53 protein-coding genes (1 of these 53 cut by a window edge) are annotated in these 57201 nt (G+C 72.9%); 42 read left to right on the forward strand and 11 right to left on the reverse strand.

All coding sequences use genetic code 11. From position 1 onward, the window contains the following. Positions 1 to 48 precede the first annotated feature (48 nt). From J4G33_RS00290 to J4G33_RS00325, 8 genes are all read left to right on the forward strand, one after another. Positions 49 to 1524, forward strand: coding sequence for a DUF3375 domain-containing protein (locus J4G33_RS00290; RefSeq protein ID WP_208053910.1), 1476 nt, complete (start codon positions 49 to 51; stop codon positions 1522 to 1524). Next, positions 1517 to 2155, forward strand: a complete 639-nt coding sequence (locus J4G33_RS00295; protein ID WP_208053911.1) for a DUF4194 domain-containing protein — start codon at positions 1517 to 1519, stop codon at positions 2153 to 2155. Before J4G33_RS00290 ends, J4G33_RS00295 begins: the two co-directional genes overlap by 8 nt. Next, on the forward strand, positions 2152 to 5526 hold the full coding sequence (locus J4G33_RS00300; RefSeq protein ID WP_208053912.1) for an ATP-binding protein: 3375 nt from the start codon (positions 2152 to 2154) through the stop codon (positions 5524 to 5526). The genes J4G33_RS00295 and J4G33_RS00300 overlap by 4 nt, the downstream gene beginning before the upstream one ends. A gap of 208 nt (positions 5527 to 5734) precedes the next feature. After that, positions 5735 to 6385 (forward strand): alpha/beta fold hydrolase, encoded by a 651-nt coding sequence (locus J4G33_RS00305; RefSeq protein ID WP_307793608.1) that lies wholly within the window; start codon positions 5735 to 5737, stop codon positions 6383 to 6385. Positions 6386 to 6450: 65 nt separating this feature from the next. Next, positions 6451 to 7020, forward strand: a complete 570-nt coding sequence (locus J4G33_RS00310; protein ID WP_208053913.1) for a TetR family transcriptional regulator — start codon at positions 6451 to 6453, stop codon at positions 7018 to 7020. Beyond that, positions 7017 to 7802, forward strand: a complete 786-nt coding sequence (locus J4G33_RS00315; protein ID WP_208053914.1) for an ABC transporter ATP-binding protein — start codon at positions 7017 to 7019, stop codon at positions 7800 to 7802. Before J4G33_RS00310 ends, J4G33_RS00315 begins: the two co-directional genes overlap by 4 nt. Continuing rightward, entirely contained in the window at positions 7802 to 8569 is a 768-nt protein-coding gene (locus J4G33_RS00320) for an ABC transporter permease (RefSeq protein ID WP_208053915.1), read from the forward strand. Before J4G33_RS00315 ends, J4G33_RS00320 begins: the two co-directional genes overlap by 1 nt. A 223-nt stretch (positions 8570 to 8792) precedes the next feature. After that, a complete protein-coding gene (locus tag J4G33_RS00325; RefSeq protein WP_208053916.1) occupies positions 8793 to 9155 on the forward strand; it encodes a PASTA domain-containing protein in 363 nt (120 codons plus the stop codon). A 97-nt stretch (positions 9156 to 9252) separates the two neighbouring features. On the opposite strand, the gene J4G33_RS00330 is transcribed toward J4G33_RS00325, so the two are convergent. Next, on the reverse strand, positions 9253 to 10017 hold the full coding sequence (locus tag J4G33_RS00330; RefSeq protein WP_208053917.1) for a fructosamine kinase family protein: 765 nt from the start codon (positions 10015 to 10017) through the stop codon (positions 9253 to 9255). Positions 10018 to 10167: 150 nt separating this feature from the next. On the opposite strand from J4G33_RS00330, the gene ald reads away from it, so the two are divergent. The 4 genes from ald to J4G33_RS00350 all read left to right on the forward strand — a co-directional run bounded on the left by ald (position 10168) and on the right by J4G33_RS00350 (position 15550). Continuing rightward, positions 10168 to 11280 carry an alanine dehydrogenase gene (gene ald, locus J4G33_RS00335; protein WP_208053918.1) on the forward strand — a complete coding sequence of 371 codons (1113 nt, stop codon included), beginning with the start codon at positions 10168 to 10170 and terminating at the stop codon, positions 11278 to 11280. Positions 11281 to 11353: 73 nt separating this feature from the next. Then, positions 11354 to 12031 carry a GNAT family N-acetyltransferase gene (locus J4G33_RS00340; RefSeq protein WP_208053919.1) on the forward strand — a complete coding sequence of 226 codons (678 nt, stop codon included), beginning with the start codon at positions 11354 to 11356 and terminating at the stop codon, positions 12029 to 12031. Then, on the forward strand, positions 12028 to 14100 hold the full coding sequence (locus J4G33_RS00345) for a M3 family metallopeptidase (protein WP_208053920.1): 2073 nt from the start codon (positions 12028 to 12030) through the stop codon (positions 14098 to 14100). The genes J4G33_RS00340 and J4G33_RS00345 overlap by 4 nt, the downstream gene beginning before the upstream one ends. An 82-nt stretch (positions 14101 to 14182) precedes the next feature. Continuing rightward, complete coding sequence (locus J4G33_RS00350; RefSeq protein ID WP_208053921.1) at positions 14183 to 15550, forward strand: M20/M25/M40 family metallo-hydrolase; 1368 nt, start codon at positions 14183 to 14185, stop codon at positions 15548 to 15550. Positions 15551 to 15613: 63 nt separating this feature from the next. On the opposite strand, the gene J4G33_RS00355 is transcribed toward J4G33_RS00350, so the two are convergent. Continuing rightward, entirely contained in the window at positions 15614 to 15844 is a 231-nt protein-coding gene (locus J4G33_RS00355) for a DUF5703 family protein (RefSeq protein ID WP_208053922.1), read from the reverse strand. 70 nt (positions 15845 to 15914) lie between these two features. Here J4G33_RS00355 and J4G33_RS00360 point away from each other — a divergent pair, with 70 nt between their 5' ends. Further along, positions 15915 to 16211 carry a primosomal protein gene (locus tag J4G33_RS00360; RefSeq protein ID WP_208053923.1) on the forward strand — a complete coding sequence of 99 codons (297 nt, stop codon included), beginning with the start codon at positions 15915 to 15917 and terminating at the stop codon, positions 16209 to 16211. A gap of 42 nt (positions 16212 to 16253) precedes the next feature. Here J4G33_RS00360 and J4G33_RS00365 read toward each other — a convergent pair whose 3' ends face one another. Then, positions 16254 to 17210, reverse strand: a complete 957-nt coding sequence (locus tag J4G33_RS00365; protein ID WP_208053924.1) for an aldo/keto reductase — start codon at positions 17208 to 17210, stop codon at positions 16254 to 16256. Positions 17211 to 17266: 56 nt separating this feature from the next. On the opposite strand from J4G33_RS00365, the gene uppP reads away from it, so the two are divergent. Then, positions 17267 to 18142: an undecaprenyl-diphosphatase UppP gene (gene uppP, locus J4G33_RS00370; protein ID WP_208053925.1), complete on the forward strand. Its 876-nt coding sequence runs from the start codon at positions 17267 to 17269 to the stop codon at positions 18140 to 18142. Positions 18143 to 18171: 29 nt separating this feature from the next. Continuing rightward, positions 18172 to 19431, forward strand: a complete 1260-nt coding sequence (gene mshC / locus J4G33_RS00375) for a cysteine--1-D-myo-inosityl 2-amino-2-deoxy-alpha-D-glucopyranoside ligase (protein ID WP_208053926.1) — start codon at positions 18172 to 18174, stop codon at positions 19429 to 19431. A 48-nt stretch (positions 19432 to 19479) separates the two neighbouring features. Here mshC and J4G33_RS00380 read toward each other — a convergent pair whose 3' ends face one another. Then, entirely contained in the window at positions 19480 to 20334 is an 855-nt protein-coding gene (locus J4G33_RS00380; RefSeq protein WP_208053927.1) for a PAC2 family protein, read from the reverse strand. A gap of 77 nt (positions 20335 to 20411) precedes the next feature. On the opposite strand from J4G33_RS00380, the gene J4G33_RS00385 reads away from it, so the two are divergent. Next, positions 20412 to 21179 (forward strand): HAD family hydrolase, encoded by a 768-nt coding sequence (locus J4G33_RS00385; RefSeq protein ID WP_307793611.1) that lies wholly within the window; start codon positions 20412 to 20414, stop codon positions 21177 to 21179. Here J4G33_RS00385 and J4G33_RS00390 read toward each other — a convergent pair. Further along, entirely contained in the window at positions 21148 to 22074 is a 927-nt protein-coding gene (locus J4G33_RS00390; RefSeq protein ID WP_372434950.1) for a RecB family exonuclease, read from the reverse strand. The genes J4G33_RS00385 and J4G33_RS00390 overlap by 32 nt on opposite strands. Before the next feature lie 76 nt (positions 22075 to 22150). On the opposite strand from J4G33_RS00390, the gene J4G33_RS00395 reads away from it, so the two are divergent. The 25 genes from J4G33_RS00395 to pyk all read left to right on the forward strand — a co-directional run bounded on the left by J4G33_RS00395 (position 22151) and on the right by pyk (position 52250). After that, positions 22151 to 23284, forward strand: a complete 1134-nt coding sequence (locus J4G33_RS00395) for a site-2 protease family protein (protein ID WP_208053928.1) — start codon at positions 22151 to 22153, stop codon at positions 23282 to 23284. Positions 23285 to 23295: 11 nt separating this feature from the next. Beyond that, the gene (locus J4G33_RS00400) at positions 23296 to 24375 is read left to right on the forward strand and encodes a tRNA (adenine-N1)-methyltransferase (protein ID WP_208053929.1); all 1080 of its coding nucleotides are present in this window, start codon (positions 23296 to 23298) and stop codon (positions 24373 to 24375) included. 86 nt (positions 24376 to 24461) lie between these two features. Then, positions 24462 to 26108 carry a proteasome ATPase gene (arc, locus tag J4G33_RS00405; RefSeq protein ID WP_208053930.1) on the forward strand — a complete coding sequence of 549 codons (1647 nt, stop codon included), beginning with the start codon at positions 24462 to 24464 and terminating at the stop codon, positions 26106 to 26108. A 55-nt stretch (positions 26109 to 26163) separates the two neighbouring features. After that, entirely contained in the window at positions 26164 to 27834 is a 1671-nt protein-coding gene (gene dop / locus J4G33_RS00410; RefSeq protein WP_372434934.1) for a depupylase/deamidase Dop, read from the forward strand. A gap of 71 nt (positions 27835 to 27905) precedes the next feature. After that, a complete protein-coding gene (locus J4G33_RS00415) occupies positions 27906 to 28100 on the forward strand; it encodes a ubiquitin-like protein Pup (RefSeq protein ID WP_208053931.1) in 195 nt (64 codons plus the stop codon). A gap of 6 nt (positions 28101 to 28106) precedes the next feature. Then, positions 28107 to 28937 carry a proteasome subunit beta gene (gene prcB / locus J4G33_RS00420; RefSeq protein WP_208053932.1) on the forward strand — a complete coding sequence of 277 codons (831 nt, stop codon included), beginning with the start codon at positions 28107 to 28109 and terminating at the stop codon, positions 28935 to 28937. Beyond that, positions 28934 to 29647 (forward strand): proteasome subunit alpha, encoded by a 714-nt coding sequence (gene prcA / locus J4G33_RS00425; protein WP_208053933.1) that lies wholly within the window; start codon positions 28934 to 28936, stop codon positions 29645 to 29647. Before prcB ends, prcA begins: the two co-directional genes overlap by 4 nt. A 3-nt stretch (positions 29648 to 29650) precedes the next feature. After that, positions 29651 to 31012 (forward strand): Pup--protein ligase, encoded by a 1362-nt coding sequence (pafA, locus tag J4G33_RS00430; protein ID WP_208053934.1) that lies wholly within the window; start codon positions 29651 to 29653, stop codon positions 31010 to 31012. A gap of 135 nt (positions 31013 to 31147) precedes the next feature. Further along, the gene (locus J4G33_RS00435) at positions 31148 to 32017 is read left to right on the forward strand and encodes an FKBP-type peptidyl-prolyl cis-trans isomerase (protein WP_208053935.1); all 870 of its coding nucleotides are present in this window, start codon (positions 31148 to 31150) and stop codon (positions 32015 to 32017) included. A 12-nt stretch (positions 32018 to 32029) separates the two neighbouring features. Next, complete coding sequence (gene hisF / locus J4G33_RS00440; RefSeq protein ID WP_208053936.1) at positions 32030 to 32800, forward strand: imidazole glycerol phosphate synthase subunit HisF; 771 nt, start codon at positions 32030 to 32032, stop codon at positions 32798 to 32800. A gap of 102 nt (positions 32801 to 32902) precedes the next feature. Continuing rightward, positions 32903 to 34807, forward strand: a complete 1905-nt coding sequence (locus J4G33_RS00445; protein WP_208053937.1) for an ABC transporter ATP-binding protein — start codon at positions 32903 to 32905, stop codon at positions 34805 to 34807. Then, positions 34804 to 36630, forward strand: coding sequence for an ABC transporter ATP-binding protein (locus tag J4G33_RS00450; RefSeq protein ID WP_208053938.1), 1827 nt, complete (start codon positions 34804 to 34806; stop codon positions 36628 to 36630). Before J4G33_RS00445 ends, J4G33_RS00450 begins: the two co-directional genes overlap by 4 nt. Positions 36631 to 36694: 64 nt before the next feature. Further along, positions 36695 to 37072, forward strand: coding sequence for a phosphoribosyl-AMP cyclohydrolase (gene hisI / locus J4G33_RS00455; RefSeq protein ID WP_208054612.1), 378 nt, complete (start codon positions 36695 to 36697; stop codon positions 37070 to 37072). Continuing rightward, a complete protein-coding gene (locus tag J4G33_RS00460; RefSeq protein WP_208053939.1) occupies positions 37069 to 38652 on the forward strand; it encodes an anthranilate synthase component I in 1584 nt (527 codons plus the stop codon). The genes hisI and J4G33_RS00460 overlap by 4 nt, the downstream gene beginning before the upstream one ends. After that, entirely contained in the window at positions 38649 to 39254 is a 606-nt protein-coding gene (locus J4G33_RS00465; RefSeq protein WP_208053940.1) for a Trp biosynthesis-associated membrane protein, read from the forward strand. The genes J4G33_RS00460 and J4G33_RS00465 overlap by 4 nt, the downstream gene beginning before the upstream one ends. A gap of 80 nt (positions 39255 to 39334) precedes the next feature. Next, positions 39335 to 39613 (forward strand): HGxxPAAW family protein, encoded by a 279-nt coding sequence (locus tag J4G33_RS00470; RefSeq protein WP_208053941.1) that lies wholly within the window; start codon positions 39335 to 39337, stop codon positions 39611 to 39613. Positions 39614 to 39655: 42 nt separating this feature from the next. After that, the gene (locus J4G33_RS00475) at positions 39656 to 40075 is read left to right on the forward strand and encodes a DUF4190 domain-containing protein (protein WP_208053942.1); all 420 of its coding nucleotides are present in this window, start codon (positions 39656 to 39658) and stop codon (positions 40073 to 40075) included. 6 nt (positions 40076 to 40081) lie between these two features. Further along, entirely contained in the window at positions 40082 to 40555 is a 474-nt protein-coding gene (locus tag J4G33_RS00480) for a DUF2752 domain-containing protein (RefSeq protein ID WP_208053943.1), read from the forward strand. Positions 40556 to 40713: 158 nt separating this feature from the next. Next, positions 40714 to 41526 carry an indole-3-glycerol phosphate synthase TrpC gene (gene trpC / locus J4G33_RS00485; RefSeq protein WP_208053944.1) on the forward strand — a complete coding sequence of 271 codons (813 nt, stop codon included), beginning with the start codon at positions 40714 to 40716 and terminating at the stop codon, positions 41524 to 41526. A gap of 32 nt (positions 41527 to 41558) precedes the next feature. Further along, positions 41559 to 42785 carry a tryptophan synthase subunit beta gene (gene trpB / locus J4G33_RS00490; protein ID WP_208054613.1) on the forward strand — a complete coding sequence of 409 codons (1227 nt, stop codon included), beginning with the start codon at positions 41559 to 41561 and terminating at the stop codon, positions 42783 to 42785. Then, a complete protein-coding gene (gene trpA / locus J4G33_RS00495) occupies positions 42782 to 43603 on the forward strand; it encodes a tryptophan synthase subunit alpha (RefSeq protein ID WP_208053945.1) in 822 nt (273 codons plus the stop codon). The genes trpB and trpA overlap by 4 nt, the downstream gene beginning before the upstream one ends. Beyond that, positions 43600 to 44511 (forward strand): prolipoprotein diacylglyceryl transferase, encoded by a 912-nt coding sequence (gene lgt, locus J4G33_RS00500; RefSeq protein WP_307793615.1) that lies wholly within the window; start codon positions 43600 to 43602, stop codon positions 44509 to 44511. Before trpA ends, lgt begins: the two co-directional genes overlap by 4 nt. 158 nt (positions 44512 to 44669) lie before the next feature. Continuing rightward, positions 44670 to 49232, forward strand: coding sequence for a glutamate synthase large subunit (gene gltB, locus J4G33_RS00505; protein WP_208053946.1), 4563 nt, complete (start codon positions 44670 to 44672; stop codon positions 49230 to 49232). Then, on the forward strand, positions 49225 to 50706 hold the full coding sequence (locus J4G33_RS00510) for a glutamate synthase subunit beta (protein ID WP_208053947.1): 1482 nt from the start codon (positions 49225 to 49227) through the stop codon (positions 50704 to 50706). The genes gltB and J4G33_RS00510 overlap by 8 nt, the downstream gene beginning before the upstream one ends. Before the next feature lie 122 nt (positions 50707 to 50828). Next, positions 50829 to 52250 carry a pyruvate kinase gene (gene pyk, locus J4G33_RS00515; protein WP_208053948.1) on the forward strand — a complete coding sequence of 474 codons (1422 nt, stop codon included), beginning with the start codon at positions 50829 to 50831 and terminating at the stop codon, positions 52248 to 52250. 118 nt (positions 52251 to 52368) lie between these two features. Here pyk and J4G33_RS00520 read toward each other — a convergent pair whose 3' ends face one another. Together J4G33_RS00520 and J4G33_RS16920 are read right to left on the reverse strand one after the other, a co-directional pair. Further along, positions 52369 to 52578 carry a KTSC domain-containing protein gene (locus J4G33_RS00520; protein ID WP_208053949.1) on the reverse strand — a complete coding sequence of 70 codons (210 nt, stop codon included), beginning with the start codon at positions 52576 to 52578 and terminating at the stop codon, positions 52369 to 52371. Between the two features lie 112 nt (positions 52579 to 52690). After that, positions 52691 to 53032, reverse strand: a complete 342-nt coding sequence (locus J4G33_RS16920) for a TraR/DksA family transcriptional regulator (protein WP_307793617.1) — start codon at positions 53030 to 53032, stop codon at positions 52691 to 52693. A 121-nt stretch (positions 53033 to 53153) separates the two neighbouring features. Here J4G33_RS16920 and gtfA point away from each other — a divergent pair, with 121 nt between their 5' ends. Next, on the forward strand, positions 53154 to 54641 hold the full coding sequence (gene gtfA, locus J4G33_RS00530; RefSeq protein WP_208053951.1) for a sucrose phosphorylase: 1488 nt from the start codon (positions 53154 to 53156) through the stop codon (positions 54639 to 54641). Positions 54642 to 54679: 38 nt separating this feature from the next. On the opposite strand, the gene J4G33_RS00535 is transcribed toward gtfA, so the two are convergent. The 4 genes from J4G33_RS00535 to J4G33_RS17900 all read right to left on the reverse strand — a co-directional run. Then, positions 54680 to 55813, reverse strand: coding sequence for an AI-2E family transporter (locus J4G33_RS00535; RefSeq protein ID WP_208053952.1), 1134 nt, complete (start codon positions 55811 to 55813; stop codon positions 54680 to 54682). Positions 55814 to 55827: 14 nt separating this feature from the next. Next, positions 55828 to 55998, reverse strand: coding sequence for a hypothetical protein (locus tag J4G33_RS00540; protein ID WP_208053953.1), 171 nt, complete (start codon positions 55996 to 55998; stop codon positions 55828 to 55830). Positions 55999 to 56066: 68 nt separating this feature from the next. Then, the gene (locus tag J4G33_RS00545) at positions 56067 to 57089 is read right to left on the reverse strand and encodes an isopenicillin N synthase family dioxygenase (RefSeq protein ID WP_208053954.1); all 1023 of its coding nucleotides are present in this window, start codon (positions 57087 to 57089) and stop codon (positions 56067 to 56069) included. A 50-nt stretch (positions 57090 to 57139) separates the two neighbouring features. After that, positions 57140 to 57201, reverse strand: partial view of a putative leader peptide gene (locus tag J4G33_RS17900; RefSeq protein WP_372434951.1) — the 3' portion only. It continues 10 nt past the right edge of the window; 62 of the gene's 72 nt are visible here — the last part of the coding sequence; the start codon falls outside the window, past its right edge; the stop codon is at positions 57140 to 57142.

Raw genomic sequence — 57201 nt, forward strand, 5'->3', positions numbered from 1 at the left:
CTGGCGCCGTGCATCGGGTCGCCGCGGACTCGCCTACGCTGTGCGGCGATGATGACACGTGCCGAAGGGGCGTACCTGGGCGCCCTGCGGGCCTTCCAGAACCCCATGCTGGACCTCCTGCACAAGCGGCACGCCCCCCTGGTGGTGTCCCTGCTGTCGGTGCTCTTCACCGCCGACCGCCCGACGGTCCAGGTCGCGGACGCGCACACCGAGATCGGCGACGCCCTCGACCAGCTCCGCGCCGCGGGCCACGAGGAGAGCCTCCCCGCCGGCACCGCCCGCGAGCTGTGCCGGCAGTGGGCCGAGGCCGGGTGGCTGGTCCGGCAGGTCCTCGACGGTGACGTCGAGGTCTACCGCCTCTCGGCCCACGCCGTCGGGGCCCTCGAGGTGGCCGGCCGTGCCGGTGGGGCACGGTCGCGGGTCTCGCAGTCCCGGGTCCGCACCCTGCTCGAGGCCGTCGAGCGTCTTGCGCAGGACGCCGACCCCGACGTCCTGGTCCGCATGGCCCGGCTCGATGCCGAGATCGCCCGCCGGCGCGAGGAGCTCGAGCGGATCCAGCGGACCGGCGAGGTCGAGCAGGTCGACGACGAGCAGCTGCTCGAGGAGGCCGAGAACGTGCTGCACCTGGTGCGCGAGCTGCCGGCCGACTTCGCCCGGGTCGCCGAGTCGATCAAGGCGATGCAGCGCGACGTCGTCACCGCCCTGCGCCGCGACGAGCGCCCGACCGGCGAGGTGCTGCGCGAGTACCTCGAGCGCGGTGAGCACGTGATGGAGTCGACCACCGAGGGCCGTGCCTTCGCCGGGGCCCTGCGCCTGATCGGGGACCCGCAGCGGCTCGACGAGCTCTCGGCCCAGCTCGACACCGTGCTCCGGCACCGCTTCACACGCCGACTCGCCTCCCCGCAGCAGGCCGAGCTGCGCGAGATCGGCCGCCAGATCGAGATCGGCCTCGACCAGGTCTTCACCGCCCAGCGGGAGGCCTCCGCGGTGATCACCGCCCAGGTCCGCAACCACGACCCGTTGCGGGACCGGGAGGTCGACGACCTCCTGCGCGACGTCATGAACGGCCTGCAGGCGTGGGTGCCGGACGCCCGTCGCGGCCAGCTGGTCGACCCGGTGCGGCGGCTGCCCGTGGCGGAGGTCGACCACCTGCGTCAGACCACGGGGAACCTGCGGCCGCCGCAGCCGCCCGCGCCGTTGCCCGAGGGGGAGTGGGATGCCGACCCCGAGGTCTCCCAGGACGAGGCCCGTGCCTGGGGAGGCCCGCACTACGCCGACCTCGACGAGCACCTGTCCGCCTTCGCCGAGGGCGACGGGGACGTGGACCTCGCGGCGGCCTTCAGCGCCGCACCGGACGGGCTCCGGCGACCGGTGGACCTGCTCGGGCTGCTCGAGATCGCGCACGACCGAGGCATGGTCGAGACCGGCGAGGTCGCCTTCGTCGAGGCCATCCGACCCGACGGCACCCGTCGGCTGCTGGCCTTCGGCGGCGTCACGACACGGACGAAGGACGAGGATGACTGACACCACCACCGAGGGGTTCATCGCCCCCGTCCCCATGGAGGAGGACCCCGCCGAGCTCTTCGCGGGGGACTCGGGCACCCTCGAGCCCCAGGTGCGGCTCGTGCTCGTCCGCCTGCTGCAGCGTCGGTTCCTCCTCGCGGACCGCCACCGCGCGCAGTGGCGCACCCTCCTCGAGAACCAGCAGGTCATCGAGTCCCGTCTGCACGACCTCTTCGTCCACCTCGTCGTGGACCACGAGCGTGGGGTCGCCTACAAGCGTCAGGTCAGGTCGGCCGAGCTCGAGGTCCCGGTGCTGCTGCGGGACGAGCCCTACTCGCGCGCCGAGACCCTCGTGCTGGTCCACCTGCGCACCGTCTTCCAGCGTGAGCAGGGAGCCGGCGAGGCCTCGGTGCGGGTCGACGCCGAGGAGATCGAGCAGACAGCCCTGACCTACTTCGACGCCGACGAGACCAACCTCGCGACCCGGCAGCGGGAGATCCGCGCCGCCGTCACCCGGCTCGCCAAGGAAGGGTTGATCGAGGAGGAGTCCGAGGGGCGCTACCGCGTGACCCCGTTGGTCGAGGTGGTGCTGAGCAACGAGCGGCTCGTCGAGCTCCGCAGCTGGCTCCGTGAGCAGGAGGTCACCCGATGACGATGGTCGACACGCTCTTCGGGCTGATCCCTGCGGCCTCGGCCGGTCAGCAGTGGGTGGCCGGCGACCTCCAGCTGGTCAACTGGGGCGGCTACGACGGTCACCACCGGGTGCGCCTGGCGCCGACCGCCACCCTGCTCTCGGGCGGGTCGGGCTCGGGCAAGTCCACCCTGATGGACGCCTACATCGCTCTGCTCATGCCCCACACGACGCCGTTCAACGGGGCGTCCAACGGCGGCGTCGTCGGGCGGCCACGAGGCAAGGACCAGCGCAACATCCTGTCCTACGCCCGCGGCAAGATCGACGAGTCCCGTACCGAGGACGGAACCGAGCAGCGGGTGCTGCGGGGGGACGGCCGGGACACCTGGTCGGCGATCGCGATGACCTGGGTGGACCAGTCGGGCAACCTGCTGACGGGGGTCCGGGCCTGGTACGTGCCCTCGGCCGCACGGTCCCTCGAGGACGTCGTCGCAGTGCGTGCGACCTGTGCGGGGCCCTTCGACCTGCGCGAGCTCGAGGGGCCCGCGACCCGGCGTCTGGGCCGCGCAGCCCTGGCCGAGGTGGGCCTGACCTGCTTCGACACCGACCGCGAGTTCACCGCACGCCTCCACTCGACCCTGGGCATCGGTGCGTCGAGCGACGGCACCAAGGCCGTCGCCCTGCTCGGTCGGATCCAGGCAGGGCAGCAGATCACCACGGTCGACGCCCTCTACAAGGCCATGGTCCTCGAGGAGCCCGACACCTTCGCGACCGCCGACGCGGTGGTCGAGCAGTTCGACACCCTGAGCCGCACCCGCGACCAGATGGTCACCGCGCGGCAGCAGGTCAAGGCCCTCGAGCCGATCCGGGACCACCGTGCCGAGATCGACGCGGCCCAGGACCGGCTGGACGTGATCGAGGCCGTCGGGTCGTTCGACGACGGGACCTCGCCCGCGGCGCTCTGGCGTCACGAGAGCCGCCTCGGCCTGCTGCGCGCGGTCGAGCAGGACCTGCAGCGCGAGCACCACGAGGCGCAGCGTCTCGCCGCCGAGACCGCAGCACGGATCGATGCCGCGCGTGCCGAGCTCGACGGGGTGCGCGAGACCCTCTGGTCCTCGGGCGGTGACCGGCTCGCCACGGCGCAGCGCGAGCTGAGCTCGGCCGGGGCGAGGCTCGAGGAGATCCGGCGCGCACGGGCCCGCCTCGACGAGCAGCTCGCCGTGCTCGGGGTCGAGGTCGCCTCCGAGGCTGATCTGGTCGAGACGGTGGCGCGCGCCCGACGGGCGCTCCAGGACGCCGAGGCCAAGGACGCCGCGCGTCAGGCACTCTTCGAGGCGATGGCCCGGAAGAAGGGCGCGGCCGACGAGCTGCGGGAGCTGCAGGCCGAGCGGACCGCGGTCGCGCGACGTCGGGACAACATCCCCGGGGACCTGCACGCCGCACGGGCTGCGCTGGCCGCCGCCGCTGGGCTCGGCGTCGAGGACCTGCCCTTCGTGGCCGAGCTCGTCGAGGTCCGCACCGAGCACGAGCCGTGGCGCGAGGCCTTCAACCTCGCCCTCGGTGGGTTCGCGACCCTCCTGCTCATCGACGCCACGCACCTGCAGGCGTTCCGCAAGGCCATCGACACCGTGCCCACCGCCCGACGCATCCGCTTCCAGGGCGTCGTCACGGGCATGAACGACGACGTGGGGCTGGACGCCAGGACCCTGCCCGGCCGGCTCGACTACCGGGGCGGGCCGTTCACGGGCTGGCTCCGCGGTGAGCTGGCCACCCGGTTCGCCTTCGTCTGCGTGGACACGCCGGGTGAGCTCTCGCAGCACAGCAAGGCCCTCACGCGGGCCGGGCAGGTCTCCGAGGGGTCCCGCGGGGCGCACGGCGGGCAGGGCCGGGCGAACCTGCTGGGCTTCACCAACAGCCGTCGGCTCGCTCTCCTGGACGAACAGCTCGCCCGGACCCAGCGGGAGCTCGCCCTCGCGGAGGAGGCGGTGACCGAGGCCGCGGCCCGCCTCGACGGCCACGACGAGCAGCTGCTCGCGCACCGGGCCCTGACCGAGCTCACCTGGGACCAGGTCGACGTCGCGTCGGTCGAGGCGGAGCAGTCCCGGTGGGCGCAGGTGGTCGAGGACGTGACCTCGGGCAACCCGGAGGTCACCCGCCTGCAGCGGCGGGCCGCAGAGCTCGAGACCTCGGTGCGGGCCCTGACCGAGGAGCTCGGCCGGACCAAGGGTGCGGTCGCGGACCTCGGGGAGAGGTGGGCCGCCACCTCGGACGAGGTGGACGGTGCCCAGCACGCCCTCGACGCGGCGCAGGAAGCTGGCACGAGGGTCGGGACGGAGCAGCGCTCCTACCTCGACGGGCTGCTGAGCGGCGCGGGGCGGCCCGCTCCCGACCAGGACGGCGTGGCCCCGGGCGCTGGCCTGACGGCCTTCGACGGCGTCGTGGCCCGGGCTGGCGAGACCCTGATGGCCGATCGCCGCAGCGCCCGGCACAGCATCGACACGGCGCGGGAGTCCTTGCGTCGGATCTTCGAGACCTTCGTCGAGCGCTGGCCCGACCCGAACCTGGGCAGCGACCCGGACGGCTCGTACCCGGACTTCGCCCGCATCCTCGAGGACCTGGGCACCAGCGGCCTGCACGAGCTCGAGGCCGAGTGGCGGCGGAGCCTGCTGCGCCTCTCGGGGAACGACCTCACGGACCTGCACAGCGCCCTGAGCCGCTCGGTGCGCGAGATCAAGGAGCGGATCGGCCCGGTCAACGAGATCCTCGCCGACCTGCCCTTCGCCGACGACGAGCACCGGCTGCGGATCGACGCACGCGACACCCAGTCCACCGTCGTGGCTCGCTTCCGCAAGGAGCTGCGCGACCTGCGCGAGGCGCTCTCGACCGAGGCGAGCGACGCCGAGCGCGAGCGGCGCTACCTGCGGATGGCCAAGGTGATCGACCGGATCCGGCGCACCGCCCCCGACTACGCCGACCTCGTCGACGTCCGCCGCCACGTGCGGCTGAGCGCCGAGAAGGTGGACCTCGAGGGTCGGCACGTCGCGCTCTACGACCACATCGGCGAGAAGTCCGGTGGTGAGTCCCAGGAGCTCGTGGCCTTCATCGTGGGTGCGGCCCTGCGCTACCAGCTCGGGGACGCGGGAGCCGAGCGCCCCCGGTACGCCCCCGTCTTCCTCGACGAGGCGCTGATCAAGGCCGACGCACGGTTCACCGGCCGAGCGATCGGGGCATGGCGCGGGCTGGGGTTCCAGCTGGTGATCGGGGCCCCCAACGACAAGTTCGGCGCCCTCGAGCCGCACGTCGACCTCAAGTACGTCGTCCTCAAGGACGGCAGCGGCCGGTCCCGGACCAAACCCGTCGCGGGGGTGGCCCAGACCGTGACCCCGGGTTGAGGACGGAGTGACGTCGGGTGCCCGGTGCGGGCCGGCCAGAGGATCTTCCCGCACCCGCCGTGGCGGCGAGGTGTGGGTCGTGTGGTGATCATCGACCTCGCGGTGTGACCTCCCCGGTGCAGGGTTACCGTCGGAGACGGACCGGCTCGCCCTCGTCGCTGAGCCACGCGAGCTCGCCCTGGAGGCCTCCATCACCCCCCTCGTCTTCGTGCACGGGACCCGCACGTCCTCGGCCATCTGGCACGGTCAGCTCGACGCGGTCCGCGCTGCGGGGCACGAGGCCGTCGCGGTGGATCTCCCGGGTCACGGAGCCCGCTCGCACGAGCGCTTCACCCTCGACGGTGCCCTCGAGACCATCGACCGGGCCGTGCGGGCGTGCGCGTCGCCGCCGGTGCTCGTCGGCCTCTCGTTGGGGGGCTACACCTCGCTGGCCTACGCCGCGCGGACGCAGACGGCCCTCGCGGGCCTGGTGCTGTCGGGCTGCTCGACCGAGATCCGTGGCAAGCCCGTCGCCGCCTATCGCACCATCTCCTCGGCGATCGCACGGCTGCTGGGCCGCCAGGCCTCGTGGGCCGTGGTGGCGGACATGCTCGGTGCGATGGGGCAGCACTCCTCGCTGGGTGATCTCGGCCGGTTGCAGGCCCGCGTGGTCCCCGTGTGGCTGGTCAACGGCCACCGGGACCCCCTCCGCCTGGGGGAGAGGGCCTACCTCGCGGCGCTCCCCGGGATCCGCCGTGCGGTCGTGCCCCGAGCGGGGCACGACGTGAACACCCACGCCCCCCGGGTGTTCAACCGGCTCCTGCTGGACGTCCTCGCCCAGGTGGCACCACGCGGGGGTGCCCTGGTCCCCGCCAGGTGAGGTCCTCGCCTGGTGCTTGCCTGGAAGCCCTGGCCCTCCACCATGTTAGTGACTAACATGGTGGGGTGACCTCGCGCACCGAGAGAACCAGGGCAGCGCTCCAGGGCGCTGCGCTGCAGCTGTTCACCGAGCGAGGCTTCGACCACGTCACGGTCGAGGAGGTCGCTACCGCGGCCGGGGTCTCGCACATGACCTTCTTCCGGTACTTCCCGACCAAGGAGGCCGTGGTCCTGGACGACCCCTACGACCCGGTACTGGGCGATGCGGTGCGTGCCCAGCCCGCGGCGCTCAGCCCGCTCGAGCGGGTGCGCCGTGCGCTGCTCATGGCATGGGGCACCCTGCCCGAGCCGGGCGAGGACGAGACCCGTGCCCGGGTCGCCCTCGTCGCCGGGCACGACGGCCTGCGGGCGAAGGCCTGGGCCAACAACCAACGGACCCAGGACGTGCTCGCGGACGCTCTCGTCGAGGACGGGGTGCCGCCCCTCGAGGCACAGGTGGCAGCCGGGGCCTGCCTCGGGGCGCTCATGGCTGCCCTGCTCGACTGGGGGGCCGGGGGCGAGGGCGGGCTGGGCGACCGGATCAGCTCGGCCCTCGGGCAGCTCGCCCCACCGCCGATCGCGGAGGGTGTGCCGTGAGCGCCCAGGACGTCGTCCTCGAGGCCCGGGGGGTGACCCGCTCCTTCGGAGCCGAGGTGGCGGTCGAGGACCTCGACCTGACCGTGCGAGCCGGCGAGGTGCACGCCCTCGTCGGTCTGAACGGTGCTGGGAAGACGACCCTGATGCGCCTGCTGCTCGGCATGCTCCGGTGCGACAGCGGGACGACGTGCCTGCGGGACGGGGACGCAGGACTGGTCGACGTCCGCCGTCTGCGGCCCCCGGCCTGGGCCTCGGTGGGGCACCTCGTGGAGACGCCGTTCACCTACGCCGAGCTGACCGTGCTCGAGACGGTCCGGTGCGCGGCGCGGCTGCACGGGCTCACGGCTGCGGAGGCCGGACCCGCGAGCCAGCAGATCATCGGTGCCCTCGCCCTGGACCACTGGTCGGGACGCCGGACCGGCACCCTCTCGCTCGGCAACCGGCAGCGGGTCGGTCTCGCCTCGGCGATGGTCCACCGCCCCGGACTGCTGGTGCTCGACGAGCCCAGCAACGCCCTCGACCCCGCAGGGGTGCTGGTCGTGCGGCGCGAGATCCTCGACGCCGCCGGCCGCGGTGCCGCCGTGCTCGTCTCGAGCCACCACCTCGACGAGGTGGCCCGGATCGCCGACCGGATCACGGTGCTCCACCGGGGTCAGGTGGTCGGGACCCTGCCCCCCGACGGTGCCGATCTCGAGCGCGCGTTCTTCGCGATGGTCTACGGCGCCGAGGCCGACGGGCACCTCGAGCTGCCCGGCGACCCCGCAGGACCGAGGAGGACGTGATGCGCGCAGCTCTCGCGGTCGAGACCCTCAAGCTCCGCAGGGCGACTGCTCCACGGGTCGCCGGCCTGGCCGTCGTGCTCGGCGTGCCGACGGTCACCACGGGGTTCATCGCCGCCGCCGAGGCTGCGCCCACGAGCCAGCTCGCCCTCAAGGTCGCCCCGATGCTCGTCGGGGAGGGATGGGAGGCACAGCTCGCGATGGTCGGTCAGATCCTCTCGGTGGCGATGCTCCTGTCTGCCGGGGTCGTGGCCGCCTGGGTCTACGGACGCGAGCACGTCGACGGGACGATCGGCGGGCTCTACGCGGTGCCCGTGCGACGACGTGAGGTCGCGGTGGCCAAGGCCGTGGTCCTCGTGGCGTGGGGGGTGCTCGTCCTGCTCGCGACCCTCGCCGTCAGTCTCGCGGCCGGCGCTGCCCTCGGTCACGGCGGGCTCGACGACGCCGCGACGGTCGCCCTGGGTCGCGCGGTCCTCGTCGGGCTCCTGACCGTCCTCCTGGCCCTTCCCGTCGGGACAGCGGCCCACCTGCTGCGCGGGTACCTGCCCGGTATCGGTGTGCTCCTCGCGGTCGTCGTGGTGACGCAGGTGGTCACCGTCGCCGGTGCTGGTGCCTGGTTCCCCTACGCGGCCCCGGGGATGTGGGCGGGGATGGGCGGGCCGGAGCTCGCCGAGGCTGTGCTGCCCGTGCAGCTCGCCCTCCCGGCGCCTGTCGCTCTCGGAGGGGTTCTGCTGGCGGCCGGGTGGTCCGAGCGCGCCGAGGTGCGGTGACGGGTCGGCCCGCGGCTGAGCAGGGGTGTGACGAGCGTCGCTGTGACGTCGGTCGCTCCTGTCCCGATATTCGCTGGGGTCGCCGGGACGGGCGGCCTAGCGTGGCAGGAGCCGACCCCGGTGAACAGCTGGGAGAGCGGGGGCTCACGGGTCCCTCGGCGCGTCAGGGGAGCGGTTCCACCAGCGACCCTCCCACAAGGTCGACATGCCCCAGGAGGGCTTTGTGAAGAAGGCATCTGTCCGGGTCGGCGCTGCGGCGCTGGCCGCGAGCGTCGTTCTCCTCACCGCTGCGTGCAGCAGCGACGAGACCGAGAACGAGGCCACCGAGCCTGCGCAGGAGCAGGAGCAGGAGCAGCAGGAGGACGTCGCGGAGGGCCCCACCGAGGTCCCTGACGTGACCGTGCTCATCCTCGAGACCGCGCAGAGCAACCTCGCCGCCCTCGGCCTCGAGATCGAGGTCGTCGACGCCGACGGCGCGGCCGTCGCGGCCGAGGACCCCACGCAGTACATCGTGACCGACCAGGACCCGGCCGAGGGCACGGTCGAGGCCGGCGACGTCGTGACCCTCACGGTGCGCGAGCGCTGACCTGAGGACCACGTCCCGGTCCGTCTACCCCCGGGGTGGGCGGACCGGGACCCTGGTCGGCCCGGCTGCCGTCCCGGTGCCCCCGACGACAGGTCGGTCAGAGGTAGCGGTCCACGAGCCGGACCAGCTGGTCCCGGTAGGAGCCGCCGAACAGCACGGCGTGCATGCCCACCGGGTAGATCTGGTGCAGCCCCAGGAGGTCGCGCCAGCCGGTGGGCAGCGGCCACTCCTCCTCGTACGCGGCGAGCACCTCCCCGAGGTGGGGCAGCCCGAAGAGCTCGAGCATCGCGAGGTCGCTCAGACGGTGACCCCCGTGCGCGGCAGGGTCGATCAGGGTCGCGCCCTGGGCGGTCCACATCACGTTCCCCGACCACAGGTCCCCGTGCAGCCGCGACGGCGGGTCGTCGTCCTCGCCGAGCCCCTCGCGCAGACGCTCGGTGAGCCTGTCCAGGCGCCCTGCGAGACTCGAGCCGAGGGCGCCCTGGGCGTCGAGGTGGTCCCGGAGCGGCAGGACGCGCCCCTCGGCGTGGGCCAGGCCCCAGCGGGGCCACCGTCCCAGGGTGAGCGGGTACGGGTCCGAGAGCGGACCGAAGAAGCCGTCACCCACCCAGCCCTCGGGCGGGCAGCCGAAGTCCGCGGCACCGGCAGCGTGGGTCCGGGCGAGCCCGCGGCCCAGCTCCCGGGCGTGCTCGACGGTCGGTGAGGTGGGGACGAGGGCCTCGAGGTCGAGGCCGTGCACGTCAGCGCTCAGGACCTCGACCACCCGGGCCCCGCCCGAGGCCGCGAGCCACCGCAGGCCCGCGGCCTCGCAGGCGAAGAACCCGGAGGGTGCCGTCGCTCGTTCCTTGCGGTAGATCTGCATGGACCCATCCCACCAGGACGTGCGGTCGGCTGCCGTGCCGGAGGGGCGACCGGCCGCGCGTGTTGCGGTCACGTGACATCCGCGTCCAGCACTGTCCTCGCACCTCCCGACGTGCGATTCTCACCAGATGGACATCGAGTGGAGGAGCGCATGAGGGTCGGGGTCCCGTCCGAGGTCAAGAACCACGAGTATCGGGTCGCGCTGACCCCCGCGGGTGTCCACGCCCTCGTGGGGGCGGGGCACGAGGTGCTCGTCCAGAGCGGCGCAGGTCGAGGCTCGGCCCTGGACGACGAGGAGTACGTCTCGGCCGGGGCCCGGATCGTGCCTGCCGCCGAGGACGCCTGGGCAGCCGAGCTCGTCTGCAAGGTCAAGGAGCCGGTCGAGAGCGAGTACCAGTACCTGCGCGCCGACCAGGTCCTCTTCACCTTCCTGCACCTCGCCGCCAGCCGTCCCTGCACGGACGCCCTCCTCGCCGCGGGCACCACGGCCATCGCCTACGAGACGGTCGAGGCCCCCGACGGGTCGCTCCCGCTGCTCGCCCCGATGAGCGAGGTCGCCGGTCGTCTGGCCACGCAGGTCGGCGCGTACCACCTGCTGTCGAGCGCCGGCGGACGGGGGGTGCTGCCGGGCGGTGTGCCCGGGGTGGCCCCGGGCAGCGTCGTCGTCATCGGGGGTGGCACCGCCGGCCGTCACGCCGCGGACATCGCCGTCGGGCTGCGTGCGGACGTGACCGTCCTGGACGTGGACCTGCCACGCCTGCGGGAGCTCGACGCCGCGTACGGGGGGAGGGTCCGCACGGTGGCGTCGAGCGCCTACGCGATCGAGCGGGCGGTCCTCGCCGCCGACCTCGTGATCGGCGCGGTCCTGGTGCCCGGCCGCAGGGCCCCGCACCTGGTCTCGAACGAGCTCGTGAGCCGCATGCGCGCAGGATCAGTCCTGGTCGACGTCGCCGTCGACCAGGGGGGCTGCTTCGAGGACACCCGACCCACGACCCATGACGACCCGACCTTCCCCGTGCACGGCTCCGTCATGTACTGCGTCGCCAACATGCCCGGGGTCGTGCCCGTGACCTCGACGCACGCCCTCACGGCGGTGACGCTGCCCTACCTGCAGGCCCTGGCCTCCTCCGGCTGGCGACGCGCGGTCGAGGAGGACCCTGCCCTGGCTGCCGGTCTCACCACCCACGCCGGTGCCCTGCTGCACCACGGGGTGGCCGAGGCCCACGGTCTGCGCGCCGCGGCGCGGGCCGAGGCCCTCACCTGACCGAGGTCCTCGGCGACCGGGTCGCCCCGAATTCGCCTGCGGCCGCCGCGCAGCGCGTCCTAGGGTGACCGGCATGCTCGAGCTCTGCGACGACCGACTCCTGCTGACGGTGCCGACCGAGGAGGACCTCGACGACATCACCGCGGCCTGCCAGGACCCGGAGGTCGCGCGGTGGACCACGGTCCCCGCCCCGTACACCCGTGAGCACGCCCGGGGCTTCGTGCGGGACATGGTCCTGCCGGGGTGGGAGCAGGGCACCAGCGAGGTGTGGGCCCTCCGGGGGCGTGCCACCACGCGCACACCTGGGGACGCACCCGCTGACCTGACACCGGTCCGGGGGATGCTCGGCATGGTGGGCCTGCACGGGATCGCCGACGGCGAGGCAGAGCTCGGCTACTGGACGGCCCCCTGGGCGCGCGGCCAGGGGCTGATGACCCGGGCCGCGGCGATCGTGGTCGAGCACGCCTTCGCCGACCTGGATCTCGTCCGCCTCACGTGGCACGCCTACGTGGGGAACTGGCCCTCACGACGAGTCGCGTGGCGGCTGGGTTTCCAGGTGGAGGGGACCCTGCGCGCCCACGGCCTGCAGCGGGGGGAGCGGATCGACTCGTGGGCCGCGACGTTGCTGCGTGACGACCCTCGGCAGCCCGCAGAACCCTGGCCCGCGGAGGCCCCGGCGGACGGCCGTGCCGTGCCGATCGCCGCCTCGCGTCGGTACCCGGTGCCGTCTCGCGAGAGGATGGCCCGATGACGACCGCGACCCTCGATCCCACGAACCCGTTCGCGCAGCCCTCCGCGCTGCCGTACGGGCTGCCCGACTTCGCCGCGATCCGGGACGAGCACTACCTGCCCGCCTTCGAGGCCGGGATGGTCGCCGAGCGGGCCGAGGTCGAGGCGATCCTCAGCTCTGCGGAGGATCCCACCGAGGAGAACCTCCTGCTCGCCCTCGAGCGGTCCGGTGCGCTGCTGGACCGTGTGTCGATGGTCTTCTTCAACCGTACGAGCGCCGACGCCAGCCCCGAGCTCGACGAGCTCGAGGAGCGTCTCGCCCCCCGCCTGGCCGCCCACCACGACGCGATCTACCTCGACCCCCGCCTCCACACCCGGCTCGAGGCGCTGCACGCTGCGGTCGAGGCCGGCACCCAGGAGCTGGCACCGGACGCGGCATGGCTGCTGCACACCCTGCGCCTGGACGTGCAGCGCGCCGGCGCCGGGGCCCGCCCCGAGGTCCAGGCCGAGATCCGCGAGCTCAACGGGCGTCTGACGAGCCTCGAGACCTCGTTCGGCCGACACCTGCTCGCCGACACCAACGCGGCTGCCGTCCTCGTCGAGGACCGTGCCGAGCTCGACGGCCTCGCCGAGGGCACGATCGCGGCAGCCCGCCAGGCTGCCCAGGACCGCGGCCACGAGAGCGGGTACCTGCTCGAGCTGTCGTTGTTCAGCACCCAGCCCGTGCTCGCGGCGCTCACCGACCGCGGGCTCCGCCGTCGGGTGCACGAGGCCTCGGTGACCCGCGGCGCCCACGGTGGTGCCCATGACACTCGCACGACCCTGCTCGAGCTCGCCGGGCTGCGCGCCCGGCGGGCCGAGCTGCTCGGCTTCGAGCACCACGCGGCGTACGTCGCAGCCGACTCGACCGCACGCACCACCGAGGCGGTCGACGAGATCCTCGGACGGCTGGCCCCGGCCGCGGCGGCCAACGCCCGCGCCGAGGCGGCCGACCTCGAGGCCGCGCTGCAGGTCGACGAGCCGGACGCGACCCTCGAGGCCTGGGACTGGCCCTTCTACGCCGAGCGCCTCCGCCAGGAGCGCTACGCGCTGGACGACGCCGCCCTGCGGCCCTACCTGGAGCTCGAGCGGGTGGTCCGGGAGGGCGTCTTCCACGCAGCGACCGCGCTGTACGGGATCACCTTCACCGACCGCCCGGACCTGCCGGGCTACCACCCCGACGTCCGGGTCTTCGAGGTGCACGACGCCGACGGGACGGGCCTGGGCCTCTTCCTGGCCGACTGGTACACCCGCGAGTCCAAGCGCGGGGGCGCGTGGATGAACAACCTCGTCGACCAGAGCACGCTCCTCGAGGAGCGACCCGTGGTGGTCAACAACCTCAACATCCCCAAGCCCCCCGCGGGCGAGCCGACGCTGCTGGCCTGGGACGAGGTCATCACGCTGTTCCACGAGTTCGGCCACGCCCTGCACGGCCTGCTCTCGGACGTGCGGCTCCCCTCGCAGTCCGGGACCGAGGTGCCCCGAGACTTCGTGGAGTACCCGTCGCAGGTCAACGAGATGTGGGCCTGGGAGCCGAGCGTGCTGCAGCGCTACGCGGTCCATCACGAGACGGGTGAGCCGATGCCCGAGGAGTGGGTCGAGACGATGCTCGCCTCGCGCCAGTTCAACGAGGGCTTCGCCACCACGGAGTACCTGGCCGCGGCCCTCCTGGACCAGGCCTGGCACCAGATGACCCCCGAGGAGGTGCCCACCGACGTCTCCGAGGTCGAGGAGTTCGAGGCGCGGTCGTTGCACGTCGCGGGGATCGCCGTGCACGGGGTGACGCCGCGCTACCGGACGACGTACTTCAACCACGTCTTCGGCGGGGGGTACGCCGCGGCGTACTACTCCTACATCTGGTCCGAGGTGCTCGACGCCGACACGGTCGAGTGGTTCACCGAGAACGGCGGCCTGAGCCGGGAGAACGGCGACCGCTTCCGTCGGGTCCTGCTGGCCCGTGGCGGGTCGGGCGACCCGATGGACGCCTTCCGCGAGCTGCGCGGCCAGGAGCCGAGCATCGAGCCCCTCCTGGCCCGGCGCGGCCTGGGCTGAGGGCCGCCCAGCGTCGGCGGGGCGCGCTCGCCCGCCGCTCCGGGGCGTGGGGAGGGGCGCGGGGCCCGGTAGCGTGGCGCCCATGGCCACGACCACCGGAGACCCCCGCACCCCGACCGCCCCCGCCCCCGCGGGCGCCGACCACCCCACGGCGCAGGACGAGGTCGCACGGATCTGCCAGGACCTGCTGCGGATCGACACCTCCAACTACGGAGACGGCTCGGGCCCGGGGGAGCGCGCCGCGGCCGAGTACGTCATGGCCTCCCTGACGGAGGTGGGCCTGGACCCCGAGATCTTCGAGTCGGCCCCCGGCCGCGCGAGCGTGGTGGTCCGCCTGCCCGGCGTCGACGCCACCCGCGAGGCCCTCGTGCTGCACGGCCACACCGACGTCGTGCCCGCGGCCGCCGACGACTGGAGCGTGGACCCCTTCGGCGGCGAGGAGATCGACGGTCTGCTCTGGGGCCGTGGCGCCGTCGACATGAAGGACATGGACGCGATGATCCTCGCGGTCGTGCGGCAGATGACCCGGGAGGGACGCCGACCTGCGCGCGACGTCGTCGTGGCCTTCTTCGCCGACGAGGAGGCGGGTGGGCGCTACGGCGCTCGGTACGCGGTCGACCACCGCCCCGACCTCTTCGAGGGGGCCACCGAGGCGATCAGCGAGGTCGGCGGGTTCTCGGTCGAGGTGGGGGGGCACCGCGCCTACCTGCTGCAGACCGCCGAGAAGGGCATCGGGTGGCTCCGCCTCGTCGCCGACGGCCGTGCCGGCCACGGGTCCCAGGTCAACCACGAGAACGCCGTCACCCACCTCGCCGCCGCCGTCGCACGGATCGGCGCCCACCCGTGGCCGCTGCAGCTCACGCCCACCGTGCACGCCCTGCTCACCGGGGTCGCGGACCTCACCGGCCTGCCCTTCGACCCCGAGGACGAGCAGTCCGTCGACCGGCTGGTCCACGCCCTGGGCCCCGCGGCGCGGTTCGTCGGGGCGACCACGCGGAACACCGCCAACCCCACGCAGCTGAGCGCCGGGTACAAGGCCAACGTCATCCCGGGCAGCGCCGAGGCCGTGATCGACACCCGGTTCCTGCCCGGCTTCGAGGACGAGGCCCGAGCGGTGCTCGAGCGACTGGCGGGCGAGCACGTGCGGATCGAGGACGTGCACCGCGACGTGGCCCTCGAGGCCCCGTTCTCGGGCGGGCTGGTCGACGCGATGGTCGCGGCCCTACGGGTCGAGGACCCCGCGGCCAGCGTGCTGCCGTACACGCTCTCGGGGGGGACGGACAACAAGTCCCTCGCGCGCCTCGGGATCCGGGGCTACGGGTTCGCCCCGCTCCAGCTGCCGACCTCGCTGGACTTCTCGGCGATGTTCCACGGGGTGGACGAGCGGGTGCCCGTCGAGTCCCTGCGCTTCGGCGTGCGGGTCCTCGACCGGCTCCTCGCGACCTGCTGAGAGCCCCGCCGCGCCTCAGGACCTGGTGTCCCGCGGGCTCGTCAGGTCCTGTCGGCTCGCGGGTCAGAGCGTGCTCTGGACCCGGATGATCTTGCGACGGAGCCACACCTTGCGACCGCCCCCCGCGTAGAGACGGGTGCGGGCGAGCTCCCAGCGCCCGTACTCGGCCTCCTCGGTGAGCAGCCGGCGGGCGTCGCTGCGGCTGGTCTCCTGACCGATCGTCACCACCCGGTACTCGTACGAGCCCTGGGTGCGCCAGCCCTCGCGGGGCGTGCGTGCTGTCCTGGTGCCCAAGCGTTGCCTCCACGAGCCGACCGGTCGGATTCGAGTGCCATTGTGCACGTCCCGGCGATACGGTCGGCACATGACCGTAGATGCGCGTGCCGCGCTCGACCGCCTCCTCGCCTCGCTCGAGGCCCACTACCACGCAGTCAGCACGCGACGCACCGACGACGACCCGGCCGTCGACGACGCCTACGACGTCCTGGCCGACGCCTTCGAGGCCTACGACGACGCGCTCGTCCGAGGGTTCAGCGAGACCCTGCCCTTCTACCTGGCCGACGAGGACGCGGACGAGGACGACGACACCGACGACATCGACGAGGACGACCTCGACGACGACGAGATGGACGGCACCGAGATCGGTGACGAGGACCGCTGAGCGGCCGGGCCCACCGGCCCGGGGGCGGCAGCCCCGCGCCGCTCAGCGACGCTCGGGATAGCCCGCAGCCGGGCTGCTGATCTCGTCCAGGGCCCGCACGATCTCCGCGGGCAGCTCGACGGCAGTCCCGAGGGCGGCCCGCAGCTGCAGGGCGGTCCGCGCCCCGACCACCGCCGAGGCCACCTGAGGCCGTCCGAGAACCCAGGCCAGTGCCACCTCGAGAGGGGTGCAGCCCAGCCCCTCGGCGGCCGTCACGAGGGCCTCGACCACCGGCAGGGCGGTGCGGCCCAGATAGGGCTCGACGAACCCCGCGAGGTGCGAGGAGGCCGCACGGGAGTCCGCCGGGAGGGCGTGACGGTACTTGCCGGTGAGGACACCGCGGCCCAGCGGGGACCAGGCCAGGACGCCGAGGCCGAGGTCGATCGCGGCGGGCACGACCTCGCGCTCGATGCCGCGCTCGAGCAGGGAGTACTCGACCTCGACCGCAGCCAGCCGACCGGGGCCCAGCAGCGTCGCGGCGCGCGCCGTCTGCCAGCCCGGGTGGTTCGACAGCCCGACGTACCTGGCCCGTCCCGAGGCGAGAGCCTGCTCGAGCGCACCGACGGTCTCGACCATGGGTGTCCGGGGATCGGGGGCCTGGACGAGCCACAGGTCGACGTGGTCCGTGCCCAGGCGTCCCAGGGAGGCGTCGAGCCCGTCCAGGAGGGCTCCTCGTGACGCGTCCACGACCCCGCCGCGCTCGGTGCGCCGCACGCCGGCCTTGGTGCAGAGCACGACGTCCTCGCGCGCCACGACGGTGCCGAGCAGGCTGCCCACCAGCTGCTCGGCGTCGCCGTCCGCGTAGTGCGCCGCGGTGTCGACCAGCGTCCCGCCCGCGTCGACGAAGTCGCGCAGCAGCTCGGCCGCCTCGTGCTCGTCGGTGTCCCGGCTCCAGGTCAAGGTTCCCAGGCCGAGGGATGAGACCCGTAGGCCCGTGCCGCCGAGCAGTCGCTCCTCCATGGCTGTGCAGGCTACCGGTCCACGGTCCTGCTCCGACGCCGGTAGCCTTGCGCGCCATGACCTGGTGGGAAGCCCTCGTGCTCGGACTCGTGCAGGCGCTGACGGAGTTCCTTCCGATCTCCTCGAGCGCCCACCTGCGGATCGTCGGCGAGCTGCTGCCGGGGGGCGGCGACCCGGGGGCGGCTTTCACGGCCGTCACGCAGATCGGCACCGAGGCCGCCGTGATCCTCTACTTCCGCAAGGACATCGCCCGTATCTGCGTCGCGTGGTGGCGCGCGGTGAGCGGGGCCCACGGGACCGACCGCAGGTCGCGCCTCGGCGCGGGGGACCCCGACGCCCGGATGGGCTGGTGGATCGCCCTGGGCTCGGTGCCCATCGTCGTCCTGGGCCTGGCCTTCCAGGACGTCATCACGAGCTCCTTCCGGAACCTGTACCTGGTCGCGCTCAGCCTGACCGTCTTCGCGATCTTCCTCGGTCTCGCCGACCGCTTCGGCGCCAAGGAGCGCCAGCTCACGAGCCTGACGGGCAAGCACGCGATCCTGTTCGGCCTGGCCCAGGCCATGGCGCTGGTCCCGGGCGTCTCGCGCTCCGGAGGCACCATCACGGCCGGGCTGCTCATGGGCTACACCCGGGAGGCCGCTGCCCGGTACTCGTTCCTGCTCGCCATCCCCGCGGTGCTCGGGTCGGGGTTCCAGCAGCTCTTCACGAACCTCGACCAGTTCGGCAGCCCCGGCACCCCGGGCCTGGGGGCGATCGCCCTCGCGACGGTGGTCGCCTTCGCCGGCGGGTACGCCGTGATCATCGGCTTCCTGCACGTCGTCTCGACCTACAGCTACCAGCCGTTCGTCGTCTACCGGATCGGGCTCTCCGTCGTCGTGGTCGTCCTGCTCCTGGCGGGGGTCCTGACGCCGCTGGGTGGCGCCGGGACGTGATCCCGGCGCGGCGCGGCTAGGCTGCGCAGGTGCTCACCTGGCCTTCCCCCCACGTCCCGCAGATCCCCGGTCAGGGTGGGGAGGTGCGCATCGTCGACAGCACGACCGACGCCCTCGTCGTCGCGGCCCCGGGTCCTGTCGCCCGGCTCTACGTGTGCGGGATCACCCCCTACGACGCGACGCACCTGGGGCACGCGGCCACGTACATCGCCTTCGACCTGCTGCACCGGGCCTGGCTCGACGCAGGCCTCGAGGTCCGCTACGCCTCGAACGTGACCGACGTGGACGACCCGCTGCTCGAGCGGGCGAAGCAGACCGGCCAGGCCTGGGACGAGCTCGCGGCCGAGCAGACAGCTCTCTTCGCCGAGGACATGACTGCCCTGGCCGTCCTGCCGCCGCACACCTACCTCGGAGCGGTCGAGACCATCCCGCTCGTGGCCCGGTCGGTGGCCCAGCTCCTCGACCAAGGGCTCGCCTACCGCGTCCCCGTCGAGGAGGGCGCCGGCGGCGAGAACCCCGACCTGGGTGACGTCTACGCGGACATCTCGGTGGATCCGCACTTCGGCTCGGTCGCTGGCCTGGACCACGACGAGACCGTCCGGCTCTTCGCCGAGCGGGGCGGAGACCCCCAGCGGTCGGGCAAGCGTGACCCCCTCGACCCGGCCCTGTGGCGTCGCGAGCGTCCCGGTGAGCCGTCCTGGGACGGGGGAGCGCTCGGGACCGGTCGCCCCGGGTGGCACATCGAGTGCACGGTCATCGCCGAGGACGCCCTGGGCAGCGAGTTCGACGTGCAGGGCGGAGGGAGGGACCTCTGCTTCCCCCACCACGAGATGTCCACGGCCCACGCGCGGTCCCTCGGGGGCCTCGGGGCGCGCAGCCACGTGCACGCCGGCATGGTCGGCCTCGACGGCGAGAAGATGAGCAAGTCCCTCGGCAACCTCGTCCTGGTCTCACGGCTGCGGGCCGACGGCGTCGATCCGATGGCGGTGCGTCTCGGAGTCCTCGCGCACCACTACCGGACCGACTGGGACTGGGACGACGAGGTGCTCGCCACGGCGACGAAGCGTCTCGAGCGCTGGCGCTCGGCGGTCTCCGGCAACGGCGGTCCGGACCCGGACAGCACGGTCGCGGCCGTCCGGGCTGCCCTGGCCGCCGACCTCGACGCCCCGTCGGCCCTGCAGGCCGTGGACACCTGGGCCGACGCGTCCTTGAGCGTCGGCGGCGACGTCGAGGGTGCCCCCGGGATCATCGCGCGCATGGTCGACGCCCTGCTCGGCGTCCGGCTCTGAGACGTCCCGTTCTGGGGCCGTCTCTGCGGGGGCCTGGCCTGCGTGCCCTCAGCCCGTGGCGGGTCCACCGTCGCGGCGCCGCAGGTAGCGCTCGAACTCCCGAGCGATCGCCTCGCCCGAGGCCTCGGGCAGGTCGGCCGTGTCCTTGGCCTCCTCGAGCTGGGCGACGTACTCGGCGATCTCGGCGTCCTCCGCCGCGAGCTCGTCGACGCCGTGCTGCCAGGCCTCGGCGTCCTCAGGCAGGTCGCCCAGCGGGACCGGCCGGCCCAGGAGCTCCTCGATGCGTGCCAGCAGGGCGAGGGTCGCCTTGGGGGAGGGCGGGTGCGCCACGTAGTGGGGGACCGCGCTCCACACGGACAGGGCGTGCATCCCGCGGCGCGCCGCCTCGTGCTGCAGCACCCCGACGATGCCCGTGGGGCCCTCGTAGGTGGTCGCGTCGAGCCCGAGGTCGTCCTGGACGCTGCCGTCCTCGGAGGTGGCCGTGACCGGGATGGGTCGGGTGTGCGGGACGTCCGCGAGCAGGGCGCCGACGGTGACCACGGTGCGTACCCCGAGACGCTCGGCGGCGTCGAGGATCTCGGCGCAGTACGTCCGCCAGCGCATCGAGGGCTCGATGCCGTGCACGAGCACGACCGTGCCCTCGCCCGGGGAGGGGGCGACGGCGATCGAGGTGGTGGGCCAGGTGATGCGCCGGGTGCCGTCCTCGGCGACGCCGACCGTCGGGCGGTTCACCTGGAAGTCGTGGTACTCCTCGGGGTCGAGCTCGTCGACCTGCTCGGCGCCCCAGACCTCGTGCAGGTGGATCAGCGATTGGGTGGCGGCCGAGCCGGCGTCGTTCCAGCCCTCGAAGGCTGCGAGCATCACCGGTCCACGCAGCGGACCACGTCCCAGGGCATCGGTCATGACGCCAGCCTAGGCGTTCCGGCGTCACCGACCCTCGAGCGCCGCGGGGCGTGCGTCGCCCGACCTAGACTGCGACCGTGCCCCACCCCGTGACGCCCCCGAGCTCCGACCGACCTGCCCACGAGGCGCCGACCCCAGCCGCCGCGCCTCCCGACGGGACCGGCCCGGTCCCGGCAGCAGTCCTGTGGGACATGGACGGCACCCTGGTGGACACCGAACCAGCCTGGATGGGGGCCGAGGAGACCCTCGTCGTCGAGTTCGGCGGGGTCTGGACCCCGCAGGACGCGCTCCAGATGGTCGGGCTGCCGCTACCCGATGCCGCGCAGATCCTGCAGGACCACGGGGTGACCCTTCCGCTCGAGCGCATCGGCGAGCGCCTGGTGGCCGGGGTCGCCGCGGCGATCGCCCAGGGAGTCGTGTGGCAGCCGGGCGCACGCGAGATGCTGCTCGCGCTCCAGGCGGAGGGCATCCCGTGCGCCCTCGTGACGATGTCCTACCGCGAGCTCGCCGACGCGGTCGTCGCCCAGGCCCCGCCCGGCGTCTTCCAGGTGGTCGTCACCGGGGACGAGGTCGAGCACGGCAAGCCTCACCCCGAGCCCTACCTGACGGCTGCCGCGCGCCTGGACGTCGACATCACGCGGTGCGTGGCGGTCGAGGACTCCCGGCCCGGCATCGCCTCGGCCCTCGCCTCGGGGGCGCGCACCCTCGGGGTCGAGCACATCGTCCCGGTGCTCGAGCAGCCCGGCCTGAGCCGCACCGACTCCTTGGCCAAGGTGAGCGTGGCCGACCTCGGGCGCCTGCTGACCGGTGAGGTCATCGACCACCTGGACGCACGCCGAGGCTGAGCTCGACGGCTCCCTCGGGGATCGGCGGCGGGGTCCCCCCGAAGGCCGGGCAGATCGCCTGGTGGGCGCACCATCCGCACAGAGGGCTGGTGCGCGGCTCCCAGCTCCCGGCCTCGGCCGTGCGACGGATCCCCGCCCAGATGGCCTGGACCCGCTTCTCGGTCGTGGCGAGCTCGGCCGGGGTCGGCACGTGCCGCAGCAGCGTCCCGTCCTTGAGGTAGACGAGCTGGAGCATGGCCGGGACCCGGTCGCGCAGCCGGGCCAGGACCAGGGCGTAGAACCGCATCTGGAACAGCGCCGAGCCCTCGTAGCCCGCGCGCGGCGAGCGCCCGGTCTTGTAGTCGACGACCCGGAGCGCGCCGTCGGGGGCGACGTCCAGCCGGTCCACCACCCCACGGAGCAGCAGCCCGTCCTCGAGCTCGGTCGAGACCTTGAGCTCGCGCTCGGCGGGCTCGAGCCGGTTCGGGTCCTCGAGGGTGAAGTACGTCTCGAGCAGCTGACCGGCCCCGCCGAACCAGCCGCTCAGGCCCTCGTCCTCCTCGACCACCTCGGAGCACTCGGGGCGCTCGACGAGCATGTCGGCCCACGACGGCGCGAGCAGCGCCCGGGCAGCCTCGACCGTGCGCTGCCCCGCGGGGGCGTCGAAGAGCCGCTCGAGGACGGAGTGGACGAGGGTGCCGCGCACTGCGGCAGCGCTGGGCGGCTCGGGCAAGCGGTCCACCACGCGGAAGCGGAACAGCAGCGGGCACTGCAGGTAGTCGTTGGCCCGTGAGGGCGACAGGCCGGGGGCGGAGCGCGGACGTACCACCACGGCCCCTGCGACGGGGCTGGCGGCGGCACCAGCACGGTGGCCAGGGCTGTCGCCGGGGGCGGGCACGGGTTCGGAGGACGGCAGCACGCCCACAGGCTACGGCGCCCCGCCGACACCCCTGCGCAGGGGCCAGGAGCCTGTGGACCGTAAGGTGACGCTCGTGGCACGAGCACAGGTACCGGGCAGTACGCGCGGGTGGGTCGTCGGCACGGCGGCCGGGGCGCCGGTGATCATCTCCCCGGGCTGGGCCGTCGCCGCCGTCCTCCTCGTCGCGCTCTTCGGGCCCACCGTCGCCCGGATCGCCCCCGGGATCGGGGCCGGGGCCTACGTGGTGGCCGTGAGCTTCGTGGTCCTCCTGCTCGTCTCGGTGTTCCTGCACGAGCTGGCCCACGCCCTGGTGGCGCGGCGGCGGGGGATCGAGGTCCGTGAGCTGGCGATCACCCTGCTCGGCGGGCACACCCAGTTCGGCGCTGCAGCCCCCTCGCCCGCCTCGAGCGCCCTGGTCGCGGCGGCGGGGCCCGCGGTCAACCTCGGTCTGGGCCTCGCGGCCTGGCTCGTGGTGCAGGTCCTTCCCCCGGGCGGGCTCGCGGCGCTGATCATGACGGCCGCCGCCGTGGCCAACGGCTTCGTGGGGGTGTTCAACCTCGTGCCAGGACTTCCCCTGGACGGGGGCCGGGTGCTCGAGGCCCTCGTCTGGCGCACGACAGGGCGTCGCTCGACCGGCACCGTCGTGGCCGGGTGGGTCGGCCGCGTGGTCGCGGTCGCCGTCCTGGCCTGGGTGCTGCTCGTTCCCCTGGTCGCGGGCCGGACCCCGACCCTGACCTCGGTCATCTGGGGCGCGCTCATCGGTGCCTTCCTGTGGAGCGGCGCGGACCAGGCAGTCCGGGCCGGGCACGCCGATCGTGCGGTCGAGACGCTGGCCCTGCGGCACCTCATGCGCCCGACGGCGGTGGTGACCGCCGAGGCGACCCTCGCCGACGTCCAGATCCCCGGTGAGGCCGTCGTCCTGGGTGCCGACGGTCGCCCGAGGGCCTACCTCGACGCCGACGCGGTCCGCTCGGTCCCGGCCAGCCGGCGTGCCGGGACGCCCCTGTCGGCCGTCGCGGTACCGCTGCCCCCTGGGTCCTCGGTGGACGGGTCGCTGACCGGGTCCGCGGCGGTGCAGGCCGTCGCTCTCGCCGCGCGCACCTCCCCGGTGATGGTGGTCCTGGACCCCGCCGGACGGGTCGTCGGGCTGCTGCACGCGCAGGACGTCGTGGACGCGCTGCGCCGGGGCCGCGCCGCGCGCGCCTAGACTCGACGGTCGTGACCACCTCCGGACCTGCCGTCGTCCCTGCCTCCGAGCCCCGTCCGACGCCCACCGGAGCCGAGGCGCGCCGCGGCCCGCTGCGGGTCGGGGACCGGGTCCAGCTGACCGACCCACGCGGCCGCCTCCACACGATCACCCTGGCCGAGGGCGCCACCTTCCACACGCACAAGGGCTACTTCCGGCACGACGAGCTCATCGGCGCCCCCGAGGGCTCGGTGGTCACGAGCACCGGCAACGTGGACTACCTCGCGGTCCGGCCCCTGCTGTCGGACTACACCCTGTCGATGCCCCGCGGAGCCGCGGTGGTCTACCCCAAGGACGCCGGGCAGATCGTCGCGATGGCCGACATCTACCCCGGGGCCCGGGTGGTCGAGGCCGGGGTGGGGTCGGGCGCGCTCACCATGTCCCTGCTGCGGGCGGTCGGCGACGGCGGGCACCTGCACTCGATCGAGCGTCGTGAGGACTTCGCCGCGATCGCGAGGGCCAACGTCGAGGGGTTGTTCGCGGGGCAGCACCCGGCGTGGCGCCTGTCGATCGGGGACCTGAGCGACGTGCTGCCCGAGGCCGAGGCCCTCGGCAGCGTCGACCGCGTGGTCCTGGACATGCTCGCGCCCTGGGAGAACCTCGAGGCCGTGGCCGGGGCCCTCGCGCCGGGGGGCGTCCTGGTGGCGTACGTCGCGACCACCACCCAGCTCTCCCGCCTCGCCGAGGACGTGCGCGACGACGGCCGGTTCACCGAGCCCCAGGCCTGGGAGACCATGGTCCGGGGCTGGCACCTCGAGGGCCTCGCCGTCCGCCCCCAGCACCGGATGATCGGGCACACCGGCTTCCTGCTGTCCACGCGACGCATGGCCGACGGCGTGACGGTCCCCGAGCGGCGCCGTCGTCCGGCCAAGGGCTCGTACCCGGTCGACGAGGTCGAGTGGACCCCCGAGGACCTCGGCGAGCGCGCCGTCTCGGACAAGAAGGTGCGTCGGGTGCGCCGGGACCTGGGCGCCGCCCCGGAGCAGGCCGAGCAGGCCGACCAGGCAGGGCGGGCGGCCGAGGACCTCGCCACGCCCGACGACCTGGCCTGACACCACGCCCAGCCGCGCCTAGGCTCGTGGCAGACGCCCGGGCCCGGCCCGGGACCGGACGTCGCCCCGTCGGCCCAGGAGGTTCCATGACCCATCCCGCGGACCACGACGCGCCGCGACGCTCGCTCGAGGGCGCGCGTGAGGCGGCGGCCCTCGCGGCCAAGAACGAGCGCCTGGCCGAGGCGCTGCGCCAGGCCCGGGACCGCATCGTCGAGCTGCAGGGTCAGCTCGACGAGCTCGGGCGCCCTCCGGCGACCTTCGCGACCTTCCTCGAGGCACGCCCGGACGGCACCGTCGAGATCATCTCCTCAGGTCGCAAGATGCACGTGCAGGCCGTCCCCGGGGTGGACGTCGACGCCCTGCGCCCAGGTCAGGAGGTCCGTCTCAACGAGGCGCTGGCCGTGGTCGAGGCCGGCCGCTACGAGAACGTCGGTGAGATCGTCACGGTCAAGGAGCTCCTGGGTGACGACCGTGCCCTGGTGGTCGGGCGGGCCGACGAGGAGCGGGTGGTCCGGCTCGCCGGGTCGGTCCTGGACGAGCCCGTGCGGATCGGCGACGCGCTGACGGCCGAGACCAGGACCGGGTTCGTCTTCGAGCGGATCCCTCGCTCCGAGGTCGAGGAGCTGGTCCTCGAGGAGGTCCCGGACATCGACTACTCGGACATCGGCGGCCTCGGGTCTCAGATCGACCAGATCCGCGATGCGGTCGAGCTGCCGTTCCTGCACCCCGAGCTCTTCCGCGAGCACGGGCTGCGTCCCCCCAAGGGCGTGCTCCTGTACGGGCCGCCCGGGTGCGGCAAGACGCTGATCGCCAAGGCGGTCGCGCGGTCCCTCGCCGAGACCCGGGGCGGGACGGGCGCCGACGGCACCGCGGCCAAGAGCTACTTCCTCAACGTCAAGGGCCCTGAGCTGCTCAACAAGTACGTCGGGGAGACCGAGCGTCACATCCGGCTGATCTTCGCGCGGGCCCGGGAGAAGGCCTCGCAGGGCAACCCCGTCGTCGTCTTCTTCGACGAGATGGAGTCGCTGTTCCGCACGCGCGGCACCGGTGTGTCGAGCGACGTCGAGACGACGATCGTGCCGCAGCTGCTCAGCGAGATCGACGGCGTCGAGCGGCTCGACAACGTCATCGTCATCGGGGCCTCGAACCGTGAGGACATGATCGACCCGGCGATCCTGCGCCCCGGTCGGCTGGACGTCAAGATCAAGATCGAACGGCCCGACGCCGAGGCGGCCCGCGAGATCTTCGGCAAGTACCTGACCTCCGACCTGCCGCTGCACGCCGACGACCTCGCCGAGCACGGCGGGGACCCCGGGGCGACCGTCGAGGGCATGATCCAGAGCGTCGTCGAGCGGATGTACGCCGAGTGTGCGGAGAACGAGTTCCTCGAGGTGACCTACGCCTCGGGGGACAAGGAGGTCCTCTACTTCAAGGACTTCAGCTCGGGAGCGATGATCCAGAACGTCGTGGACCGGGCCAAGAAGACCGCGATCAAGGAGCTCCTGGCGACCGGTGGTCGCGGCATCCGGGTCGACCACCTGCTGGCCGCGTGCGTCGACGAGTTCAAGGAGAACGAGGACCTCCCGAACACGACCAACCCGGACGACTGGGCGCGGATCTCCGGCAAGAAGGGTGAGCGGATCGTCTTCATCCGCACGATCGTCCAGGGCAAGGGCGGGACCGAGAGCGGGCGCACGATCGAGACGATGAGCCCGACGGGCCAGTACCTCTGACCTCGACAGGCGGGCACCCACCGCCGGCGTCGGACCTCGGCACTAGCCTGGCCCGGTGAGCGTGCGCCGGGTGATGGGGATCGAGACCGAGTACGGACTGGTCGAGCCAGGGCGTCCGGGGGCCAACCCGATGCTGCTCTCGAGCCACGTCGTGGCGGCCTACGCGGCCCTGGGGCCCGAGGGCGAGCAGGCCGGGCCGTCGGGCGGGGTCCCCGGGCCGGCCGTGCGGCACCCCCGGTGGGACTACGAGGACGAGGACCCGCTGGCCGACGCGCGGGGCTTCCGCCTGGACCGCGCCTCGGCCCACCCGTCGATGCTCACCGACGACCCCACGCGGCCTGCCGCTGCCGGCCCCGACACCGCCGACGCCGGGGGCTCGGTGGCGGGAGAGCTCGTGGGCACCGCGGTGCGTCGGCCTGCGACCGACGAGTACGAGGACCCCGGGGCAGCGACCACCGTCCTGACCAACGGGGCTCGCCTGTACGTCGACCACGCCCACCCCGAGTACTCCTCGCCCGAGGTGACCTCCCCGCGCGCCGCGGTGGTCTGGGACAAGGCGGGGGAGCAGGTCGCCCTCCGCTCGGTACGGCTGCTCGCGCAGAACCCGGCCATGCCCGACGTCGTGCTGTACAAGAACAACGTCGACGGCAAGGGTGCCTCGTACGGCATGCACGAGAACTACCTCGTCGACCGCGAGGTCCCTTTCGAGGACCTCGTGCGCCATCTCGTGCCGTTCCTCGTGACCCGGCAGGTCTTCGCCGGGGCGGGTCGGGTGGGCCTCGGGCAGACGGGCCGTGACGCCGGGTTCCAGATCAGCCAGCGGGCGGACTACGTCGAGGCCGAGGTCGGGCTCGAGACGACCCTGCGGCGCCCCATCGTCAACACCCGGGACGAGCCGCACGCCGACCGCGCGCGCTGGCGCAGGCTGCACCTGATCCTCGGGGACGCGACCCTCCTCGAGGTGGCGACATGGCTGCGGCTGGGCACCACCTCGCTCGTGCTGTGGCTGATCGAGAGCGGGCGCGAGCGTCCTGCCGTGCTCGAGCCGCTGCGGGCCCTGCGGTTGGCGGACCCGGTCGGTGCGGTGCGGACCGTGAGCCGGGACCTGACCCTCCATCACCCCCTGGAGCTCGCCGACGGGCGCCGCATGACGGCGCTGGAGATCCAGCGCGGGTACCTCGAGGCGGTCCGAGCGGCCGTGGGCGACGGGCCGGACGCCGAGACCCAGGCCGTCCTGGACCGCTGGGACTCGGTGCTCGAGCGCCTCGGCACGGACCCCCGGAGCTGTGCCCGCGAGGTCGAGTGGGTCGCCAAGCTGCGGCTGCTCGAGGGGATGCGGACCCGGGACCACCTCGCGTGGGACCACCCCCGGCTCGCCGCGATGGACATCCAGTGGTCGGACCTGCGACCCGAGCGCGGGCTCTACCACCGGCTCGCTGCGGCGGGGGCGGTCGAGCGGCTGACCGACGACGAGGAGGTCGCCCGCGCGGTCCACCAGCCGCCGGCCGACACCCGTGCCTACTTCCGCGGCACGGTCGTGCGTCGCTTCGGTGCGGCCGTGCGGGCCGCGAGCTGGGACTCGGTCGTGCTGGACGTGCCCTCCCTGCCCTCGCTGCGCCGGATCCCGCTGCGGGACCCGTGGCGCGGCACCGAGGAGCACGTCGGCGCCCTCCTCGAGGAGTGCGAGGACGCGGCCGCGCTGGTCGAGCGCCTCGGCGCGGGCTGAACGCCTAGGATCGTCAAGGACGGCACCTGTCGGTGCCCGTGGCAGGATCGACGCAGCACCGGGAGGGCACCATGGCCGGTCAGGACCAGCGCCAGCACCGTCGCGAGGACGAGGAGCCGGCCGACCAGCCCGAGCCCGTCCCCGCCGCTCCGGCGGCCCAGGCCCGGGACGCCGAGGTCGACTCCCTGCTCGAGGAGATCGACGAGGTGCTCGAGTCCAACGCCGAGTCCTTCGTGCGCGGGTTCGTGCAGAAGGGCGGGCAGTGAGTGCCGATGCGCCCCGACCACGGACGGCTTCCTGAGACCTTCACCACGCCGGGGACCTCCTCCTTCCTGGACTTCCTCGCCCGGCACGACCCCTCGCTGCTGCCCCCGGGGCGGACGCTGCCCGCGGGTGAGGTGCCGTCCTCCCCGAGCGCCACGACGATCGTCGCCCTCGCCTTCGACGGCGGCGTCGTGCTCGCGGGGGACCGACGGGCGACGGCCGGGTCGATGATCGCGAGCCGGCACATCGAGAAGGTCTTCCCGGCCGACGAGTACTCGGCCGTGGGCATCGCGGGCACGGCCGGTCTCGCCCTCGAGCTGGTGCGGCTGTTCCAGCTCGAGCTCGAGCACTACGAGAAGATCGAGGGCAGCCTGCTGTCCCTCGACGGCAAGGCCAACCGGCTCGCGACGATGATCCGCGGCAGCCTGGGCCTGGCGATGCAGGGCCTCGCGGTGGTGCCGCTCTTCGGGGGCTACGACCTGGCCCGTGAGGTCGGGCGCATCTTCTCCTACGACGTCACGGGTGGGCGGTACGAGGAGACCGACTTCCACGCCGTCGGGTCCGGGGCCGTCTTCGCCCGAGGCTCGCTCAAGAAGCTCTGGTGGGCGGGCATGGCCGAGCACGACGCCGTACGCACCGCGGTGCACGCCCTGGTCGACGCCGCGGACGACGACTCCGCGACCGGTGGCCCGGACGCCACCCGCCGCATCTGGCCGGTGGTCGCGACCGTTACCGCCCGCGGGTACCACCGCGTCGAGGACGCAGCGCTGGCTGCCGCTCACGTCGAGGTCGAGGGCGTCCGCCGAGCCACCGAGCCCGGGGGAGGGGGGGCCCGATGAGCATGCCCTTCTACGTCTCACCAGAGCAGCTGATGAAGGACCGGGCGGACTACGCCCGCAAGGGCATCGCCCGGGGTCGCTCGGTGGTCGTCCTGGCCTACGCCGACGGCATCGCGTTCGCGACCGAGAACCCGTCGCGGGCCCTGCACAAGGTCTCCGAGATCTACGACCGCATCGCCTTCGCGGCGGTCGGCAAGTACAACGAGTTCGAGAACCTGCGGGTCGCCGGGGTGCGGTACGCCGACCTCCGGGGCTACTCCTACGACCGGTCGGACGTCAACGCCCGCGGACTGGCCAACGCGTACGCCCAGACCCTCGGCACGGTCTTCACCACCGAGTCCAAGCCCCTCGAGGTGGAGCTCGTGGTCGCCGAGGTCGGTGCCTCGCCCGAGCAGGACCAGATCTACCGGCTGTCCTACGACGGCTCGGTCGCCGACGAGCGCGACCACGTCGTCATGGGGGGGCAGGCAGAGCTGCTGGCCGACCGGCTCTCGGCCGGGTGGCAGCCCGGTCTCGACCTGTCGGGGGTGGTGCGGCTGGCCGTGGACGTGCTCGGCACCCAGGCCGAGGGTGAGCCGCGACGTCTCGACCCGGGGCAGCTCGAGGTCGCGGTCCTGGACCGGCACCGGCCGCGCCGTGCCTTCCGCCGGCTCGGGGCCCCGGCCCTCGCCGAGCTGCTCGAGGGCTCGCAGCCCGACGAGCGGGTCTGAGCCGTGGACCGTCGGATCTTCGGGCTCGAGACCGAGTACGGGGTCACCTGTGCGGTCGACCAGGGGCGTGGCCTCTCGGCCGACGAGGTCGCGCGCTACCTGTTCCGCAAGGTGGTCGCCTGGGGGCGGTCCTCGAACGTCTTCCTGCGGAACGGCTCGCGGCTCTACCTCGACGTCGGCTCGCACCCCGAGTACGCGACCGCGGAGTGCGACGACGTGTACGACCTCGTGGCCCACGACCGCGGGGGTGAGCGCGTGCTCGAGGGGCTCGTCGCCGACGCCCAGGAGCGCCTCGAGCACGAGGGGGTCCCGGGCCGGATCCACCTGTTCAAGAACAACACGGACTCGGCCGGCAACTCCTACGGCTGCCACGAGAACTACCTGGTCCGGCGCCAGGGGGACTTCGGGCGGCTGGCTGACGTCCTGGTGCCCTTCCTCATCACCCGGCAGGTCCTGACCGGTGCAGGCAAGGTGCTGCCGACACCGCGCGGGGCGACGTACTGCCTCTCGCAGCGCGCGGACCACATCTGGGAGTCGGTCTCGAGCGCGACCACCCGGTCCCGCCCGATCATCAACACGCGCGACGAACCCCACGCCGACGCCGAGTCCTACCGTCGCCTGCACGTGATCGTGGGGGACTCCTCGATGGCCGAACCCACCACCGTGCTCAAGGTCGGGGCGACCGACCTGCTGCTGCGGATGGTCGAGGCAGGGGTGCCGATGCGTGAGATCGCGCTCGAGAACCCCATGCGGGCCATCCGCGAGATCAGCCACGACCGGAGCGGCACGGCGACGGTGCAGCTCGCGAACGGCCGCACGGCCACGGCCCTCGACATCCAGGACGAGATCCTGGCGCGGGTCCAGGCCTTCGTGGCCGAGCACGTCGAGCAGACCCCCGTGATCAAGCAGGTGCTCGAGCTCTGGGAGCGCGGTCTGCACGCGGTCCGCTCCGGAGACCTCTCCCTGGTCGACCGCGAGCTCGACTGGGTCATCAAGCTCCGGCTCATCGAGCGGTACCAGGCCAAGCACGGGCTCGAGCTCGACGACCCCCGGGTCGCGCGGCTCGACCTGGCGTACCACGACATCTCCCGCACCGAGGGTCTCTACAACCTGCTCGCCGCGCGGGGGATGGTCGACCGGGTGGTGTCCGACCTCGAGGTCTTCGAGGCGACGGCGGTCCCGCCCCAGACCACACGGGCCAAGCTGCGCGGTGACTTCGTGCGCCGGGCGCAGGAGGCCCGCCGCGACTACACGGTCGACTGGGTGCACCTCAAGCTCAACGACCAGGCCCAGCGGACCGTGCTCTGCAAGGACCCCTTCCGCAGCGTCGACGAGCGTGTCGACCGCCTCCTCGAGTCGATGTGACCGACGCGTGATGCGGTCGTGAAGGTGCTCCGGCCGCGGCGACCGGCCCGCTCGCGAGACCGTACAGTGGTCGCTGCGCAGACCAGAGGTCTGCCTGGACCGCAGCGCCCTGAGCGGCGCGTCGAAAGGAGCCGTGTGCGTCGTCGGGCTGGAGCTCTTGCCGCCGTGATGATGGTCGTCGCGCTCGGTGCGTGCGCCTCGGAGGACGAGTCGAGCGCCGACGTCGTCGTGACGGGGGAGTCGGGTGAGGTTCCCGAGCTCGTGTACGAGATGCCGCTCGTGGTCGACGAGGCGATGACCGAGGTCGTCTGGGAGGGGCAGGGCCCCGAGGTCGTCGAGGACCAGCCCGTGCTGGTGAACTTCTACGCCGAGGACGGCGCCGAGGGGACGGTGCTGGGTGAGACGTTCTCGAGCGACCCCAAGCCGTACCTGCTGTCCCCGGACGCGCTCGGCGTCGACATCTACGAGGCTCTGAGGGGCAGGACCGTCGGCTCGCGGATCCTGCACCTCGTCCCCGGGGAGTCGAGCACCCCGCCGACCGTCGCCGTGTTCGACCTGCTGCCGACCCGTGCCGAGGGCGAGGAGGTCGAGGCCCGCGAAGGGCTCCCGACGGTCGACCTGGCCGAGACCGGCGAGCCCTCGATCACCATCCCCGACGCCGAGCCGCCCGGTGACCTGGTCGTGCAGCCCCTCCAGCGTGGCAGCGGCAACCAGGTCGCCCCCGGCCAGGTGGTGACGGTCCAGTACACCGGCGTGGCGTGGTCGGACGGCGCTGTCTTCGACACCACCTGGGCCACCGGGAAGCTCCCCGCGACCTTCCCGATCGGTGTCGGCTCGGTCATCGCGGCGTGGGACGAGGGCCTCGTCGAGCAGACAGTCGGCAGCCAGGTGCTGCTCGTCGCCCCGCCGTCGATGGGCTACGGCGGCGACGAGACCGAGCTCTCCGAGGAGACCCTCGTGTTCGTCGTGGACATCCTGGCCGCCACCGGCGGCCCGAGCTCCTAGAGGAGACCCAGCATGGCCGTGGCAGTCCGGGTGATCCCCTGTCTCGATGTCGACGCCGGCCGCGTGGTCAAGGGCGTCAACTTCGCCGACCTGCGGGACGCCGGTGACCCCGTCGAGCTCGCGCGCCGGTACGACGCCGAGGGCGCCGACGAGATCACCTTCCTCGACGTGTCGGCCTCGTCGGGGGACCGGCAGACGACCTACGACGTGGTCGGCCGCACGGCCGAGGAGGTCTTCGTCCCGCTGACGGTGGGCGGTGGGGTCCGGTCGACCGAGGACGTGGACCGCCTGCTCCGTGCCGGGGCGGACAAGGTCGGCGTCAACACCGCTGCGATCGCGCGACCCGACCTGGTGCAGGAGATCGCCCAGCGCTTCGGCAGCCAGGTCCTGGTGCTCTCGGTGGACGCGCGCCGGGTCGTGGATGGTCCGCCGACCCCCTCGGGCTACGAGGTCACGACCCACGGCGGCCGGCAGGGCACGGGGATCGACGCGGTCACGTGGGCGCGCCAGGCGGTCGAGCTCGGCGCCGGTGAGGTGCTGCTCAACTCGATGGACGCCGACGGCACCACCGCGGGCTTCGACCTCGAGATGCTCGCCGCCGTCCGGGAGGTCGTGGCCGTCCCGCTGATCGCGAGCGGCGGCGCCGGGACGCCCGAGCACTTCGTCGCGGCCGCGCGAGCCGGGGCCGACGCGCTGCTCGCCGCGAGCGTCTTCCACTTCGGGGTCATGACCGTGGCCGACGTCAAGCAGCACCTGCGGGACGCAGGCATCCCCGTCCGCTGAGCGCGTGTCCCGGGGTGTCCTCGTCGGGCCGCGCCTCCTCGGCACGTGGATGTCGGGGCCGCGTGAGATGCTCGGAGCATCCCCCGATGGAAGGACGTCCTCGTGCGCGCGCGCCCGGTCAGGCCCGAACCACCCGCAGGGCCGTCCGACGACGGTCCTCGCACCGCCCTCACGGGCGGGGTCGCGCGACGGTCCGTCCAGCTCGTCGTCCGGGGGCTCGCGGCCCAGCCGCGCACCTACACCCTGGCCATCGTCACCTCGGGTCTCTTCGGCGCCCTCACCGTCGCGGTCAGCCAGGTGCTGGGGGCCGTCACCGACCGTGTGGTGGTCCCCGGCGTCGCAGGTGAGCTCGACGGCACCGGTGCCGTGTGGCTCGCGGGGCTCGCCCTGCTCGGCGTCGCGATCGCCCTGGGCATGGCGGTCGCGGGGCGCCGCATCTTCGCGGGGATCGGCGTCTCGGACCTGCAGGCGGGCCATCGACGGGCCGTGACACGGCAGTACCTGCGCCTGCCGATGTCCTGGCACCGGGCCCACCCCACCGGCCAGCTGCTCTCGAACGCCAACGCCGACGTCGAGGCAGCCACCGGGGTGTTCAACCCGCTGCCCTTCGCCCTGGGCGTCGTCGTGATGATCGTCGTCGCGGCCGTGGCCCTCTTCAGCGTCGACGTGTGGCTCGCCGTGACCGCCCTGGTGGTGCTCCCGATCGCCGTCCTCGCCAACCTCGTGTTCCAGCGCTACATGTCTCCGGCCATCACGCGGGCCCAGCAGCTGCGGGCCGAGGTCTCCGACGTGGCCCACGAGAGCTTCGAGGCGGCCCTGCTGGTCAAGTCCCTCGGGACCGAGGCCCGCGAGGAGGCGCGCTTCGCCGAGCGTGCCGACGCCCTGCGTGCGGCCAACGTCCGCGTGGGCAAGGTGCGAGCGGTCTTCGACCCGGTGATCGACCTGCTCCCCAGCCTGGGCACGCTCATGGTGCTGCTGGTCGGTGCGAGCCGGGCAGCGAGCGGGGCCGTCGAGACGGGGGAGATCGTCTCGGCCGCGTACCTCCTGACCCTCATGGCCGTGCCGGTCCGCGCCTTCGGATGGGTGCTGGGCGAGCTTCCCCGCGGCCTCGTCGGCTACGACCGGATCTCCCGCGTCCTCGACGCGCGTGGGGCCCTCTCGGTCGGCACCCGTGCCCTCGAGCCCACGGACCGCGGGCTGCACGTCCGCCTCGAGGACGTCGGCCTGACCGTGCCGGGTCAGGACGGGCCGCAGACCCTCCTCGACGGGATCGACCTCGAGCTCCGTCCCGGCCGCACGGTGGCCCTCGTCGGCGTGACCGGGGCCGGCAAGACGACCCTGGCCGGGCTGCTCAGCCGCCTGCAGGACCCGACCCGTGGCGCCGTGCTGCTCGACGGCCTCGACCTGCGGGAGGTGCGCGACCAGGACCTGACCTCCCAGGTCGCCCTCGTCGCCCAGCAGACCTTCCTCTTCGAGGACACCGTGCGCGCGAACGTGACGCTGGCCGACGAGGACGACCCCACGGCCCCCACGGACCAGGCCGTGTGGGAGGCGCTGCGGCTGGCCCGGGTCGACCAGGTCGTCCGTGCCCTGCCCGGCGGGCTCGACGCCCCGCTCGGCGAGCGGGGGGCGAACCTCTCGGGCGGTCAGCGCCAACGCATCGCCATCGCCCGGGCCCTGGTGCGCCGACCACGCCTGCTCGTCCTCGACGACGCGACCTCGGCCGTCGACCCGGGCATCGAGCAGGAGATCCTCGCCGGGCTCCGCCACGGCGGGCAGGGCCCCACCGTCCTGATGGTGGCGTACCGGATGTCCTCCGTGATGCTCGCCGACGAGGTCGTCCACCTGCACGCCGGACGCGTGGTCGACCGGGGACCGCACGAGGACCTCCTCGCGCGAGACCCCGGATACCGAGCCCTCGCGACCGCGTACCAGGACGAGACGGCCCGCCGTGAGGCGGAGAGCGAGGCGCGCACCGGCGGTGCGGCGCAGGGGAGGACCCGATGAGCACCGCACCCGAGGGCGTCCGCCTCGAAGGCACCAGCAGCCTCGGCGCCGGGGCGACCCTGCGTCGCGGGCTGGCCATCTCACCCCAGCTGCGCGACGGCCTGCTCGTCACCGTGCTGCTCGCGGTCGTGGCCGCCGGTGGGCGGGTGGTCGTGCCGATCGCCGTCCAGCAGACCATCGACACCGCGATCCTCGCCGACGGCGGACCGCAGACCTCACGGGTCGTCGTGCTGGTCTCCCTCGCCGCGGTCGCACTCCTCATCGCCGGGGCCGCCTCGGCCCTGGTCAACATCCGGCTGTTCCGCAGCAGCGAGGCCGGCCTGGCGACCCTGCGCACCCGGGCCTTCCGCCACGTTCACGACCTCTCGGTGCTCACCCAGAGCACCGAGCGCCGCGGCAGCCTCGTCTCGCGCGTGACGAGCGACGTCGACACGATCTCGTTGTTCGTGCAGTGGGGCGGGATCATGCTGCTCGTCTCGGTGCTGCAGATCGGCGTCGCGACGATCCTCATGCTCGTGTACTCGTGGCAGCTGACGCTGGTCGTGTGGCTCTGCTTCCTCCCGCTCCTGCTGATCCTGCGCCCCGCGCAACGGCGGGTGAGCATCGCCTACGCGGCCGTCCGGCAGCGGGTCGGTGCGATGCTGGGCGCGGTCTCGGAGTCCGTCGTCGGTGCCGAGACCATCAAGGCCTACGGGGTGGGGGAGCGGACCCAGCGTCGGATCGACCGTGCGGTCCGGGCGACCCGGGACGCGATGGTCAAGGCCCAGGTGCGTGTCGCCCTCGTCTTCTCGAGCGGCGTGCTGGTCGCCAACCTCGTGCTGAGCGCGGTGGTCGTGGTCGGCACCTTCCTGGGTATCGACGGCACGCTCAGCGTCGGTCGGGTCCTGGCCTTCCTGTTCCTCGTCCAGCTCTTCACGGGGCCGGTCCAGATGGCCACCGAGATCCTCAACGAGCTGCAGAACGCCCTCGCCGGGTGGCGGCGCGTGATCGGGGTCATCGACACCGAGGTCGACGTGCGCGACGCGGGGGAGCAGGGGCGTCCGACCCCCCGCGGCCCCGCCGAGGTCGAGCTGCGGGGGGTCGCCTTCTCCTACCCCGAGGGTCCGCGCGTCCTGCACGGCGTGGACCTCCTGCTGCCCGCTCGGGCCAAGGTCGCCGTGGTGGGGGCCACGGGGTCGGGCAAGACGACTCTGGCCAAGCTCGTCACGCGCCTGGTGGACCCGGCCGAGGGGACCGTCCTGCTCGACGGGGTCGACCTGCGCGACGTTCCGCTGGCGAACCTGCGGGAGCGGGTCGTCCTCGTGCCGCAGGAGGGCTTCCTCTTCGAGGGCACCCTGGCGGAGAACGTCGCCTACGGGGGCCGGGGGACGGAGGGGACCTGGACTGCCGAGGACGGGGCCGCGCGCGACGCGGCCGTGCAGCGCGCCTTCGACGAGCTCGGTCTGTCCGACTGGCTCGGTGACCTGCCCTCGGGGCTGCGGACCGACGTCGGGCAGCGCGGTGAGCGGCTCTCAGCGGGGGAACGACAGCTCGTCGCCCTCGCCCGTGCCCATCTCGCGGGGGCCGACTACCTCGTGCTCGACGAGGCGACCAGCGCGGTCGACCCGGCGACCGAGGTCCGCATCGCGCGAGCCCTGGACCAGCTGACCGCGGGCCGGGGGACCCTGACGATCGCCCACCGGCTCTCGACCGCCGAGGCCGCCGACCTGGTCGTCGTCGTCGAGGCGGGGGAGGTCGTCGAGGTCGGTCCGCACGCCGAGCTCGTCGGGGCCGGGGGCCACTACGCCGGGATGCACGCGGCCTGGCTCGCGCAGACCAGGTAGGCACCCGTGGCAGGATCGTCAGGTGCCTGAGAACACCGCCCCCGACGACAGCCCCTCCCGTGACCTGCGGGCGCCGAGCGTGCTCGACCCGGCCGTGGCGGACCGGTTGAGCCGCGACCACGCCGGCCTCGTGTGCGCCGTGGTGCAGCAGCACGACACCCGCGAGGTCCTCATGGTCGGCTGGATGGACGACGAGGCGCTGCACCGGACCCTGACCACGGGTCGGGTGACCTTCTGGAGCCGCTCCCGCCAGGAGTACTGGCGCAAGGGAGACACCTCGGGGCACGTGCAGCACGTGCGCTCGGTCGCGCTCGACTGCGACGGCGACGCCGTCCTGGTGAGGGTCGACCAGGTCGGGGTGGCCTGCCACACCGGGACCCGTACCTGCTTCGAGGCCGGGGGCGACCTCGGTGCCACCGTGTCGACGGAGGTCTCCGCATGACCGAGCACCCGACGCCCGCGGGCGAGGCCGCTCCGGGGCCCGACCCCCTCGTCGAGGTGCCGTGGGGGAGCACCTGGCCGACCCTCGGCACCTTCCGCGAGCTGGCCCGCGACCGCCGCGTGGTCCCCGTGGTGCGCCGGCTGCTCGCGGACGACGTCACGCCCGTCGGCCTCTACCGCACGCTCGCGGGCGGACGACCCGGCACCTTCGTGCTCGAGTCGGCCGAGGTCGACGGCACGTGGTCGCGGTACTCCTTCGTCGGGGTACGGTCACGCGCGACCCTCACGGTCCAGGACGGGCAGGCGAGGTGGATCGGCGACGTCCCCGTGGGCGTCCCCCAGGGTGGTGACGTCCTCGAGGTGCTGGAGGCCACCCTCGATGCGCTGCGCACCCCGGCCCTGCGCGGTCTGCCGCCGTTGACCGGGGGGCTCGTCGGCGCCCTCGGGTGGGACGTCGTGCGCCACTGGGAGCCCACCCTGCCTGCGCGGGCCCCCGAGGAGCTCGGCGTGCCTGAGCTCACCCTCTGCCTCGCGACGGACCTCGCCGTCGTGGACCACGTCGACGGCTCGGTCTGGCTGATCGCCAACGCGATCAACTTCGACGACACCGACCAGCGCGTGGACGAGGCGTACGCGGACGCGGTCGCGCGGCTCGACGCGATGCAGGACGCCCTCGGTCGTCCCACCCCCGGCGGCACCGGGGTCCTGGTGGACGAGCCCGAGCCCGAGCTCGAGTTCCGCAGCACGCGCGTCGAGTTCGAGGAGGCCGTGCGCCAGGGCAAGGAGGCGATCCGCGAGGGCGAGGTCTTCCAGGTGGTGCTCTCCCAGCGCCTCGACCTCGCGTGCCCGGCCGAGCCCCTCGACGTGTACCGCGTGCTCCGCACCATCAACCCGAGCCCGTACATGTACTACTTCCAGCTCCAGGACGCCTCGGGCCAGGACTTCGCCGTCGTCGGCTCGAGCCCCGAGACCCTCGTGAAGGTGACGGGCGGGCGGGTCGTCACCTACCCGATCGCCGGGTCCCGGCCGCGCGGGACCACCCCCGAGGAGGACGCCGGGCTGGCTGAGGAGCTGCTCGAGGACCCCAAGGAGCGGGCCGAGCACATCATGCTCGTCGACCTCTCGCGGAACGACCTGGTCAAGGTCTGCGTCCCGACCAGCGTCGAGGTCGTCGAGCTGATGGCGGTCAAGCGGTTCAGCCACATCATGCACATCTGCTCGACCGTCGTCGGCCGTCTCCGTGAGGGGGCGACGGCGCTCCAGGCCCTCGTCGCGACCTTCCCCGCGGGGACGCTCTCGGGCGCTCCCAAGCCGCGGGCCATCGCCCTCATCGACGAGCTCGAGCCAGCCCGTCGAGGCATCTACGGCGGGACCGTCGGCTACTTCGACTTCGCGGGGGACATGGACATGGCCATCGCCATCCGCACCGCTCTCATCCGGGAGGGCCGTGCGAGCGTGCAGGCCGGTGGCGGGATCGTCGCCGACTCTGTCGAGGCCCTCGAGTACGCCGAGTCGCGCAACAAGGCCGCAGCCGCGGTCCGTGCCGTGCAGGTCGCGGCCCGGCTGAGGCGAACCCCATGACCTGGCTGCCGCGCCGGCGCGCCGTCCTGCTCGGCCTGGTGCTGGGTGCGGCGACGGCGATCGCGGGTTCGGTGGCCTGGGTGCGTGCCGTCACCACGAGCGCCGTCGAGGCCGAGGTCGCCCTGACCGTCCCAGGGTCGGTGGCCGCCCCCGGTGTCGCCGCCGCAGGCTTCGTGCTGCTCGCTGCCGCCCTCGCCGTGGCCCTCGCCGGGCGCTGGGGGGTGCGGCTCGGCGGCACGGTCATGGTCCTCGCGGGAGTGCTCACGGTGGTCTCGACCCTCGGGGTGCTGACCGACCCGTCCGGGGTCGCTGCCTCGGCGGCCCAGGAGGCGGTGGGGGTCGCTGCAGCCGGGCAGGTGACCACGACCGCCGCGCCGTGGGCGGCGATCGCCCTGGCCCTCGCCGCCGGTGCGCTCGGCGTGCTCACCACGGTCTCCTCGTCGTCGTGGGACCGTCCCCGGTCCCGGCACGAGCCGGCGCGAGCGGCGCCTGCCCGGGAACGCGCCGCCGAGGGGGCGGTCGAGAGCACCGCCGACTCGCACCCCCGCGACGACGACCTGGCCGCCTGGGACGCCCTCAGCGAGGGCCGCGACCCGACCTGAGGGCATGACCGGCGACGTCGTGCGGTCCCGGCCCCCAGTTTTCGATAGTGTCTGCCGCGACGTCCACGAAAGGCACCACCATGGGTCACTCGTCCCCCGATCGAGCCGCAGAGCGGGCATACCTGCCTCGCGCGGCCCCTCCGACCAACCACGGCCACACCACCGCGGCCTGGGTGACGGTGGTGCTCGTCCTGATCGGCGCCACGGTCTCCTCCCTCGCCGTCATGGGTGCGCTGGTCTGGCTCTTCTGGGTCGGGATGGGGATCGTCGTGATCGGTCTGATCGCGGGGCGGGTCCTCAAGATGCTGGGCTTCGGGCAGCCGGCCGCGCAGGACGCGGCCGAGCTGCACGGGCACTAGGCCACCGGACGTCGTCGACAGCGCACTCAACGAAGGAGAACGATGAGCAACCCCACCGGACCGCAGGACCCGTACGGCGCGCAGCCGCCCTCGGGCGGCTACGGAGCCCAGCCGCCCGCCGGCGGCGGCGGCTACGGCGCCCCGCCGCCCCCGCCCGCCTACGGGGGTGCGCGCGGCGGTGGCTACGGCACGGAGAAGAACAGCCTGGGCGTCTGGGCCCTCGTCCTCGGCATCCTCGGCGTCCTGTGCTGCGGTCTCGGGTTCATCTTCGGCATCCCTGCCCTGATCGTGGGCAACAAGTCGAAGGAGGCCGCTCGCAACGGACAGGCGAACAACGGTGGGCTCGGCCAGGCCGGCGTCGTGCTGGGTTGGATCGCGATCGCCTTCAGCGTGCTGTGGCTCATCTACGTCTTCGCGTTCGGTGGTCTCACGGCGTTCAACGACGGCTTCACGACCTACTGACGTCACATGACGTTCACCGGCTCGAGCCCCGGGGTGCCGACCCGTGCGCCCCGGGGCTCGAGCGGTCCTGGCGGGATCCGCTCGCTGGCGGTGCCCCTCGGGCTCGGTGGCGGTCTCCTCGCGGCCGTGGCAGTGCTCGCGGTGCGGTCGCCGCACGAGTCGGGTAGCTACGGCTTCTGTCCGATCCTTCTTCTGACCGGCTATGCATGCCCGGGCTGCGGGGGGCTGCGCTCTGTGCACGAGCTCACCCAGCTCGACCTCGTTGGTGCCGCGAGCTACAACGTGCTGGTCGTCCTCGCGGTTCCGCTCGCCGTGGCTGGGTGGGGGCTGTGGATCGCGCGCGCCGCTGGCTGGCTCCGGCGCCCCGCCCGGCTGCCGGCTGCTCTGCCCTGGGTGGCCCTGGTCCTCCTCGTCGGCTTCGGCGCCCTGCGGAACCTCCCCGCCCTGCGTCCGGTCCTCACGCCCTGGCTCGGTACCTGAGCCGAGGCCGTTCGGGACGAGCTCTGCCACCGCCGCCCGGTCGACGGTTGGCCCGGTCATCGGGTCCCAGCACGTGGTCGTGGTGGGGGGCGCGCGCGTCCGGCCCTACGATGGCCGGAACGGGTCTGCGGGGGCGGACCGGATGGAGGTGGCGCGACGTGACAGTCCTCGAGGACATCGTCGCCGGAGTGCGGCAGGACCTGGCCGACCGTGAGGCGAGGATCCCGCTCGACGCGGTGAAGGAACGGGCTGCCCGGGTCCCGGGAGCCAAGGAGTGCATGAGCCGGCTGCACGACGACGAGGCCGTCGCCGTGATCGCCGAGGTCAAGCGCTCGAGCCCGAGCAAGGGCGCGCTGGCTCCCATCGACGACCCGGCCGAGCTCGCCGGCGAGTACGAGAAGGGCGGAGCGGCGGTGATCTCGGTGCTGACCGAGCAGCGCCGCTTCAAGGGGAGCCTCGAGGACCTCGATGCCGTGCGGGCCACGGTCGACGTGCCGGTCCTCCGCAAGGACTTCGTGGTGACCCCGTACCAGGTCTGGGAGGCGCGGGCCCACGGAGCCGACCTCGTCCTGCTCATCGTGGCCGCCCTCGAGCAGACCGTCCTGACCTCCCTCGTCGAGCGCGTGCACTCCCTGGGGATGACCGCCCTGGTCGAGGTCCACGACGCCGACGAGGTCGCGCGGGCCCTGGACGCCGGGGCGCGGTGCGTGGGGGTCAACGCACGCAACCTCAAGAACCTCGAGGTCGACCGCACGACCTTCGCGCGCCTCGCGCCTCTCATCCCGAACGGAGTGATTCGCATCGCCGAGTCCGGAGTCCGCGGTCCGCACGACGTCATGGACTACGCGCGGTCCGGTGCCGACGCCGTCCTCGTCGGCGAGAGCCTCGTCACAGGGCGTGACCCGCGGTCGGCGGTCGCCGACCTCGTGGCTGCCGGGGCGCACCCCTCCCTGCGGGCGGTGCGTCAGTGACCGCGACCCAGGACCAGCCGGCCCCGCAGGAGATCGGGCCGACCACGCAGGCGGCTGGGTCGGGCCCCTACTTCGGCGACTTCGGCGGGCGCTTCGTGCCCGAGGCCCTCATCGAGGCCCTCGACGAGCTGGCCACCGAGTACGACAAGGCCAAGGCGGACCCCGAGTTCGGCGCCGAGCTCTCGCGCCTGCACCGGACCTACACGGGGCGCCCCAGCATCCTCACCGAGGTCCCACGGTTCGCCGCGCACTGCGGTGGCGCGCGTGTGATCCTCAAGCGCGAGGACCTCAACCACACCGGCTCGCACAAGATCAACAACGTCCTCGGCCAGGCCCTCCTGACCAAGAGGCTGGGCAAGTCCCGCGTGATCGCCGAGACGGGCGCCGGGCAGCACGGTGTCGCGACGGCCACGGCCGCAGCGCTCTTCGATCTCGACTGCGTCATCTACATGGGCGAGGAGGACACCCGCCGTCAGGCCCTGAACGTGGCGCGGATGCGGCTCCTGGGCGCCGAGGTGGTGCCGGTGACGACCGGGTCGCGAACCCTCAAGGACGCGATCAACGAGGCCCTGCGGGACTGGGTCACGAACGTGGACTCGACCAACTACGTCTTCGGCACGGTCGGGGGCCCGCACCCCTTCCCCGCCATGGTCCGTGACCTGCAGCGCATCATCGGCGTCGAGGCCCGGCAGCAGGTCCTCGACCTGACCGGCCGTCTCCCGGACGCCATCGCGGCCTGCGTGGGCGGCGGGTCCAACGCGATCGGCATCTTCCACGCCTTCCTCGACGACGCGGACGTCCGCCTCGTGGGGCTCGAGGCCGGCGGCGACGGGGTCGAGTCCGGACGCCACGCGGCGACCATCAGCGGGGGTGCGCCCGGGGTGCTGCACGGAGCCAGGTCCTTCCTGCTCCAGGACGAGGACGGGCAGACCGTCGAGAGTCACTCGATCTCGGCCGGCCTCGACTACCCCGGGGTCGGGCCAGAGCACTCGTGGCTCTCGACGATCGGCCGTGCGGAGTACCGACCGATCACCGACGCCCAGGCGATGGAGGCGTTCCGGCTGCTGTGCCGGACCGAGGGGATCATCCCCGCCATCGAGTCGGCGCACGCCCTCGCCGGGGCCATGCAGCTCGGGCAGGAGCTCACCGTGCAGGGAGAGGATCCGCCGGTGATCCTCGTCAACCTCTCCGGTCGAGGTGACAAGGACGTGGAGACCGCCGCCGAGTGGTTCTCCTTGCTCGACGAGGGGACCTCATGACCGTGACCGACCAGGTCAGCCGGACCGCTGCCCGGATCGACGAGCTGCGGAGCGAGGGACGAGCGGCCCTCGTGGGGTACCTCCCCGTGGGGTACCCCGACCTCGAGGGGTCGATCGCTGCCGCACGGCAGATGGTCGCGGCCGGGGTCGACATCGTCGAGCTGGGCGTCCCGTACTCGGACCCGGTCATGGACGGGCCGATGATCCAGCGGGCCGTCGAGCACGCGCTCGCCTCGGGGATCCGCGTGCGGGACACCCTGCGTGCCGTCGAAGGCGTCGCGGAGACCGGTGTCCCCGTGCTGGTGATGACCTACTGGAACCCCGTCGTCCGCTACGGCGTCGACGCCTTCGCGCGGGACCTCGCAGCCGCCGGTGGCGCGGGGCTGATCACCCCTGACCTGATCCCGGACGAGGCGGGGGAGTGGCTCACCGCCTCGCAGGAGCACGGCCTGGACCGGGTGTTCCTCGTCGCGCCCAGCTCGACCCCCGAGCGACTGGCGATGACCGCCGCCGCCTCGCGCGGCTTCGTCTACGCGGCCTCGACCATGGGCGTGACGGGGACCCGGGCCTCGGTCGGCTCCGACGCCGAGCGTCTCGTCGCCGACACCCGCGGTGCAGGGGCCGAGCGGGTGTGCGTCGGCCTCGGGGTCAGCACCGCCGAGCAGGCGGCCGAGGTCGCCGGCTACGCCGACGGCGTGATCGTGGGCAGCGCCCTGGTCCGCGCCCTCGTCGACGCGGAGTCGCCGGCAGCCGGGCTCGACGGGATCGCCCAGGTGGCCCAGGACCTTGCGAACGGCATCCGAGGGGCACGTCGGTGACCGCCGGTCTCTCCTCCGCCCTGGCCGCGCTGCCCACGGCCATCCCGAGTCCGTCGGAGTCGGTCTGGTACCTCGGGCCGTTCCCTCTACGGGCCTACGCCCTGGCGATCATGGCCGGGATCGTGGCGGCGATCTGGCTCACGCGTCGACGGTGGGCGGAGCGCGGGGGCGATCCCGAGACGGTCCTCGAGATCACCTTCTGGGCCGTGCCCTTCGGCATCGTCGGGGGTCGCGTCTACCACGTCGTGTCCTCGCCCGAGGCGTACTTCGGCCCGGACGGTGATCCCTGGAAGGCCTTCGCGATCTGGGAGGGCGGCCTCGGCATCTGGGGGGCGATCGCGCTGGGGGCCCTCGGTGCCTACCTCGGATGTCGTCGCCAGGGCGTCCGCTTCGCCGTCTTCGCCGACGCCGTCGCCCCCGGGCTGCTGGTGGCGCAGGCCATCGGTCGGCTCGGCAACTGGTTCAACCAGGAGCTCTTCGGTGGTCCCACCACGTTGCCGTGGGGCCTGGAGATCGACCCGATGAGCCCGACCTTCCCGGCCGAGTACGCGCCGGACACGCTGTTCCACCCGACCTTCCTCTACGAGATGGTCTGGAACCTGGCGCTGGCCGCCGTGCTCATCTGGGCAGACCGCAGGTTCCGCCTGGGCCACGGCCGGGTCTTCTGGCTCTACGTGGCCGGGTACACCCTCGGTCGGGTCTGGATCGAGGCCCTCCGGATCGACCCCGCCGAGATGATCGGCCCCTTCCGCCTCAACGTCTGGACCTCGATCGTGGTCGGCCTCGTCGCGCTGGTAGCGTTCGTCGTGGTGGGGCGTCGACACCCAGGACGCGAGACCACCGTGCAGCTGGAGCCTGCGGCGGACGAGGGGAAGGACCAGAACCCCGAGGTCGCTGACGCACGCTGAGTGCATCGATCCCGGTGCGTCACCACGTGAGGCCGCCCCCTCGTTCGGAGGAGGAGCAGACGGCCTGTATCGTCGTCATGTTTGGGCCAACGGTGTCCCATGTCTTCTCCTGACCACGACCAGGGTCGTCATACCTGGGACCCCCGAGGACGGTGTTCATGGATCGGCTGGCTCTTCCTGTCGCAGCTCCCCCCGCACAGGGCCTGTACGACCCCGCTGCGGAGCACGACGCGTGCGGTGTCGCCTTCGTCGCGACCCTGCGCGGCACCCCTGGCCGTGACATCGTCGACGCCGGTCTGACCGCCCTGCTCAACCTCGACCACCGCGGCGCGGTGGGCGCCGAGACCGACAGCGGTGACGGTGCGGGGATCCTCACCCAGATCCCGGACGCCTTCCTGCGCGACGTCGTGGACGCCGAGCTCCCCCCGGCCGGCCAGTACGCGATCGGCATGGCGTTCCTCCCGACCGACCACGAGGCCACCGCGGCCGCGGTGAGCGGGATCGAGAAGCTCGTCGTGGACGAGGGGCTCGAGCTCCTCGCGTGGCGCGAGGTGCCGGTGACAGCCGGCCTGGTGGGTCCCACCGCCCGCGCGAGCATGCCCCTCTTCCGTCAGCTCGTGGTCGCAGACCCGGCCCGGGCGCTGGCGGGCATCGAGCTCGACCGCCGGGCCTTCCGGGTGCGCAAGCGCGCCGAGCGTGAGCTCGGGGTCTACTTCGCCTCGCTGTCGGCACGCACGCTCACCTACAAGGGCATGCTGACCACGGCCCAGCTCGAGCCGTTCTTCCCCGACCTGTCCGACCCGCGGTACGCCTCCGAGCTCGCCCTCGTGCACTCGCGCTTCTCGACCAACACCTTCCCGTCGTGGCCCCTCGCGCAGCCGTTCCGGCTGCTCGCGCACAACGGCGAGATCAACACCGTCCGCGGCAACCGCAACTGGATGGCGGCCCGTCAGAGCACCCTGGGCAGCGAGCTGCTCGGCGACCTGGGTCCGCTGCTGCCGGTGTGCACCCCGGGCGGGAGCGACTCGGGCACCTTCGACGAGGTGCTCGAGCTGCTGCACCTCGGCGGGCGGAGCCTGCCGCACGCGATCCTGATGATGGTTCCCGAGGCGTGGGAGAACCACGCCGAGATGGACCCCGAACGGCGCGCGTTCTACGAGTACCACGCGAACCTCATGGAGCCCTGGGACGGACCGGCAGCCCTGACCTTCACGGACGGCACGCTGATCGGTGCCGTCCTGGACCGCAACGGACTGCGCCCCGGCCGCTACTGGATCACCGACGACGGCCTGGTGGTGCTGGCCAGCGAGACGGGTGTGCTCGACCTCGACCCGTCGACCATCGTGCGCAAGGGCCGGCTCGAGCCGGGTCGCATGTTCCTCGTCGACACCGGCGCCGGTCGCGTCGTGGACGACGAGGAGGTCAAGTCCCAGCTCGCTGCCCAGCGCCCCTACGCGCAGTGGATCAGCGAGCACGAGGTCTTCCTCGACCAGCTCCCCGAGCGCGAGCACGTCCAGCACAGCCCTGCCTCGGTCCGCCGTCGTCAGCGTGCCTTCGGCTACACGGAGGAGGAGCTCAAGATCCTCCTCACGCCGATGGCACGGGCCGGCGCGGAACCGCTCGGAGCGATGGGTTCCGACACGCCCATCGCGGTGCTCTCCGCCCGGCCGCGGCTGCTCTTCGACTACTTCACGCAGATGTTCGCCCAGGTCACGAACCCTCCGCTGGACGCGATCCGCGAGGAGCTCGTGACCTCGATCGGCGGTGCCATCGGCCCCGAGCCCAACCTCCTGGCCGACGTCCCCGAGCACGCCCGCAAGCTCGTGCTGCCGTTCCCGGTGCTCGACAACGACCAGCTCGCCAAGATCGTGCGGGTCGCCCGGGACCCTGACCTGGCGGGTGTCTTCAGCTCGGAGATCGTGCGCGGGCTCTACAAGGTCGACGGGGGGCACCAGGCCCTCGCGGCGCGGCTCGAGGAGATCTTCGAGCAGGTCGACACGGCCGTCGAGGCGGGCGTGAGCTTCATCGTGCTCTCGGACCGGAACTCCGACGCCGACCAGGCCCCCATCCCGTCGCTGCTGCTCTCGAGCGCGGTGCACCACCACCTGCTGCGCAAGCACACCCGGACCCGGGTGAGCCTGGTCGTCGAGGCGGGCGACGTGCGCGAGGTCCACCACGTCGCGCTGCTCATCGGCTTCGGCGCCGCCGCGGTGAACCCCTACCTCGCGATGGAGTCCGTCGAGGACCTCGCCCGGGACGGTTCCCTGGGCGACATCACCCCCGAGCAGGCGGTGGCGAACCTCATCAAGGCCCTCGGCAAGGGCGTGCTCAAGGTCATGAGCAAGATGGGCATCTCGACCATCACGTCCTACCGCGGGGCCCAGGTGTTCGAGGCGCTGGGCCTGGCCCAGGACCTCGTCGACAAGTACTTCGCCGGGATCACGAGCCGGCTGGGCGGGATCGGTCTCGAGGTGATCGCCGCCGAGGTCGCCTCGCGCCACGCCGACGCCTACCCGGCGAGCGGCAACCCGCAGGCGCACCGCCGGCTCAACTCCGGGGGCGAGTACCAGTGGCGGCGGGACGGGGAGGAGCACCTCTTCGACCCCGAGACCGTCTTCCGGCTGCAGCACTCGACCCGTACCCGACAGCTCGACGTCTTCCGGCAGTACTCCCGCCGGGTGGACGACCAGGCCCAGCGGCTCATGACGCTGCGCGGGCTGCTGACCTTCGCCGAGGGCCACCGTCCGCCGGTTCCCCTCGAGGAGGTCGAGCCGGTCAGCGAGATCGTCAAGCGGTTCAACACCGGCGCCATGAGCTACGGCTCGATCTCCTCCGAGGCCCACGAGACCCTCGCCATCGCGATGAACCGGCTCGGTGGTCGGTCCAACACGGGGGAGGGCGGCGAGGACACCGCGCGTCTGCGGGACCCCGAGCGGCGCAGTGCGATCAAGCAGATCGCATCGGGACGCTTCGGCGTCACGGCCGACTACCTGACCAACGCGGACGACCTGCAGATCAAGGTCGCCCAGGGGGCCAAGCCGGGCGAGGGCGGTCAGCTCCCGGGCAACAAGGTCTACCCGTGGATCGCCGAGACCCGGCACTCGACCCCGGGGGTCGGCCTCATCTCGCCCCCGCCCCACCACGACATCTACTCGATCGAGGACCTGGCTCAGCTGATCCACGACCTCAAGAACGCGAACCCGTCCGCACGGATCCACGTCAAGCTCGTGAGCGAGTTCGGCGTCGGGACCGTTGCGGCCGGCGTGTCCAAGGCGCACGCCGACGTGGTGCTCATCTCGGGGCACGACGGCGGCACCGGCGCGAGCCCGCTGACCTCGCTCAAGCACGCGGGCACCCCGTGGGAGATCGGCCTCGCCGAGGCTCAGCAGACCCTCGTGCTCAACGACCTGCGCGACCGCGTCGTGGTGCAGGTGGACGGCCAGATGAAGACGGGCCGTGACGTGGTCATCGGGGCCCTCCTGGGTGCCGAGGAGTTCGGCTTCGCCACCGCCCCGCTGGTCGTGAGCGGCTGCGTCATGATGCGGGTCTGCCACCTGGACACCTGCCCGGTGGGTGTCGCGACCCAGAACCCTGAGCTGCGGGCGCGCTACACGGGCAAGCCCGAGTTCGTCGAGACCTTCTTCGAGTACGTCGCCACCGAGGTGCGCGAGTACCTCGCCGCCCTGGGCTTCCGGTCGATCGACGAGGCCGTGGGGCGGGTCGAGTCCTTGGACACGCGGGCCGCCGTCGCGCACTGGAAGGCCGCAGGGCTGGACCTCGGCCCCGTGCTCGCCCGCCCCGAGCCCGTGCCGGGCTCGTCGCTGCGTCACACGACCTCTCAGGACCACGGGCTCGACAAGGCCCTCGACAACCAGCTCATCTCGATGGCCGCCGACGCCCTGGCGCGGCGTGAGCCGGTGCGGATCGCCCTGCCGGTCCGGAACGTCAACCGCACGGTCGGCACGATGCTCGGCCACGAGGTGACCAAGCAGCACGGCACCGACGGCCTGCCCGACGGCACGATCGAGGTGACGCTGACCGGGTCCGCGGGGCAGTCCCTGGGGGCCTTCCTCCCGCGGGGCATCACCCTGCGGCTCCTGGGGGACGCCAACGACTACGTCGGCAAGGGGCTCTCGGGGGGACGCATCGTCGTCCGGCCCGACCACTCCTCGGTGCTCGCGGGGGACCGCGACGTGATCGCCGGGAACGTCATCGGCTACGGCGCGACCTCGGGGCAGGTCTTCCTGCGCGGCGTCGTGGGCGAGCGCTTCGCGGTCCGCAACTCCGGTGCCTCCCTCGTGGTGGAGGGCGTCGGAGACCACGGCTGCGAGTACATGACCGGGGGCACCGTCATCGTGCTCGGCCGCACCGGACGCAACTTCGGCGCGGGCATGTCCGGTGGGCAGGCCTATGTGCTGGACCTGCATCGGGGCGCGGTCAACGTCCCGGCCCTGGCCCAGGGCGAGCTGCTGCTCACCGAGCCCGACGAGGCCGATGCCGAGGTCATCGAAGGGCTGCTACGCACCCATGTCGACGAGACCGGCTCACCACGTGCGGCTCAGCTCCTCGCCGAGCTGCCCGCCTCGCTGGCACGGTTCACCCGCGTCATGCCCGCCGAGTACCAGCGCATGCGCGCGACCCTCGCCCAGGCCGAGAAGGACGGGCTCGACCCGACCGCCCCGGGCGTGTGGGACAAGATCCTGGAGGTGTCCCGTGGCTGACCCCCGTGGTTTTCTGAAGGTCCGTGACCGGGAGCTCCCGCCGAGCCGTCCCGTCCCGGTCAGGCTCATGGACTGGCGTGAGGTGCACGAGCACCGTTCTGCTGCCGAGGACCCTGAGCACGCCGTGATGCTGCAGCAGCAGGCGGGGCGCTGCATGGACTGCGGCATCCCGTTCTGCCACACCGGGTGCCCGCTCGGGAACCTCATCCCGGACTGGAACGACCTGGTCTGGAAGGGGCAGTGGGCCGAGGCGAGCGACAGGTTGCACGCCACCAACAACTTCCCCGAGTTCACCGGACGCATCTGCCCGGCACCCTGCGAGACCTCGTGCGTGCTCGGGATCACCGAGCCTGCGGTGACCATCAAGAACGTCGAGGTCTCGATCATCGACGAGGCCTTCGCCCGCGGCCTGGTCACCCCGCAGGTGCCGTACTTCCTCACGGGTCACACGGTGGCTGTGGTCGGGTCGGGGCCCGCCGGCCTCGCCGCGGCCCAGCAGCTCACGCGGGCCGGGCACACGGTCGCGGTCTTCGAGAGGGACGACCGCATCGGCGGGCTGCTCCGGTACGGGGTGCCCGACTTCAAGCTCGAGAAGCACCACATCGACCGCCGCATCGCCCAGATGGAGGCCGAGGGCACCCGGTTCCGCCCCGGGGTCGAGATCGGTCGCGACATCACCTGGAAGGAGCTCCGGGCCCGGTACGACGCGGTGGTGGTCGCCACGGGCGCCCCCGTGCCGCGGATGCTCCCCGTCCCGGGGGCCGAGCTCGCCGGGATCCACCCCGCCATGGAGTACCTGCACCAGGCGAACGCCGTCGTGGCCGGCGAGGAGGTCCCCGACCAGATCCTCGCGACGGGCAAGCACGTGGTGGTCATCGGCGGTGGCGACACCGGTTCGGACTGCCTGGGCACGGCGCTGCGGCAGCAGGCGGCCTCGGTCACGACCCTCGCGATCGGCCTGGAACCGCCGACCGCGCGGCCCGAGAACCAGCCCTGGCCCACGGACCCGATCCTCTTCGAGGTCTCCTCCTCGCACGAGGAGGGTGGGGAGCGCACCTTCCTCGCCTCGACCGTCGGCTTCCTCGGGGACGAGGAGGGGAAGGTCCGTAGCCTGCGCGTCGCGACCACCGAGTACCTGCCGGACGGGCGTCGTGTGCCCAGCGAGGGGACCGAGCGCGACATCCCGGCCGACCTGGTCCTGATCTCCATGGGGTTCACCGGGCCGGAGACCGAGGTCCTGGCCGAGCAGACCGGGGCCGACGTCACGGGGCGGGGCGCCCTGGCCCGCGGCGAGGACTACGCGTCCTCGGTCCCGGGGGTCTTCGTCGCCGGGGACGCGGGCCGTGGCCAGTCCCTCATCGTGTGGGCCATCGCCGAAGGGCGTGCCGCGGCCGCCGGCGTGGATGCCTACCTCCGGGGCAGCACCGAGCTGCCCGTCCCCGTCACACCCAGCACGCGGGCCATGCGGCCCTGACCGACGCAGGGCGTTGCGCCGGGGGCCTCGCCCGGTGGAGCGGGCAGGTCCACAGGGGTGTACCGCACGACACAGGCCGGACGGGACCGAAGGTCCTGCAGGCGAGGACATAGGCTGGAGACATGCGTAGAGCCAAGATTGTGTGCACCATCGGGCCGGCGACCGAGTCGCCCGAGCAGATCCAAGCGCTGGTCGACGCCGGGATGGACGTCGCCCGCCTCAACCGGAGCCACGGCGACACCGACGTCCACGAGGCGGTCTACCGCAACGTGCGCGCGGCGGCCCAGGCCTCGGGCCGTGCCGTGGCGGTGCTCGTCGACCTCCAGGGCCCCAAGATCCGCCTCGGGCGTTTCGCCGAGGAGAAGGTCGAGCTCACCGAGGGCGAGACCTTCACGATCACCACCGACGAGGTCCAGGGCACCAAGGAGCTCGCCTCGACCACCTACAAGGGCCTGCCGGGCGACGCCAAGGTCGGCGACCGGATCCTCATCGACGACGGTCGCGTGGCCGTCCGCATCACCGCTGTCGAGGGCAACAAGGTCGTCACCCGGGTCGAGGTCGCCGGGCCCGTCTCGAACAACAAGGGCCTGAACCTCCCGGGCGTGGCCGTCAGCGTCCCGGCGATGTCGGACAAGGACGAGGCCGACCTTCGCTGGGCCCTGCGGATCGGTGCGGACATCATCGCCCTGTCCTTCGTGCGCAGCGCGGCGGACTACGACGACGTCGCCCGCATCATGACCGAGGAGGGGCGGACCGTCCCGGTCATCGCCAAGGTCGAGAAGCCCCAGGCGGTCGAGAACCTCGCCGAGATCGTCGAGGCCTTCGACGGCATCATGGTCGCCCGCGGTGACCTGGGGGTGGAGCTGCCGCTCGAGCAGGTCCCGCTCGTGCAGAAGCGAGCGATCGAGCTCTCTCGCCGTGCGGCCAAGCCCGTGATCGTCGCGACCCAGGTGCTCGAGTCGATGATCTCGGCGCCGCGTCCCACCCGCGCCGAGGCCTCGGACTGCGCCAACGCGGTGCTCGACGGGGCTGACGCGGTCATGCTCTCGGGCGAGACCAGCGTCGGCGACTTCCCGATCGAGGCCGTGCGCACGATGGCGCGGATCATCGAGAACACCGAGGAGCACGGCAGCGACCGCATCGCGCCGCTCGGGTGGAGCCCGCAGACCCGCGGCGGGGCCATCACCCACGCCGCAGCCGAGGTCGGTGAGACCCTCGGGGTCAAGTACCTGGTGACCTTCACCCAGACGGGCGACTCCGCACGGCGCATGTCCCGTCTGCGCGCTGCCATCCCCCTGATCGCCTTCACGCCGACCTCCGACGTGCGCAACACCCTGGCGCTGAGCTGGGGCGTCAGCACCTACGAGGTGCCTCAGGTCGAGCACACCGACGCGATGGTCGTGCAGGTGGACCAGATGCTGCGCGCCAACGGGCTCGCCGAGGTCGGGGACCGCGTCGTCATCGTCTTCGGTGCACCTGTCGGGGTGCCCGGGACGACCAACTCGCTCCTCGTGCACAAGATCGGCACCGAGCGCGAGCGCTGAGGGCATCGGCCGCGCAAGCGCTGCGGCCGTCAGCAGCACCGGTCTCCGTCAGCAGGGCTGATGCCCTGCTGACGGAGATCGCAGAACGGCCCCGGGAGACCCCGGGGCCGTTCTCGTCTCAGGAGGAGCGCACCCGAGAGTGGTGCGGTGCGACGTGCTGGTCGATCACGGCACGCGCGTGCGGCCGTGCGGCAGCCACCCTGGCGAAGAGGCCCGGGGGGACGTCGACGTAGTGACGGGTGACACGTTCGGTCCCGCTCGGTGACCGGAACTCGGCGGTCAGGGTGCGGGTGGTCGGGTCGTAGTCGGTGGACCTCAGGTAGAGCATGCCCCCACTGTCCCCTCCGCGGACGCGGCGCCCGTGGGACCTCGGGCCTGACGAGGGCCGTGCGGAGGTGCAGGCGGGCCCGCAGTGAGGTCGGCTGCGGGCACCGAGGCCCTCAGCGTCGGTGCGACGCGCAGCCCACGCAGGTGCGGGCCGACGGGCGTGCCTCGAGGCGCTCCGGCGGGATGACGGCCCGGCAGCGGTCGCAGACCCCGTACGACCCCGCGTGCCAGCGGGTCTGAGCCTCGTCCAGCTCGACCAGACGCCGCCGAGCCTGGTCGACGAGCGCGCCGAGCTGGGACCTCTCGAAGGCGATGGTGGCCCCTTCGGGATCGTGCTCGTCGTCAGCGTTGGAGTCGGTGGAGGTCGCGACGAGGTCCGCGTAGGCGAGGTCGAGCGCGGCCAGTCGCCGTGCCGCCTGCTGGCGGAGGCCGCGGAGCTCCTCGAGGTTCACCACCGGGCCAGGCTGCCACCGCTGCGGCCGGCGTGCACCCCGAGGGTCGGTCGCACGCCACCTCGCGGACCTGAGAGGCTGGAGGGCCCAGCCCGGACGCCGAGGACGCCACCAGGAGGACGCCGTGCGCAACCAGGTCCAGCTCATCACCTACGCCGACAGGCTCGGCGGGGACCTGCCGGGACTCTCCGCGCTGCTCCGTGAGCGCTTCGACGGGGTCTTCGGCGGAGTGCACGTCCTGCCGTTCTTCACGCCGTACGACGGCGCGGACGCCGGGTTCGACCCCGAGGACCACACCGCTGTCGACCCTCGGCTGGGCAGCTGGCAGGACGTCCGGGACCTCGGCGACGGGCTGGACACGGTGGTCGACGTGATCGTCAACCATGTCTCGGCGGACTCGGCCCAGGTCCTGGACGTGGTCTCGCGGGGTTCTGCGTCACCGTGGGCAGGCATGTTCCTGACGCTGGCCTCGGTCTTCCCCGACGGGGCGACCGAGCAGGACCTCGCCGCCATCTACCGCCCGCGACCTGGCCTGCCCTTCACCCCGATGACCTGGGGCGGGGAGCGGCGCCTGGTCTGGACGACCTTCACCCCGCAGCAGGTCGACCTCGACCTGTCCTCGCGCGAGGCCAAGGAGTACCTGGTCAGCATCCTCGACGCCCTGGCCGGCGCGAAGGTCTCGATGATCCGCCTGGACGCGGTGGGGTACGCCGTCAAGACCCCGGGCACCACGTGCTTCATGACCCCCGAGACCTTCGCCGTGATCGACGAGCTGACCCTCCTGGCCCGCGAGCGCGGGCTCGAGGTCCTCGTCGAGGTGCACTCCTACTACCAGCGGCAGGTCGAGATCGGTCGCGCGGTGGATCGCGTGTACGACTTCGCCCTGCCGCCCCTCGTGCTGCACGCGGCGTACACGGGCGACCACGGTGCGTTGCTGCACTGGATGGGGATCCGACCCACCAACGCCGTGACCGTCCTGGACACCCATGACGGCATCGGCATCGTCGACGTGGGTCCTGACCAGACCGCCCCGGACCGCCCCGGCCTGCTCGAGCCGGCACAGCTGGACGCCGTGGTGGAGGGCATCCATGCGGCGACCGGGGGAGCGAGCCGACGGGCGACCGGGTGGGCGGCCTCCAACCTCGACGTCTACCAGGTCAACTCGACCTTCTACGACGCCCTGGCCCGGGACGACCGCCGCTACCTCGCGGCCCGTGCCCTGCAGCTCTTCACCCCGGGCATCCCGCAGGTGTACTACGTGGGAGCCCTCGCGGGGCACAACGACCTCGACCTGCTCGAGAGCACCGGCGCCGGGCGCGACATCAACCGTCATCACTACACGCGCGAGGAGGTCGAGGCCGCTCTCGAGCGCCCCGTGGTCCGGGCGCTCTGCGCGCTCGCCCGGTTCCGCAACACCCTGGACGTCTTCGACGGTCGGTGCGAGGTCTCCCCGGGCCCGGACGGCGGCATCGCCATCGCCTGGCAGGACGGTGACCGCCGAGCCTCGGTGACGGTGGACCTGGCGTCGGGGCAGACCGAGCTCACCTGGTCCGACGGGGCCGGACGCTCCGGGCGGACCACGGACCTCCTGGTCGACCCGCCGGTCGTCTGACCCGCCGAGGTCCCCGGCGGAGGGCCGTCAGGCTCAGATCAGATCGCCGCGGCGGGGGAGTCCTCGGCGCTCCCGCGCTCGTCGGGCTCCTCGTGGGCCTCGCTGTGCTCGTCGTCGGCAGGGGCGTGCCACTCCTTGACCGCGGCCCAGGCGACAGCAGCGATCGGGACGGCGAGCAGCGCTCCGAGGATCCCCGCCAGGATGGTGCCGGCCGTCAGGGCCAGGAGGATGGCCAGCGGGTGCAGGGACAGCGCCTTGCCGATGACCACCGGGGCGAGCAGATCGCCCTCGAGCTGGTTGACCGCGATCACGACGATGACGACGATGAGCGCCGTCAGGGGCCCCTCAGCCACGAGGGCCACGAGGGCGGCGAACGTGCCGGCGACCGTGGCTCCCACGATGGGGACGAAGGCCCCGAGGAAGACGATGGTGGCCAGCGGCAGGGCGAGCGGCACCCCGAGGATCATCAGGGCCACGCCGATGACGACGGCGTCGACGAGTGCGACGATCGCCGTGCCGCGCACGTAGCGGCCCAGGACGTCCGTCGACTGGTTCCCGATGCGGCGAGCACGCTCCTTGCGCCGCTCGTCGAGGGGGGTGATGAGGAACTCCGAGATCCGGCGTCCGTCGCGAAGCAGGAAGAAGAGGACGACGATGCCGAGCAGGAGCCCCGCGATCACCTCGACGGCGGCGGTGGCACCGGCGACGGCCCCGCTCTGGAACCCCTCGCTCGTCAGGAGGTCCGTGCCTGCCTCCCGCGCGTCGGCGATCTGCTGCTCGCTGATGTCGAGCGGGCCCTCGAGCAGGAACTCCTCGAGCTGGTCGATGCCCTGGCTCGCCTGGTCGACCAGCTCGCCCCACTCGTCACGGATCCCGCGCCCCACGAGCCAGATCACCCCGCCGAGGGTGCCGAGCCCTGCGAGGAGCGCCGTCCAGGTCGCGAGGCCTGCCGGCCAACGGTGTTCCCGCAGGAAGTGCACCACAGGGTTGACCGCCGCCGCGACGATCGTGGCGATGAGCACGGTGACCACGACGAGCCGGAGCTGAGTCAGGGCGAAGACGACACAGGCGACGAGGGCCAGGACGATGAGGCTCTGGGCGCTGCGCGTCGCCACCCGGCCGAGGCCGTCGGACCACAAGGTGCGCTGGCTGCCGGGACCTCGGTCAGCCATCGGTGCGCGCCCGGTCAAGAAGTCGGGGACGAACGTCGGCGCCCGAGCTTGAGCCACCCGAACAGGGCCGTCGCGGCCAGCAGCACCAGGCCGATCACGAGCAGCCAGAGCAGGCCCTCGATGATCACGCCGAGCAGGGAGACGGCGAGCCAAGCGAGGAGCAGGACGACGATGAGGGTCTTCATCCCCTCACCCTCCCATCGGTGTCCCGGTCCGGCATGTCGACCGGGACACCGCGGGGCAGGGAGAAGGGTCAGCGCCCCCCGACGAGCTCGCGCAGATGCTGGTGGTGGGCGTCGACGACGTTGGGGTGCGCGCGGACCCGGCTCTTGAGCGCGTTGTACCCGTACTCGCCCCGGATCTCGTCCTCGTCGGGGTCGAGGGCGATGCCGGGGGCCTGGGCCGCGAGTTCGGTCGGCAGCTGCAGGCGGGGGAAGACGGCGTCGAGGGACGGGTTGTGGAAGTACGGGACGGAGATCCGGTCGGTACCCGGCTCGGGGGCCAGGACGCGGTGCCGCGTGGCTCGGAGGTACCCGTCGGTCGCCCACTCGAGCATCTCGCCGATGTTCACGATGAGGGCGTCCTCGACGGGAGGGGCGTCGAGGGCCTCGCCCTGGTACTCGACCTGGAGGCCGCGTCGGCCCGGCTCGACGAGCAGGAGGGTCAGAACGCCGAAGTCGCTGTGCCAGCCCACCCCTTGCTGCGTCCCACCCTCGGTGCGGCCCGGGTACCTGACGACCTTCGTGAGCGCGGCCGGCTCGTCCCCGAAGGCGGGGTCGAAGACGTCCTCGGCCTGCCCGAGGGAGCGTGCCCAGGCGTGAAGGAGGCGGTCGGCGATCCCGCCCATGGTCGTGTTCCACGCCGTGACGACCTCGCGCAGCTCGGGGAGCTGGGAGGGCCAGAGGTTCGGGCCCTGCAGGACGTTGTAGGGCGGGTGCCCCGGTCCGGTGGGCAGCACCGGGCGCTCGGGCCCGATGTCGATCTGCTCGCGCCAGTCCACCTTGCCCTGGGTGAGCTCGCCGCCGACGCGGGTGTAGCCACGGAAGTGGGGGCTGGCGGTGTTCTCGATCGCGAACTTGTCCTGCTCGGGGAGTGCGAAGAACTCGCGGGCGACCTCGATCACGCGACGGGTCAGGTCGCGCCCCGCGCCATGGCCGACGAGGTAGAAGAAGCCGTAGTCGTGGGTCGCCTCGCGCAGCGAGGTCGCGAAGTCCTCGGCGGTCGCGGGGTCGTCTGCTCGGGACAGGTCGAGGACAGGCAGGGTCAAGGAGGTCATGGGAGATGCCTTACTGGTGAGTCGGGGGGGCTGGTCTGGGAGTCACGCGCTCAGCGCGGACACAGACAGCTCCCGGTGCGCAGCAGGTCCACATGGACGCGGCGCACGAGGA

Source organism: Actinotalea soli, assembly GCF_017565425.1.
Taxonomy (GTDB): domain Bacteria; phylum Actinomycetota; class Actinomycetes; order Actinomycetales; family Cellulomonadaceae; genus Actinotalea; species Actinotalea soli.

What these genes read in the sequence shown, in the direction of transcription:
- J4G33_RS00540 (WP_208053953.1), bottom strand. Translation starts at nt 55,998, where the DNA reads ATGAAGACCCTCATCGTCGTCCTGCTCCTCGCTTGGCTCGCCGTCTCC.
- uppP (WP_208053925.1), top strand. Translation starts at nt 17,267, where the DNA reads ATGACCTGGTGGGAAGCCCTCGTGCTCGGACTCGTGCAGGCGCTGACG.
- J4G33_RS00295 (WP_208053911.1), top strand. Translation starts at nt 1,517, where the DNA reads ATGACTGACACCACCACCGAGGGGTTCATCGCCCCCGTCCCCATGGAG.
- J4G33_RS00365 (WP_208053924.1), bottom strand. Translation starts at nt 17,210, where the DNA reads ATGGAGGAGCGACTGCTCGGCGGCACGGGCCTACGGGTCTCATCCCTC.
- J4G33_RS00470 (WP_208053941.1), top strand. Translation starts at nt 39,335, where the DNA reads ATGGGTCACTCGTCCCCCGATCGAGCCGCAGAGCGGGCATACCTGCCT.
- J4G33_RS00340 (WP_208053919.1), top strand. Translation starts at nt 11,354, where the DNA reads ATGCTCGAGCTCTGCGACGACCGACTCCTGCTGACGGTGCCGACCGAG.
- J4G33_RS00415 (WP_208053931.1), top strand. Translation starts at nt 27,906, where the DNA reads ATGGCCGGTCAGGACCAGCGCCAGCACCGTCGCGAGGACGAGGAGCCG.
- J4G33_RS00380 (WP_208053927.1), bottom strand. Translation starts at nt 20,334, where the DNA reads ATGACCGATGCCCTGGGACGTGGTCCGCTGCGTGGACCGGTGATGCTC.
- J4G33_RS00520 (WP_208053949.1), bottom strand. Translation starts at nt 52,578, where the DNA reads ATGCTCTACCTGAGGTCCACCGACTACGACCCGACCACCCGCACCCTG.
- trpA (WP_208053945.1), top strand. Translation starts at nt 42,782, where the DNA reads ATGACCGTGACCGACCAGGTCAGCCGGACCGCTGCCCGGATCGACGAG.
- J4G33_RS00465 (WP_208053940.1), top strand. Translation starts at nt 38,649, where the DNA reads ATGACCTGGCTGCCGCGCCGGCGCGCCGTCCTGCTCGGCCTGGTGCTG.
- J4G33_RS00475 (WP_208053942.1), top strand. Translation starts at nt 39,656, where the DNA reads ATGAGCAACCCCACCGGACCGCAGGACCCGTACGGCGCGCAGCCGCCC.
- J4G33_RS00300 (WP_208053912.1), top strand. Translation starts at nt 2,152, where the DNA reads ATGACGATGGTCGACACGCTCTTCGGGCTGATCCCTGCGGCCTCGGCC.
- J4G33_RS00345 (WP_208053920.1), top strand. Translation starts at nt 12,028, where the DNA reads ATGACGACCGCGACCCTCGATCCCACGAACCCGTTCGCGCAGCCCTCC.
- J4G33_RS00320 (WP_208053915.1), top strand. Translation starts at nt 7,802, where the DNA reads ATGCGCGCAGCTCTCGCGGTCGAGACCCTCAAGCTCCGCAGGGCGACT.
- pyk (WP_208053948.1), top strand. Translation starts at nt 50,829, where the DNA reads ATGCGTAGAGCCAAGATTGTGTGCACCATCGGGCCGGCGACCGAGTCG.
- prcB (WP_208053932.1), top strand. Translation starts at nt 28,107, where the DNA reads ATGCGCCCCGACCACGGACGGCTTCCTGAGACCTTCACCACGCCGGGG.
- gltB (WP_208053946.1), top strand. Translation starts at nt 44,670, where the DNA reads ATGGATCGGCTGGCTCTTCCTGTCGCAGCTCCCCCCGCACAGGGCCTG.
- hisF (WP_208053936.1), top strand. Translation starts at nt 32,030, where the DNA reads ATGGCCGTGGCAGTCCGGGTGATCCCCTGTCTCGATGTCGACGCCGGC.
- J4G33_RS00330 (WP_208053917.1), bottom strand. Translation starts at nt 10,017, where the DNA reads ATGCAGATCTACCGCAAGGAACGAGCGACGGCACCCTCCGGGTTCTTC.
- arc (WP_208053930.1), top strand. Translation starts at nt 24,462, where the DNA reads ATGACCCATCCCGCGGACCACGACGCGCCGCGACGCTCGCTCGAGGGC.
- prcA (WP_208053933.1), top strand. Translation starts at nt 28,934, where the DNA reads ATGAGCATGCCCTTCTACGTCTCACCAGAGCAGCTGATGAAGGACCGG.
- J4G33_RS00350 (WP_208053921.1), top strand. Translation starts at nt 14,183, where the DNA reads ATGGCCACGACCACCGGAGACCCCCGCACCCCGACCGCCCCCGCCCCC.
- J4G33_RS00290 (WP_208053910.1), top strand. Translation starts at nt 49, where the DNA reads ATGATGACACGTGCCGAAGGGGCGTACCTGGGCGCCCTGCGGGCCTTC.
- J4G33_RS00360 (WP_208053923.1), top strand. Translation starts at nt 15,915, where the DNA reads ATGACCGTAGATGCGCGTGCCGCGCTCGACCGCCTCCTCGCCTCGCTC.
- J4G33_RS00535 (WP_208053952.1), bottom strand. Translation starts at nt 55,813, where the DNA reads ATGGCTGACCGAGGTCCCGGCAGCCAGCGCACCTTGTGGTCCGACGGC.
- J4G33_RS00545 (WP_208053954.1), bottom strand. Translation starts at nt 57,089, where the DNA reads ATGACCTCCTTGACCCTGCCTGTCCTCGACCTGTCCCGAGCAGACGAC.
- ald (WP_208053918.1), top strand. Translation starts at nt 10,168, where the DNA reads ATGAGGGTCGGGGTCCCGTCCGAGGTCAAGAACCACGAGTATCGGGTC.
- J4G33_RS00480 (WP_208053943.1), top strand. Translation starts at nt 40,082, where the DNA reads ATGACGTTCACCGGCTCGAGCCCCGGGGTGCCGACCCGTGCGCCCCGG.
- J4G33_RS00450 (WP_208053938.1), top strand. Translation starts at nt 34,804, where the DNA reads ATGAGCACCGCACCCGAGGGCGTCCGCCTCGAAGGCACCAGCAGCCTC.
- J4G33_RS00460 (WP_208053939.1), top strand. Translation starts at nt 37,069, where the DNA reads ATGACCGAGCACCCGACGCCCGCGGGCGAGGCCGCTCCGGGGCCCGAC.